General features: G+C 70.2%; 58 protein-coding genes (2 of these 58 only partly in view). 34 read left to right on the top strand and 24 right to left on the bottom strand.

The window, feature by feature from the left end:
• A protein-coding gene (locus AC5JOC_RS04275) for an alpha/beta hydrolase (protein ID WP_494245504.1) crosses the window boundary here: on the bottom strand, window positions 1–306 show its beginning. It extends 579 nt beyond the left edge of the window; 306 of the gene's 885 nt are visible here — the first part of the coding sequence; it begins with the start codon at window positions 304–306; its stop codon lies off the left edge, out of view.
• A gap of 309 nt (window positions 307–615) precedes the next feature.
• On the opposite strand from AC5JOC_RS04275, the gene AC5JOC_RS04280 reads away from it, so the two are divergent.
• The 3 genes from AC5JOC_RS04280 (at window position 616) to AC5JOC_RS04290 (ending at window position 3,662) form a co-directional block, all read left to right on the top strand.
• On the top strand, window positions 616–1,674 hold the full coding sequence (locus tag AC5JOC_RS04280; protein ID WP_064295772.1) for a magnesium and cobalt transport protein CorA: 1,059 nt from the start codon (window positions 616–618) through the stop codon (window positions 1,672–1,674).
• 114 nt (window positions 1,675–1,788) lie between these two features.
• On the top strand, window positions 1,789–2,241 hold the full coding sequence (locus tag AC5JOC_RS04285) for a MarR family winged helix-turn-helix transcriptional regulator (protein ID WP_229939713.1): 453 nt from the start codon (window positions 1,789–1,791) through the stop codon (window positions 2,239–2,241).
• A gap of 5 nt (window positions 2,242–2,246) precedes the next feature.
• Window positions 2,247–3,662 carry an MFS transporter gene (locus tag AC5JOC_RS04290; RefSeq protein WP_274500179.1) on the top strand — a complete coding sequence of 472 codons (1,416 nt, stop codon included), beginning with the start codon at window positions 2,247–2,249 and terminating at the stop codon, window positions 3,660–3,662.
• A gap of 115 nt (window positions 3,663–3,777) precedes the next feature.
• Here the strand turns inward: AC5JOC_RS04290 and AC5JOC_RS04295 are convergent, their stop codons facing one another.
• A complete protein-coding gene (locus AC5JOC_RS04295) occupies window positions 3,778–4,707 on the bottom strand; it encodes a methyltransferase family protein (RefSeq protein ID WP_494245507.1) in 930 nt (309 codons plus the stop codon).
• A 28-nt stretch (window positions 4,708–4,735) separates the two neighbouring features.
• Window positions 4,736–5,116: a DUF3054 domain-containing protein gene (locus AC5JOC_RS04300; RefSeq protein ID WP_064295756.1), complete on the bottom strand. Its 381-nt coding sequence runs from the start codon at window positions 5,114–5,116 to the stop codon at window positions 4,736–4,738.
• 127 nt (window positions 5,117–5,243) lie between these two features.
• Here AC5JOC_RS04300 and AC5JOC_RS04305 point away from each other — a divergent pair, with 127 nt between their 5' ends.
• Entirely contained in the window at window positions 5,244–5,537 is a 294-nt protein-coding gene (locus AC5JOC_RS04305) for a DUF4287 domain-containing protein (RefSeq protein ID WP_192019139.1), read from the top strand.
• Between the two features lie 199 nt (window positions 5,538–5,736).
• Here AC5JOC_RS04305 and AC5JOC_RS04310 read toward each other — a convergent pair whose 3' ends face one another.
• The 5 genes from AC5JOC_RS04310 to AC5JOC_RS04330 form a co-directional block, all read right to left on the bottom strand.
• Window positions 5,737–6,345, bottom strand: a complete 609-nt coding sequence (locus tag AC5JOC_RS04310; RefSeq protein ID WP_494245509.1) for a CPBP family intramembrane glutamic endopeptidase — start codon at window positions 6,343–6,345, stop codon at window positions 5,737–5,739.
• Window positions 6,346–6,776: 431 nt separating this feature from the next.
• The gene (locus AC5JOC_RS04315) at window positions 6,777–7,622 is read right to left on the bottom strand and encodes a transglutaminase family protein (protein WP_079706431.1); all 846 of its coding nucleotides are present in this window, start codon (window positions 7,620–7,622) and stop codon (window positions 6,777–6,779) included.
• Window positions 7,619–8,548, bottom strand: a complete 930-nt coding sequence (locus tag AC5JOC_RS04320; protein ID WP_064295753.1) for an alpha-E domain-containing protein — start codon at window positions 8,546–8,548, stop codon at window positions 7,619–7,621. The genes AC5JOC_RS04315 and AC5JOC_RS04320 overlap by 4 nt, the downstream gene beginning before the upstream one ends.
• Window positions 8,542–10,251, bottom strand: a complete 1,710-nt coding sequence (locus tag AC5JOC_RS04325; RefSeq protein WP_192006286.1) for a circularly permuted type 2 ATP-grasp protein — start codon at window positions 10,249–10,251, stop codon at window positions 8,542–8,544. The genes AC5JOC_RS04320 and AC5JOC_RS04325 overlap by 7 nt, the downstream gene beginning before the upstream one ends.
• Window positions 10,252–10,463: 212 nt before the next feature.
• A complete protein-coding gene (locus AC5JOC_RS04330) occupies window positions 10,464–11,405 on the bottom strand; it encodes an aldo/keto reductase (protein ID WP_494245511.1) in 942 nt (313 codons plus the stop codon).
• 158 nt (window positions 11,406–11,563) lie between these two features.
• Here AC5JOC_RS04330 and AC5JOC_RS04335 point away from each other — a divergent pair, with 158 nt between their 5' ends.
• From AC5JOC_RS04335 to AC5JOC_RS04345, 3 genes are all read left to right on the top strand, one after another.
• A complete protein-coding gene (locus tag AC5JOC_RS04335) occupies window positions 11,564–12,004 on the top strand; it encodes a GNAT family N-acetyltransferase (protein ID WP_192019136.1) in 441 nt (146 codons plus the stop codon).
• Between the two features lie 94 nt (window positions 12,005–12,098).
• Entirely contained in the window at window positions 12,099–12,530 is a 432-nt protein-coding gene (locus AC5JOC_RS04340; RefSeq protein ID WP_494245513.1) for a hypothetical protein, read from the top strand.
• A gap of 29 nt (window positions 12,531–12,559) precedes the next feature.
• Window positions 12,560–13,483 carry an SMP-30/gluconolactonase/LRE family protein gene (locus AC5JOC_RS04345; RefSeq protein WP_494245515.1) on the top strand — a complete coding sequence of 308 codons (924 nt, stop codon included), beginning with the start codon at window positions 12,560–12,562 and terminating at the stop codon, window positions 13,481–13,483.
• A gap of 44 nt (window positions 13,484–13,527) precedes the next feature.
• Here the strand turns inward: AC5JOC_RS04345 and AC5JOC_RS04350 are convergent, their stop codons facing one another.
• Both AC5JOC_RS04350 and AC5JOC_RS04355 read right to left on the bottom strand, forming a co-directional pair.
• A complete protein-coding gene (locus AC5JOC_RS04350; protein ID WP_494245517.1) occupies window positions 13,528–14,784 on the bottom strand; it encodes an NAD(P)/FAD-dependent oxidoreductase in 1,257 nt (418 codons plus the stop codon).
• 14 nt (window positions 14,785–14,798) lie between these two features.
• Window positions 14,799–15,104, bottom strand: a complete 306-nt coding sequence (locus tag AC5JOC_RS04355) for a DUF3072 domain-containing protein (RefSeq protein ID WP_079706423.1) — start codon at window positions 15,102–15,104, stop codon at window positions 14,799–14,801.
• A 136-nt stretch (window positions 15,105–15,240) separates the two neighbouring features.
• Between AC5JOC_RS04355 and AC5JOC_RS04360 the strand changes: the two genes are divergently transcribed.
• On the top strand, window positions 15,241–15,957 hold the full coding sequence (locus AC5JOC_RS04360; RefSeq protein WP_194602867.1) for an NADPH-dependent F420 reductase: 717 nt from the start codon (window positions 15,241–15,243) through the stop codon (window positions 15,955–15,957).
• Here the strand turns inward: AC5JOC_RS04360 and AC5JOC_RS04365 are convergent.
• Window positions 15,954–16,739 carry an alpha/beta fold hydrolase gene (locus tag AC5JOC_RS04365; RefSeq protein ID WP_494245519.1) on the bottom strand — a complete coding sequence of 262 codons (786 nt, stop codon included), beginning with the start codon at window positions 16,737–16,739 and terminating at the stop codon, window positions 15,954–15,956. The genes AC5JOC_RS04360 and AC5JOC_RS04365 overlap by 4 nt on opposite strands.
• A gap of 75 nt (window positions 16,740–16,814) precedes the next feature.
• Here AC5JOC_RS04365 and AC5JOC_RS04370 point away from each other — a divergent pair, with 75 nt between their 5' ends.
• Both AC5JOC_RS04370 and AC5JOC_RS04375 read left to right on the top strand, forming a co-directional pair.
• Complete coding sequence (locus AC5JOC_RS04370; protein ID WP_494245520.1) at window positions 16,815–17,513, top strand: helix-turn-helix transcriptional regulator; 699 nt, start codon at window positions 16,815–16,817, stop codon at window positions 17,511–17,513.
• Window positions 17,514–17,565: 52 nt separating this feature from the next.
• On the top strand, window positions 17,566–18,579 hold the full coding sequence (locus AC5JOC_RS04375) for an LLM class flavin-dependent oxidoreductase (RefSeq protein WP_274500168.1): 1,014 nt from the start codon (window positions 17,566–17,568) through the stop codon (window positions 18,577–18,579).
• A 110-nt stretch (window positions 18,580–18,689) separates the two neighbouring features.
• Here the strand turns inward: AC5JOC_RS04375 and AC5JOC_RS04380 are convergent, their stop codons facing one another.
• Complete coding sequence (locus AC5JOC_RS04380) at window positions 18,690–19,055, bottom strand: DUF952 domain-containing protein (protein ID WP_411557091.1); 366 nt, start codon at window positions 19,053–19,055, stop codon at window positions 18,690–18,692.
• Window positions 19,056–19,099: 44 nt separating this feature from the next.
• Here AC5JOC_RS04380 and AC5JOC_RS04385 point away from each other — a divergent pair, with 44 nt between their 5' ends.
• Together AC5JOC_RS04385 and AC5JOC_RS04390 are read left to right on the top strand one after the other, a co-directional pair.
• A complete protein-coding gene (locus AC5JOC_RS04385) occupies window positions 19,100–19,660 on the top strand; it encodes a TetR/AcrR family transcriptional regulator (protein WP_494245522.1) in 561 nt (186 codons plus the stop codon).
• Between the two features lie 75 nt (window positions 19,661–19,735).
• Window positions 19,736–19,879 carry a hypothetical protein gene (locus AC5JOC_RS04390; protein ID WP_494245524.1) on the top strand — a complete coding sequence of 48 codons (144 nt, stop codon included), beginning with the start codon at window positions 19,736–19,738 and terminating at the stop codon, window positions 19,877–19,879.
• 416 nt (window positions 19,880–20,295) lie between these two features.
• Here the strand turns inward: AC5JOC_RS04390 and AC5JOC_RS04395 are convergent, their stop codons facing one another.
• Together AC5JOC_RS04395 and AC5JOC_RS04400 are read right to left on the bottom strand one after the other, a co-directional pair.
• Window positions 20,296–21,708 carry a carboxylesterase family protein gene (locus AC5JOC_RS04395; RefSeq protein ID WP_494245525.1) on the bottom strand — a complete coding sequence of 471 codons (1,413 nt, stop codon included), beginning with the start codon at window positions 21,706–21,708 and terminating at the stop codon, window positions 20,296–20,298.
• Between the two features lie 134 nt (window positions 21,709–21,842).
• Window positions 21,843–22,772 (bottom strand): C40 family peptidase, encoded by a 930-nt coding sequence (locus AC5JOC_RS04400; protein ID WP_192019117.1) that lies wholly within the window; start codon window positions 22,770–22,772, stop codon window positions 21,843–21,845.
• Window positions 22,773–23,034: 262 nt separating this feature from the next.
• Here AC5JOC_RS04400 and AC5JOC_RS04405 point away from each other — a divergent pair, with 262 nt between their 5' ends.
• Together AC5JOC_RS04405 and AC5JOC_RS04410 are read left to right on the top strand one after the other, a co-directional pair.
• The gene (locus AC5JOC_RS04405; protein WP_426738810.1) at window positions 23,035–23,361 is read left to right on the top strand and encodes a FitA-like ribbon-helix-helix domain-containing protein; all 327 of its coding nucleotides are present in this window, start codon (window positions 23,035–23,037) and stop codon (window positions 23,359–23,361) included.
• Window positions 23,358–23,789, top strand: coding sequence for a type II toxin-antitoxin system VapC family toxin (locus AC5JOC_RS04410; protein WP_494245527.1), 432 nt, complete (start codon window positions 23,358–23,360; stop codon window positions 23,787–23,789). The genes AC5JOC_RS04405 and AC5JOC_RS04410 overlap by 4 nt, the downstream gene beginning before the upstream one ends.
• An 18-nt stretch (window positions 23,790–23,807) precedes the next feature.
• Here the strand turns inward: AC5JOC_RS04410 and AC5JOC_RS04415 are convergent, their stop codons facing one another.
• From AC5JOC_RS04415 to AC5JOC_RS04425, 3 genes are all read right to left on the bottom strand, one after another.
• Window positions 23,808–24,839 carry a LacI family DNA-binding transcriptional regulator gene (locus tag AC5JOC_RS04415; RefSeq protein ID WP_494245529.1) on the bottom strand — a complete coding sequence of 344 codons (1,032 nt, stop codon included), beginning with the start codon at window positions 24,837–24,839 and terminating at the stop codon, window positions 23,808–23,810.
• 281 nt (window positions 24,840–25,120) lie between these two features.
• Window positions 25,121–25,990, bottom strand: a complete 870-nt coding sequence (locus tag AC5JOC_RS04420; protein ID WP_494245531.1) for a sensor histidine kinase — start codon at window positions 25,988–25,990, stop codon at window positions 25,121–25,123.
• Between the two features lie 569 nt (window positions 25,991–26,559).
• Window positions 26,560–27,264 (bottom strand): response regulator transcription factor, encoded by a 705-nt coding sequence (locus AC5JOC_RS04425; protein WP_079706411.1) that lies wholly within the window; start codon window positions 27,262–27,264, stop codon window positions 26,560–26,562.
• Window positions 27,265–27,461: 197 nt separating this feature from the next.
• Between AC5JOC_RS04425 and AC5JOC_RS04430 the strand changes: the two genes are divergently transcribed.
• The 4 genes from AC5JOC_RS04430 to rhaS all read left to right on the top strand — a co-directional run bounded on the left by AC5JOC_RS04430 (window position 27,462) and on the right by rhaS (window position 32,289).
• Entirely contained in the window at window positions 27,462–29,015 is a 1,554-nt protein-coding gene (locus AC5JOC_RS04430) for a sugar ABC transporter ATP-binding protein (RefSeq protein ID WP_079706410.1), read from the top strand.
• Window positions 29,012–30,064: an ABC transporter permease gene (locus AC5JOC_RS04435; protein ID WP_079706409.1), complete on the top strand. Its 1,053-nt coding sequence runs from the start codon at window positions 29,012–29,014 to the stop codon at window positions 30,062–30,064. The genes AC5JOC_RS04430 and AC5JOC_RS04435 overlap by 4 nt, the downstream gene beginning before the upstream one ends.
• On the top strand, window positions 30,057–31,157 hold the full coding sequence (locus AC5JOC_RS04440; RefSeq protein ID WP_079706408.1) for an ABC transporter permease: 1,101 nt from the start codon (window positions 30,057–30,059) through the stop codon (window positions 31,155–31,157). Before AC5JOC_RS04435 ends, AC5JOC_RS04440 begins: the two co-directional genes overlap by 8 nt.
• A 70-nt stretch (window positions 31,158–31,227) precedes the next feature.
• On the top strand, window positions 31,228–32,289 hold the full coding sequence (gene rhaS, locus AC5JOC_RS04445) for a rhamnose ABC transporter substrate-binding protein (RefSeq protein WP_085514253.1): 1,062 nt from the start codon (window positions 31,228–31,230) through the stop codon (window positions 32,287–32,289).
• Between the two features lie 90 nt (window positions 32,290–32,379).
• Here rhaS and AC5JOC_RS04450 read toward each other — a convergent pair whose 3' ends face one another.
• Window positions 32,380–32,808 carry a PLD nuclease N-terminal domain-containing protein gene (locus AC5JOC_RS04450; protein WP_124767614.1) on the bottom strand — a complete coding sequence of 143 codons (429 nt, stop codon included), beginning with the start codon at window positions 32,806–32,808 and terminating at the stop codon, window positions 32,380–32,382.
• Between the two features lie 48 nt (window positions 32,809–32,856).
• Between AC5JOC_RS04450 and AC5JOC_RS04455 the strand changes: the two genes are divergently transcribed.
• The 3 genes from AC5JOC_RS04455 to AC5JOC_RS04465 all read left to right on the top strand — a co-directional run bounded on the left by AC5JOC_RS04455 (window position 32,857) and on the right by AC5JOC_RS04465 (window position 36,494).
• Entirely contained in the window at window positions 32,857–33,786 is a 930-nt protein-coding gene (locus AC5JOC_RS04455) for an aldo/keto reductase (protein WP_079706405.1), read from the top strand.
• 130 nt (window positions 33,787–33,916) lie between these two features.
• Window positions 33,917–34,951, top strand: a complete 1,035-nt coding sequence (locus AC5JOC_RS04460) for a LacI family DNA-binding transcriptional regulator (protein WP_494245535.1) — start codon at window positions 33,917–33,919, stop codon at window positions 34,949–34,951.
• A gap of 100 nt (window positions 34,952–35,051) precedes the next feature.
• Window positions 35,052–36,494 (top strand): L-fucose/L-arabinose isomerase family protein, encoded by a 1,443-nt coding sequence (locus AC5JOC_RS04465; protein ID WP_192019108.1) that lies wholly within the window; start codon window positions 35,052–35,054, stop codon window positions 36,492–36,494.
• 100 nt (window positions 36,495–36,594) lie between these two features.
• Here AC5JOC_RS04465 and AC5JOC_RS04470 read toward each other — a convergent pair whose 3' ends face one another.
• Window positions 36,595–37,203 carry a DNA alkylation repair protein gene (locus tag AC5JOC_RS04470; protein ID WP_411557103.1) on the bottom strand — a complete coding sequence of 203 codons (609 nt, stop codon included), beginning with the start codon at window positions 37,201–37,203 and terminating at the stop codon, window positions 36,595–36,597.
• A 39-nt stretch (window positions 37,204–37,242) separates the two neighbouring features.
• On the opposite strand from AC5JOC_RS04470, the gene AC5JOC_RS04475 reads away from it, so the two are divergent.
• Window positions 37,243–38,112: an NAD-dependent epimerase/dehydratase family protein gene (locus AC5JOC_RS04475; RefSeq protein ID WP_494245537.1), complete on the top strand. Its 870-nt coding sequence runs from the start codon at window positions 37,243–37,245 to the stop codon at window positions 38,110–38,112.
• 18 nt (window positions 38,113–38,130) lie between these two features.
• On the opposite strand, the gene AC5JOC_RS04480 is transcribed toward AC5JOC_RS04475, so the two are convergent.
• Window positions 38,131–39,423 carry an MFS transporter gene (locus AC5JOC_RS04480; protein WP_138945521.1) on the bottom strand — a complete coding sequence of 431 codons (1,293 nt, stop codon included), beginning with the start codon at window positions 39,421–39,423 and terminating at the stop codon, window positions 38,131–38,133.
• 217 nt (window positions 39,424–39,640) lie between these two features.
• On the opposite strand from AC5JOC_RS04480, the gene AC5JOC_RS04485 reads away from it, so the two are divergent.
• Together AC5JOC_RS04485 and rhaI are read left to right on the top strand one after the other, a co-directional pair.
• Window positions 39,641–40,000, top strand: a complete 360-nt coding sequence (locus AC5JOC_RS04485; RefSeq protein WP_194644903.1) for an L-rhamnose mutarotase — start codon at window positions 39,641–39,643, stop codon at window positions 39,998–40,000.
• 82 nt (window positions 40,001–40,082) lie between these two features.
• Window positions 40,083–41,249 (top strand): L-rhamnose isomerase, encoded by a 1,167-nt coding sequence (rhaI, locus tag AC5JOC_RS04490; RefSeq protein WP_202938747.1) that lies wholly within the window; start codon window positions 40,083–40,085, stop codon window positions 41,247–41,249.
• 163 nt (window positions 41,250–41,412) lie between these two features.
• On the opposite strand, the gene AC5JOC_RS04495 is transcribed toward rhaI, so the two are convergent.
• Window positions 41,413–42,246 (bottom strand): alpha/beta fold hydrolase, encoded by an 834-nt coding sequence (locus AC5JOC_RS04495; protein ID WP_086475226.1) that lies wholly within the window; start codon window positions 42,244–42,246, stop codon window positions 41,413–41,415.
• A gap of 148 nt (window positions 42,247–42,394) precedes the next feature.
• Here AC5JOC_RS04495 and AC5JOC_RS04500 point away from each other — a divergent pair, with 148 nt between their 5' ends.
• From AC5JOC_RS04500 to AC5JOC_RS04535, 8 genes are all read left to right on the top strand, one after another.
• Window positions 42,395–42,985: a TetR/AcrR family transcriptional regulator gene (locus AC5JOC_RS04500; RefSeq protein ID WP_494245631.1), complete on the top strand. Its 591-nt coding sequence runs from the start codon at window positions 42,395–42,397 to the stop codon at window positions 42,983–42,985.
• A 199-nt stretch (window positions 42,986–43,184) separates the two neighbouring features.
• Window positions 43,185–43,943, top strand: coding sequence for a DeoR/GlpR family DNA-binding transcription regulator (locus AC5JOC_RS04505; protein WP_494245540.1), 759 nt, complete (start codon window positions 43,185–43,187; stop codon window positions 43,941–43,943).
• 178 nt (window positions 43,944–44,121) lie between these two features.
• Window positions 44,122–46,161: a bifunctional aldolase/short-chain dehydrogenase gene (locus AC5JOC_RS04510; RefSeq protein WP_494245542.1), complete on the top strand. Its 2,040-nt coding sequence runs from the start codon at window positions 44,122–44,124 to the stop codon at window positions 46,159–46,161.
• Complete coding sequence (locus AC5JOC_RS04515; protein ID WP_192006347.1) at window positions 46,158–47,621, top strand: rhamnulokinase; 1,464 nt, start codon at window positions 46,158–46,160, stop codon at window positions 47,619–47,621. Before AC5JOC_RS04510 ends, AC5JOC_RS04515 begins: the two co-directional genes overlap by 4 nt.
• Before the next feature lie 9 nt (window positions 47,622–47,630).
• Window positions 47,631–48,563: a 2-hydroxyacid dehydrogenase gene (locus tag AC5JOC_RS04520; RefSeq protein WP_124767626.1), complete on the top strand. Its 933-nt coding sequence runs from the start codon at window positions 47,631–47,633 to the stop codon at window positions 48,561–48,563.
• Between the two features lie 121 nt (window positions 48,564–48,684).
• Window positions 48,685–49,521 carry a FadR/GntR family transcriptional regulator gene (locus tag AC5JOC_RS04525; protein ID WP_192006351.1) on the top strand — a complete coding sequence of 279 codons (837 nt, stop codon included), beginning with the start codon at window positions 48,685–48,687 and terminating at the stop codon, window positions 49,519–49,521.
• Window positions 49,514–50,854: an alpha-hydroxy acid oxidase gene (locus tag AC5JOC_RS04530; RefSeq protein ID WP_192006353.1), complete on the top strand. Its 1,341-nt coding sequence runs from the start codon at window positions 49,514–49,516 to the stop codon at window positions 50,852–50,854. Before AC5JOC_RS04525 ends, AC5JOC_RS04530 begins: the two co-directional genes overlap by 8 nt.
• A 141-nt stretch (window positions 50,855–50,995) precedes the next feature.
• Window positions 50,996–51,664, top strand: coding sequence for an NAD(P)-dependent oxidoreductase (locus AC5JOC_RS04535; RefSeq protein WP_494245545.1), 669 nt, complete (start codon window positions 50,996–50,998; stop codon window positions 51,662–51,664).
• 31 nt (window positions 51,665–51,695) lie between these two features.
• Here AC5JOC_RS04535 and AC5JOC_RS04540 read toward each other — a convergent pair whose 3' ends face one another.
• From AC5JOC_RS04540 to ddaH, 3 genes are all read right to left on the bottom strand, one after another.
• A complete protein-coding gene (locus AC5JOC_RS04540; RefSeq protein ID WP_138945531.1) occupies window positions 51,696–52,454 on the bottom strand; it encodes a polyprenol monophosphomannose synthase in 759 nt (252 codons plus the stop codon).
• A 114-nt stretch (window positions 52,455–52,568) separates the two neighbouring features.
• Window positions 52,569–52,802 carry a hypothetical protein gene (locus AC5JOC_RS04545; RefSeq protein ID WP_079706387.1) on the bottom strand — a complete coding sequence of 78 codons (234 nt, stop codon included), beginning with the start codon at window positions 52,800–52,802 and terminating at the stop codon, window positions 52,569–52,571.
• A gap of 127 nt (window positions 52,803–52,929) precedes the next feature.
• Entirely contained in the window at window positions 52,930–53,811 is an 882-nt protein-coding gene (ddaH, locus tag AC5JOC_RS04550; protein WP_494245547.1) for a dimethylargininase, read from the bottom strand.
• Window positions 53,812–53,973: 162 nt separating this feature from the next.
• Between ddaH and AC5JOC_RS04555 the strand changes: the two genes are divergently transcribed.
• Window positions 53,974–54,411, top strand: a complete 438-nt coding sequence (locus AC5JOC_RS04555; protein WP_079706386.1) for an Lrp/AsnC family transcriptional regulator — start codon at window positions 53,974–53,976, stop codon at window positions 54,409–54,411.
• An 89-nt stretch (window positions 54,412–54,500) separates the two neighbouring features.
• Window positions 54,501–54,742, top strand: partial view of a GntR family transcriptional regulator gene (locus AC5JOC_RS04560; protein ID WP_079003587.1) — the 5' portion only. Its footprint extends 109 nt past the window's final position; only the first 242 of its 351 coding nucleotides appear in the window; its start codon is at window positions 54,501–54,503; its stop codon lies beyond the right edge, outside the window.

Genomic DNA, 54,742 nt, shown 5'->3' on the forward strand with positions numbered 1-54,742 from the left:
CCGGGTCGTCCGCGGGCCGAGCTTGCCGAGGCCGAGGTGCTCGAGCCCCGTGCGACCATGGCCGCGGTGGTCGTCGGCCGCGACCGTGTACCCCGCGTCGTTGAGCCGTGCGGCGAGGCGCCCGTAGCGGAGGGCGTGCTCCCCCGCTCCATGGGCGATGTGCACGACGGCCCGAGGGTTCGGCACCTCCCACAGGTAGACGTAGACCGTGACGCCGTCGTCGTCGACGATCGTCTCGGTCGCATACGGTCGCGGCTCGACGGGGCGGTTCGCGTCGTCGACGGGTGGCGGGGTCTGCTCGCTCATCCCGCCAGCGTAGGCCCTCGGCCCGGCGGCGTGGCGAGTCCGTTTGCAGTTCCCGGAGGGCAGGCGTACGGTGAACGAGGCCCGAACGGCGGGCCGGCAGGTTTCGACGGAAGCGAGGTGAGCGGCCATGGCTGGTGACAGTATCCGCGCCATCGCATCGACGAACCGCCTCGCCTCCCTCACCCGGTAGGCGCTGCCACCGCCGGTGCCGAGGCGCCCTCACTCACACCTCCCCGGGTGCGATCCACCGCGATCGCCTGCACCCGCGCGGCCGCCGCACGTTCCCGTCGATCGATGGACGGAGACCTCATGGCACTCATCGACAACGGCATCTACGTGACCGGACGGCGCTCGGCGAGCCCGCGATCGCTCGACGCGACGTACGAGCTCCTCAACGAACAGCGCGGCATGGCCTGGATCGGCCTGTACCGCCCGGAACCGTCGGAGATCCGCTCCGTCGCTCAGGAGTTCGACCTGCATCCGCTCGCCGTCGAGGACGCCCTGAAGGGCCATCAGCGGGCGAAGCTCGAACGTTACGGCGACACGCTGTTCGTCGTCCTGCGTCCCGCCCGCTACCTGGACGAGGAGGAGCGGGTCGAGTTCGGCGAGGTGCACCTGTTCGTCGGACCCGGGTTCGTCGTCACGGTCCGCCACGCGGAGAAGCCCGACCTCGGCCAGGTCCGGCGGCGACTCGAAGCCCGGCCCGACATCCTCGCGCTCGGCCCCGACGCCGTCCTGCACGCCGTGCTCGACCAGGTCGTCGACGGCTACGGTCCCGTCGTCGCGGGGCTCGAGAACGACATCGACGAGATCGAGGACGAGCTCTTCGGCGACGCTGCGGACGTCTCGCGTCGCATCTACGAGCTGCTGCGCCAGGTCATCGCGTTCCAGCGCGCGACCACGCCCCTGCGGGCCATGCTCCACGGCCTGCTGCAGGGCGCCGACAAGTACGGTCTCGACGAGGAGCTGCGCAACGGCTTCCGCGACGTGCTCGACCACACCCTCCGGATCGCGGAGCGCGTCGACTCCTTCCGTCACCTGCTCCGGAACGCGCTGACGGTGCACGCGACGCTCATGACGCAACAGCAGAACGAGGAGATGCGACGCCTCTCGGAGGCGAGCCTCGCGCAGAACGAGGAGTCGCGTCGGATGAGCGAGACGGCGCTGGCGCAGAACGAGGAGATCAAGCGGATCTCCTCCTGGGCGGCGATCCTCTTCGCCCCGACACTCATCGGCACCGTCTACGGCATGAACTTCGACGACATGCCGGAGCTCCACTGGCAGTTCGGCTACCCGGTCGCGATCGGAGCGATGCTCGTCCTCTCCGGCACTCTCTACGCCATCTTCCGAGCGCGCCGCTGGCTCTGACCGCACCCCAGCCCGCGAACTGTCACCAACGGTCAGTCCTGCACCCCGTGCACTGTCGGTTGGTGACAGTTCGCGGGTTTACTTAGGGTGGCTAATTTGCTAGGCTAATGAATCGTGGCAAGCGGAGCAGCGACGAAGACCAGGGCACTGACGATCGCCGAGCAGGCGTCCGAACTCCGGATGGGCACCTTCCGGCTCGCGAGACGACTGCGCGGGGAGAAGTCGGTCGACGACCTCAGCGATCCGCAGTTCTCCGTCCTCGGAGGGCTCTACAAAGAGGGCTCCGCAACCCTGCGGGCACTGGCCGAACGCGACCGCGTGTCCGCGCCATCCATGAATCGCACCGTCAACTGCCTCGAAGAGGCCGGGTACGTCACCCGAGAAACCGACGCGGCCGACCGCCGGAAGGTCACCATCGCCCTCACCGAAGCGGGCCACACCACCGTCACCGAGACCGTCCGGAAACGCGACGCGTGGATCACCCAGCAGCTGCGCGCGCTCACCCCGGACGAACGCGACACCCTCGCCCGCGCAGCCGAGATCATGAGGAGACTCGCCACCCAGTGAGTGCAATGTTCCGTTCCCTGTCCAGCGTCAACTACCGCATCTGGTTCATCGGCGCCCTCGTGTCGAACGTCGGCGCCTGGATGCAGGCCACCACCCAGAACTGGGTCGTGCTGACCGACCTCACCGACAACGACGCCGTGGCCGTCGGCGCCACCATGGCCCTGCAGTTCGGGCCGCAGCTCGTCCTCGTGCCGATCACCGGTCTCATCGCCGACCGCTTCGACAAGCGGAAGATCCTCATCCTCACCCAGTCGAGCCTCATGCTCCTGGCCGCAGCGCTCGGCGCCCTGCTCATCTTCGGTCACGCCGAGCTGTGGCACATGTACCTCTTCGCGCTGGCCCTCGGCATCATCAACGCCGTCGACGGCCCGGCCCGCCAGACCTTCGTCTCCGAGCTCGTCGACGAGCACAACATGTCGAACGCCGTCGCGCTCAACTCGGCGTCCTTCAACGCGGCGCGCATGGTCGGCCCCGCCATCGCCGGTCTCCTCATCGTCGCGATCGGCTCCGGGTGGGTGTTCGTCGTGAACGCCTTCACCTTCCTCGGCGTCATCGGCGCCCTGTTGGCCCTGCGCACCGGCAAGCTCCGTCGCGCGCCGCGCCCACCGCGGGCTCGAGGACAGTTCGTCGAGGGCTTCCGCTACGTCCGCGGGCGGCCGGACCTCATGGTCGTCTTCGTGATCGTGTTCATCATGGGCGCGTTCGGCATGAACTTCCCGATCTTCGCCTCGACCATGGCCGTCGAGTTCGGCAAGGGCGCGGGCGAGTACGGCATCCTCTCGTCGGTGCTCGCGATCGGTTCCCTGACCGGGGCACTCCTCGCGGCGCGGCGGGCGCAGGCCCAGATGCGGATGATCGTCGGCGCGGCCGGGCTCTTCGGGGTCGCTGCGCTCACGGCCGCGTTCATGCCGAGCTACTGGTCGTTCGCCGCCGTGCTGATCCTCGTCGGCTTCTCGACGGTGACGCTCCTGACCACCGCGAACGGACTCGTGCAGACGAGCACCGAGGCCGCCGTCCGTGGCCGGGTGATGGCGCTGTACATGGCGATCCTCATGGGTGGCACCCCGATCGGCGCGCCCATCGTCGGGTGGGTGGCGAACACCTTCGGGCCGCGCTGGGCGCTCGGCCTGGGCGCACTCGCCGGGTTCGCCGCCTGCGCCACCGGCCTCGCCTACGGGGTGTTCCGTCATCACCTCCGCCTGCGCGTGGCGCCCGACTCCCGCTGGCGCCTGCAGTTCACCCACGACGGCGTCGTCTCACCGGTCACGCCGGAGGACTTCTCGGAGCAGATCGCGCTCACCTCGCCGATCCCGCTGCCGAAGCCGAAGTCGCGCGCGAAGGCGCCCGAGCCGCGTTCGGAGTCGCGTCCCGAATCGTCGCCGGTCGACGAGTCGACGACCCTCACCGGCTCCCGCCGCTAGACGGTCCTCCGCTCCGACCCGCTCGGCGTTCACAACTCCTGCATCCTGCGACCGCCGGGGCTCCCGGGCGGGCGGGGCGGCGGGCGACGCGGCCGGTCGTCACCGGCAGCAGGAGTTACGAACGAGCCGCCACCGGACGGAGGCTCGGGACCCAGCACCGCAGGTCCTCGCGGTAGCGGCGGTACGGCTCGCCGAAGCGCGCCTCGAGGTCGGCCTCTTCGACCGGCCGGACCAGGACGTTCCAGACGACGGCACCGAAGACCGCGTAGACGACCACGATCCAGGACGACAGCAGGAGTCCGACGCCGACGCCTTGGACGATGCTGCCGACGGCCATCGGATTGCGGACGAAGCGATACGGCCCGGCGATGACGAGTCGGTTCGGCATCGCGGCGGGCAGCGGCGTCCCACCCCCGGTCGTCGCCATCGCGGCTGCGGACCAGAGCCCGACGACGCTCCCGAGCACCACGACGACGATGCCGGCGATGACGGCGAACTGCTCCGCACCCGGCGGCAGGGCGATCGCGACCCGCCATCGCAGCTCGAAGAACCGCAGGACGGCGGGGATCACCGCGAGGAAGACGCCCCAGAACGCGACGATCTCGACGGCGGTCCTCACGAGTTGCGAACCGGTCGACGCCGACGCATCGGCTGGGCGGAACGCGAACGGCCCGATGGCGATCCATGCTCTCGGGATCCCGCCGGTGAGGACGAGCGCGAGTGCCGTGACCGAGCCGACCGCGGCGCCGACCATCAGCAGGGCGCCGATCCCCGCCTCCTGGGTCACGGCCGCGAAGATCCCCAGTGACACGGTGACCAGCAGCGTCCATCCGGTCGCGAGGATCGCCGCCCATCGGATGGCGCATGCGGCGAGCGCCGAGGCGACGACGAAGAGTGGGACGTCGAGCACGGCCATGACGACGGGGTCGAGGCTGCCGAGCGTCGCCGCACGGACGGGCGGGACGAGGAACACCGACACCCACCATGCTGCACCGGCGAGGGCCTGCACGGCGAAGTACCAGCGCCCCCAGCGCTCGGCGCTCATGTGATCGTCGGTGTCGGTGTCGGCGGCGTCATCGGCGTCGGCGGGCGATGAGCCACGCGACGAAACGCCACCCCAGGAGGAGAGCGGCGAGGACGAGGACGGTCACGATGACGAAGCTGAGTTGGACGCCCTGGCCGGAGACCGCGCGCAGCACCATCCCGACGACGACGGTCGACACCCAGACGACGACGCCGGCCCAGCGGACGGAGCGGGTCTCGCGCTGACCGAGGACGAGCGCGAGGACGTGTCCGACGAGGAGCCCGACGGCGAACGGCCACAGCGTCACGAGGAGTCCGAGGATGCCTTCGCCGTGGCTGGCGCGGCCGATGAGGACGAACACGATGACGGCGAGGAGGTCGATGCCGACGGTCGCGGCGAATCCGGCGGGGGTCCTGCTGGGGCGGTCCATCCCCTCACCCTATTGGCGTCGCCGCCGCCCACCCTGGAGGGAGGCCGCATGGCGCGCTGCGGGGCCTGTCGCTCGGTGCCGTCGCTGGCTACGATGGCGCTGACACCCGATCGACGAAGGAGCCGTCATGTCGTTCCAGGCCTATCTCGATGCCGCCGAGGCGAAGACCGGTAAGACCCCGCGCGAGCTCGTCGACGAGGCGCACGCCCGCGGCTTCGACGCGTCGACCAAGGCCGGCGAGATCCTCGAGTGGCTGAAGACGGACTACGAGCTCGGCCGGGGTCATGGGATGGCGCTCGTCCACGTCATCAAGAACGGTCCGACGATCAGCGAGAAGCACGTCGGCACCGACGGGGTGCACCGCGACGAGTCGACCGAACTCTGGCTCGACGGAGCGGCGACGAAGCCCGCCGCCCCCTGACTCCCGTCCGGGTTGCTGCCAGCGCGGTGCGCTCGCGTGAGCGCGGGTCTGTGGCGTGAGCGCGCCCCTCTGGAGACCCGCGGTCACCCGCCAGACCCGCGCTGAAGCCTGAACACCGCCGCTCGCGTCAGCGCACCGCGCTGGGCCCGGGACACCGACATTCGCGTCAGCGCACCGCGCTGGCGGGCGGACACATCGCTCAGTACCAGAAGATCGGGATCCAGTCGCGATGGTGCGCGTGCACGATCGCGAGGAAGACGATCGCGTCGAACAGCAGGTGCACCGCGAGGATGTAGCCGAGCGACCGCGTCTTCGAGAACAGGTAGCCCTGCAGCAGCGCGAACGGGAACGTCAGGAGCGGACCCCACGAGCGGTAACCGAGTTCCCAGAGGAACGAGACGAAGATGACGGCCTGCAGCAGGTTCGCCTGCCAGACCGGGAAGTGCCGTCGCAGCAGGGCGAAGCAGGTGCAGATGAAGAACAGTTCATCCCACGTGCCGACCGCGTTGACGCCGACGAAGAACCGGCCGAGTTCCCCGGCGTCGCTGATCACCGGCCAGTTCTCGTAGGCGCCGGATCGGATGAAGTAGAACGGCAGGATCGCCCAACCGAGGAGCGGGACGGCGAAGAGGTAGGCGATCTCGCCCTTCGTCTTCTTCTCGCGACTCCGCCAGGGGAACGTGATCGCCTTCCGCCGGTACACGAAGCGGTCGATGAGGAACGGGACACCGACCGCCAGCAGCAGCACGGTGCCGATCCGGAAGAAGCTCGGCCAGGAGACGTCGGCCTCCACCGACGTGGTCGACACGATGCCGATCCCGATGGCGATGAGGAACAGGTCCTTCGCGAGGTCGCGGTCGATGAGGATCGCGGTCGACGAGCGCGGCGACGAGGAGCGGGTAGCCGGCGAGCGGCTGCATCAGGCCGAACAGACAGAACGCCGACGCCGCCAGCAACACCGCGGGGATCAGCTTCATCGGGCGGCGGGCCGGGACGATCATCTCGGTCTGCATGCCGATGATCCTACGGGTGTCGCCTCTACGGACTCGTGCCAACGCGGTGCGCTGACGTGAACCGCGCTCGAATCGGCCCCAGCGCGGTGCGCTGACGTGAGAACGCCTGATCGGGCGTGACCGCGGGCCGCACGCGCGGGCGCGACCCTCCGGAGACCCGCGCTCACGCGCATGACCCGCGCTCGCGTCAGCGCACCGCGCTGGCAGCACGCAGCCCCACGTCGGGTCAGGCCTCTCGGGTGATCTCGACCTTCACGAAGAGCTTCGAGCGGTAGGGGCCCGCGTACACACCACGGAGTGGGGAGACGTCACCGTAGTCACGACCCCGCCCGATGAGGACGTGACGCTCGCCCACGTCGACCATGTTGGTCGGGTCGAATCCACGCCAGTCACCGCAGAACCACTCGACCCACGCGTGCGACTCCCCCGTCACCGTCTCGCCGATCGCCGCATGCGGCTTCGGGTGCAGGTACCCCGACACGTAGCGGGCCGGGATCCCCACCGAGCGCAGCGCTCCGAGGACGATGTGCGTGATGTCCTGACAGACGCCCTTGCGGTTCGCCCACGCCTCGGCAGCGGTCGAGTACACACTCGTGACGCCCTGCACGTAGTCCATCTGCTCGCCGATCTCCCGGCTGATGGCCATCGCGGCCTCGCACGGGCTCTCGTAGCGGTCGGCGATGGTCCGGGCGAGCTCGACGAGATCGTCCGGCGGGGTCGTGCGGCGGGTCTGTTCCAGGTGCTCCACCCGCGTCACAGCGGCCTGGGTCGCGATGTCGAGCTGCTCCCAGCCGGTCGGGTGCGGCTCGTGCTTACGCGGCCGGACCTCGACGAGGCTCGTCGCCGTGAGCGAGAGCTCCTCGTGCGGCGTCAGCACCTCGAACGCCGAGACCTTCATGCCCCAGTAGTCGGTGTACGTCGACTGCGACGCCCCCGGCTGGATGTCGATGTGCGAGTACAGGACGTACTGGTCCTCGGTCGTCACCGGCAGCATGCGCGCCTCGTTGTACGAGGCGTTGACCTTGCCGCCGTAGGAGAAGCCCGTGCTGTGCTTGATGTGGAGCCGGGTCATGAGTTCTCTCCGATCCACGCGGGCACCGCATGAGTGGGGAAGTAGCGTTCGCGGATCGCCTCCGACACCTGGCTGGTGACGTTCTGCACGGCGTCCATCCGACCGGGGAGGTCGACGAGCGTGTCCTGGATGGGCCGGTACTCGAGGTCGCTGCGGATCTGACCGAGCAGGCGCTGGGCGGAATCAACCGTCCCGACGCGGCCTCGGCGCGGTTCGAGGTCGCGCATGCACTCCTCGGCCCGACTGATGGAGAACATGACCGACCGGGGGAAGAGCTGGTCGAGCAGGAGGAACTCGGCCGCGTTCTTCGCGCTCGGCATGCCGCGGTACGTGCGCAGGTAGGCCTCGTAGGCGCCGCAGGAGCGGAGGATCGTCGTCCAGGACGGACCGCTCGCCTCGGTGAGCGACCGCGTCGCCAGGAGTCGGGCCGTCATGTCGGCGCGTTCGAGGCTGCGACCGAGGGTGAAGAAGCGCCAGGCGTCGTCACGACTCGTGGCGGAGTCGACGATGCCGACGGCGAGGGCCGAACGCTCGCGCACCCACCCGAAGAACTCGTGCACCTTGTCGCTCGCGACGCGACGCGGCATCCGGGCACGGGTCGTGTTGAGGCACTCCCAGAGCTCGGTCGACACGATCTCGCGGGCGCGCCGGGCGTTCTCGCGGGCGGCGCCGAGCGAGTAGGCGATCGACGCCGGGTGCGTGCGGTCGACGGCGAGCTGCGCGAGGACGTCCTGGCGGGTGAGCTCCTGGTCGGCAGGCGCGTCGCTGCCCATGACGGACAGCAGCGACCGGCAGGCGGTGTCCTCGTCGATCCACGGATCCTCGAGCAGCAGCTGCAGGTGGACGTCGAGGATGCGCGCGGTACCGTCACTGCGTTCGATGTAGCGGCCGATCCAGAAGAGGCTCTCGGCGATGCGGCTCAGCATGATGCGTCCTCCTGCGTCGACCCGTCGGCAGCGGGCTCGGCGAGCGTCTGCTGCTGTTGCTCCTGCTGGTCCTGGTTGCCGGCCGGACGGTCCTGGGGCGAGTGCTCGGGGGTCGTGCCGTGGTCGTAGATGATCGGGATCGACGTCGTCTCGGTCGTGGCCTGCTCGGCGACGAGACCCTGGATGTCGTGCGAGGACGCCTCGGGCGCCGCGTTGGGATCGAACGGACGTCCGACGACCCAGGTGTCCTTCGAGCCGCCGCCCTGGCTGGAGTTCACGACCAGCTGCCCCTCCGGCAGGGCGACGCGCGTCAGGCCGCCGGGCAGCACCCAGACGTCGTTGCCGTCGTTCACCGCGAACGGTCGCAGGTCGGCGTGGCGGGGACGCATGCCGTCCTCGACGAGCGTCGGGATGGTGGAGAGCATGACGACCGGCTGCGCGATCCAGCCGCGCGGGTCCTCCTGCAGCTTCGTCTTGAGGGTCGCGAGCTCCTCCTTCGACGCGTCCGGACCCACGACGAGGCCCTTGCCGCCGGAGCCGTCGACGGGCTTGATGACGAGCTCGTCCAGGCGGTCGAGCACTTCCTCGAGGGCGAGCGGGTCCTCGAGACGCCAGGTGTCGACGTTCGGGAGGATCGCGTCCTCGGCGAGGTAGTACTTGATGAGGTCGGGCAGGTACGTGTAGACGAGCTTGTCGTCGGCGACACCGTTCCCGACCGCGTTCGCGATGGTCACGTTGCCGAGGCGCGCGGCGAGCATGAGCCCGGGCGAACCGAGCATGGAGTCGGCGCGGAACGACAGCGGGTCGAGGAACTCGTCGTCGACACGGCGGTAGATGACGTCGACGCGCGTGGGCCCGGCGGTCGTGCGCATGAAGACCTTGCCGCCGGAGCAGAAGAGGTCGCGGCCCTCGACGAGCTCGACGCCCATGAGCCGCGCGAGCAGCGTGTGCTCGAAGTACGCGGAGTTGTACACGCCGGGGGTGAGGACGACGACGTTCGGGTCCTCGACGCCGGGCGGGGCCGACGCACGCAGCGCCTGCAGGAGCTTGTTGGGGTAGTCGCCGACCGGACGGACGCGCATCGACACGAACAGCTCGGGGAGCGTCTGCGCCATCACACGACGGTTGGAGATGACGTAGCTGACGCCGGACGGGACCCGGACGTTGTCCTCGAGGACACGCATCTGACCGTGCTCGTCGCGGATGAGGTCGATACCGGAGACCTGGATGCGGACGCCGTTCGCCGCCTGGATCCCGTAGGCCTGCCGGTGGAAGTGCGACGACGAGGAGATGAGCTTCGCGGGGATGACGCCGTCGCGTACGGCGAGCTGCGGGCCGTAGACGTCGGCGAGGAAGGCCTCGAGCGCCTTGACACGCTGCTTGATGCCGGCCTCGACCTGCGTCCACTCCTGCTGCTCGATCACCCGCGGGACCGCGTCGAGCGGGAACGGACGCTCCTCGCCGGCGAAGTCGAAGGTCACGCCCTGCGCGAGGTAGGAGCTGGCGAGGGCGTCGGTGCGGCCTCGGAGCTCCTCCTGGGTCATCCGTGCGAGGGAGCTGTAGATCTCCTGATACGCCCGCCTGGCGGTCGCACCACCCGCGTGTTCCGCCGCCTCGCCGAACATCTCGTCGAAGGCGGGAACGCCGCCCGGAGTCTTGCGCGGGGCGAGCGTGCCGCCATAGCCGTTGAACAGGTCACCCATGGGCCGACTCTACCGGGACACATGTTGCCGGGGTGTTTCGGAGCGCGGAGAGGACGCCCCACCGGCCACCGAGCCACCCCACCGGCCACCGGCAGCTTGTCGAGGTGCGCCCTTCGACAAGCTCAGGGACCGAAGGAGGTCGCTCAGGGACCGAAGGAGGTCACTCAGGGACCGAAGGAGGTCGCTCAGGGACCGGCGGGGTGAAGCGAGCCCTACGCGACCGAGGCGGCGGTGAGGGCGGCCAGCTCGTCGGCGGAGAGCTCGAGCGTCGCGGAGGCGAGGAGGTCGGGCAGCTGCTCGACCGTGCGGGCACTCGCGATGGGAGCGGCGACGGTCGGCTGCGAGCGGAGCCACGCGAGCGAGACCGTCGCGACCGAGACGCCGTGGGCGGCGGCGACCTCGTCGAGGACCGGCAGGAGCGCGGCGTGGTCGGCCAGGTAGGCCTGGGCTCCCTCGGCGCGGACGCTGTCGACGCTCGACCCCTCGCGGTACTTGCCCGTCAGGAAGCCCTTGGCGAGCGAGAAGTACGGCAGCACCGCGAGCTGCTCGCGCTCGGCGATCGTGCGCAGCTCACCCTCGAAGTCGCGCTCGACGAGGTTGTAGTGCGGCTGGAGGGCGATCGGGCGGTGGAGCCCCTTGGCCTCGACGATCTCGAACCACTCGGCGATGCGCGCTGCGGAGTAGTTGGAGATGCCGAGGTGGCGGACCTTGCCGGCGTCGACGAGCGACGACAGCGCGGTCACCGTCTCCTCCAACGGCACGGACTCGTCGTCGAAGTGCGCGTAGTAGAGGTCGATGTGGTCGGTGCGGAGGCGCTCGAGTGAGGCGTCGGCGGCCTTCAGGATGTTGTCGGCCGCGAGCCCCTGGAAGTCGGGGTGCTGGCTGACCTTCGTCGCGATGACGAGCTCGTCGCGGTTGCCGCGGAGTTCCTGCCACTCGCCGATGAGTCGCTCGGAGTCACCGCCGGTGTTGCCGGGTACCCACGCGGAGTAACCGTCGGCGGTGTCGATGAAGTTACCGCCACCCGCGACGTAGGCGTCGAGGATGTCGAACGAGGTCTGCCGGTCGGCGGTCCAACCGAACACGTTGCCGCCGAGGTTCAGCGGGAAGACGGACAGGTCGGACGTTCCGAGGGTGGTGCGGGCGTGAGTCATCTGATGATCCTCCAGAGGTTCGGTGCATCGCTGGTACTTCTCCTCACGCTAAGCCCGCAGACGGCTCGACTATTCCGTCGTGTCGCCCGATGACGAGCGGGCCGCCGAGGCCGGACTGGCTCTCCACGGCCCGGCACCGACCGTCCTACAGTGGGCCGATGGGCTACCGCATCGACGACTCGAAGGACCGCATCGACCGCGACATGGTCTGGGGCGCGTTGCGAGCCGTCTACTGGGCCAAGTGGCGCAGCCGAACCGACGTCGAGGCGCAGATCGACGACGCCTGGCGGGTTGTCGGCGCCTATGACGACGAGACCGGTGAGCAGGTCGGCTTCGCACGAGCGGTGTCCGACGGCGTCGGCTTCGCCTACCTCGCCGACGTGGTGGTCCTCGAGGCCCACCGCGGCCACGGACTGGGCAAGCGGATCGTGCAGGCGATGATCGACGACGGTCCCGGCGCGCACTTCCGGTGGACACTCTTCACGAGCGACGCGCACGGCCTCTACGAGCAGTTCGGGTTCACCGATCCCGGCCCGACGGCGCTCGTCCGGCCGGCCGCGCAGCTGCCCGTCCACCCGAGCCAGGTGCCGACCGCCTGAGATGCGGCGAATCGTCGTCGCGCGACGGCGACTCGAACGACGAATCGATGCACCTCACCGCAGGCCTCCAGCCGCGACGGGCTAGCGTTGACGTATGTGGATCTCCGACGACGGCCGGTACAACATCGTCGACGTGCCCGCGGAGGCGTATCCGGGGCGCGCCTATCTGCTCGAACTCGTCGCCGGTCTCGAACCCGACGAACTCCAGACGCTCGTGACCCGCATGCAGGCGTTCGACGACGCGATGATCGACCGGCTCGAGGTCCTCGTCGACGACGAGGCACCGGAGGTCGCGCCGGACCCGGAGCGCGAGGCACCGTACGTCGACGAGATGATCCCGCGACGCGTCCTCGACTCGATCGACTGGGACGCGATCCTCACGCCACCGTTCCGGATCGAGGCGATCGACGTCGCCGGTGACCGCTGGCGCATGGACGCGTGGGCCTTCCTGGAGTCGATCGTCGAGCCGCCCGTCACCCGACCGAGCGCCCGCAACCTCGGCTCCTCCCCCATCGACCCGGCGTAGACCGGCACCTGCCGAATAGGCTGGGCGTCATGACCGACGACGACGTCACCATGACCGATCCTTCACCGCTGCTCGCCGAAGGAGCCGTACTCGAGCACCTGTACACGGGCGCGATCTGGAGCGAGGGGCCCGCGTGGATCGCGGAGACCGGCCGCGTGCGCTGGAGCGACATCCCGAACGACCGCATCCTCGAGTTCGACACCGCGACCGGTGAGACGGCCGTGTTCCGCGACGGCGCCGAGTACACGAACGGCCGCACGATCGACCGCGAGGGCCGGGTCGTGCAGTGCAGTCACGGGCGCCGCGCGGTCGAGATCGAGGGGCCGGACGGCCCGGTCACGCTCGTCGACCGCTGGGCCGGCGGCCGTTTCAACTCCCCGAACGACGTCGTCGTGCACTCCGACGGCTCGATCTGGTTCACCGACCCGCCCTACGGCATCGACGCCAGCGGAGAGGAGGGCCACCCCGGCGAGCAGGAGTACGGCGGGTGCTACGTCTTCCGCTTCGAGCCGGACACCGGAGCGATCGAGCCGGTGATCACGGCGATGGTGCACCCGAACGGGCTCGCGTTCTCACCCGACGAGTCGATCCTGTACGTGTCCGACACCGCCACCGCCGCCCGCCGGATCGCGGCCTACGACGTCGCAGCAGACGGCGTCTCGGTCGTCGCCGGCGACACCCCCGGTCGCACCTTCGCGAGCACCGCGGTACCCGCGTCCGACGGCTTCCGGATCGACGTCGACGGCAACGTCTGGTCGTCGGCGGGCGACGGCGTCGAGGTGTTCGACCCGTCCGGCGCGACCATCCTGCGCATCCCGGTCCCGGAGCGCACCGCGAACGTCTGCTTCGGCGACCCCGACGGCCGCACCCTCTACATCACGGCCAGCACGTCCCTCTACCGGATCCGAACCGCCACCCGCCAAAGCCCGCGAACTGTCACTCCAGCACAGTGACGGGGCGCTGGACTAGCGGTTGGTGACAGTTCGCGAGCTGGAGCTCACGCCCGACCCTGCAGAATGAGGTTCCAGTACACCCAGGGCAGGACGTAGCGGTCGGCGATGAACGTGAATCGACGCTCCTTCGCGAGTCCGTTCCAGAACGGGATCGAGGGCTTCGGGCGGTAGCGGTCGTCGAACTCGGCGAACACCACCGTCCCGCGGGAGACCGTGAACGGGCACACCGAGTAGCCGTTGTAGACCGTGCTCGGCTCCTGACCGGACCGCACGGCGACGAGGTTCTTCGCGAGGGTCTTCGTCTGTTGCCGGAGAGCTCCGCCGGACTTCGAACTCATCACCGCGGCGGCGTCTCCGAGCGCCCAGACGTCGGGGAACCGCGGATGCCGCAGGGTCAGTGAGTCGACCTCGACGAACCCACCCGGGTTGCCGGGGTCGGCGAGCGCCGTGGCCGCGAGCCAGTCCGGTGCGGACTGCGGCGGCACGGCGTGGAGGACGTCGTAGGGGATCTCCTCCCGGAGTCCGCCCGTCACGCCGTCCTGCCCGCGATCCGGGCCGTCCTGCGGGTCGGTCTGCGCGATGGTCACCACGCTCCGCTCCGGATCCACCGCGACGAGCTCGCGCGAGAACCGCACGTCGATGCCGTACTCGGCGACCTTGCGGTCGAGTTCGGCGTCGATCATCGGCATGCCGAACATCGTGGGTGTGGGCACGACCAGCACCACACGGATGTCGTCGAGGACGCCCGTCTGCCGCCAGTAGTCGCACGCGAGGTACATCGGCTTCTGCGCGGCACCCGAGCAGCTCGCGGGGCCGGCGGGCTGCGTGAACACGACGGTGCCGGAGCGGACCGACCGGAGCACGCGCGAGGCCTTCTGCGCGTACTCGAAGGTGTAGTTGGAGATCCCGACCGGCGACGCCATCGCCTCCGTCAGACCGGGCACGGCGTCCCAGTCCTGTTGGATGCCCGGAGCGACGATGAGCTGGTCGTACTCGACGGCGGTGCCGGATTCCAGCGTCACCGTCTTCGCGACCGGGTCGATGGACCGGACCCGGTCCTGGATCCAGGTCACGCCCTTCGGCGTCACGGCGTGCTGTGGCCTCGTGGCGACCGACGCGGACGCGGTCCCGCCAGCGACGTGCGAGAACATCGGCTGGTACCGGTGGTGCTCCCGCGGTTCGATGACCGCGACGTCGTCGACGCCGTATCGCCGGAGCCTCCCGGCGACGGAGAGACCGGCGTTGCCGCCACCGATGACGACCACCTCGTGATGGAGCGGTGCCGTCCTGGGATCGGTCACGGTGGCGGCGGCGCTCAGGATCCGGACTGACCGCGACCGGTGGCGTTCTGCAGCCGGTCGATGTGTTCGGAGGCCTGCGCCTTCGTCAGGTCGGCGGGAAGCTCTTCGCCGGCCTCGCGCGCCAGGGTGTCGAGGTAGCTGCGCTGCGGGCCGGTCATCGGCTCGTCGCCGGTGACCCAGTCCTCGGGGTCCTTGCTCGCGCTCGTCGAGCTGTCGTCGCCTCGTGCTCCGAGGGTCTCCTCGGTGGCGCCGATCGTCTCGGGTGCACCGGAGGTCGTGGCGTCAGGGGTCGTTGCATCGGTCTGTTCTGCGTCAGTCATGCGGCAACGGTACGTCGAGCGGGCGATCGGGCAGGAGGGGTTGCGCGGCCCGCGCGATCGGTGTCGGAATAGCGACGGACGACCCCCGGTTGACCCAGGCGACCACGTGCGGCCGCACCGTCCACGAAGGAGACCCATGTCCGACACCGCTTCCGGAACCGACCGATCCGCCGACGAGCCGACTCCGTCGCAGGGCATCACCATCGGCATCCTCGGCGCCGGCAAGGTCGGCACGGTCCTGGCACGACTCGCGGTCGCCGCCGGATACCGGGTGCTCATCAGCGGATCGCGCGACGCCGCCCGGATCGCCCTGACGATCGACGTCCTCGCGCCGGGTGCCGTCGCCACGACCGCCGCCGAGGCGGCGGCCCAGGCCGACCTCGTCATCCTCGCGCTGCCCCTCGGCAAGCACCGGTCGGTGCCCGTCGACGAGCTGCGCGGCAAGCTCGTCATCGACGCCATGAACTACTGGTGGGAGGTCGACGGACATCGCGACGACCTCAGCGCGCCGGAGACCTCGACGAGCGAGCTGGTCGCCGCCTTCCTGCCGGAGTCACGGGTCGTGAAGGCGTTCAACCACATGGGGTACCACGACCTCGACGGGGAACCGCGTCCGGCCGGCACGCCGGGCCGCAAGGGCATCGCGATCGCCGGCGACGCCCCCGCGGACCGGGCAGCCGTCTCGGCCGTGGTGGACGCCCTCGGGTTCGACCCCGTCGAGATCGGACCGCTGCGCGCGGGCGTCGTCCTCGAACCCGGACACGAGCTCTTCGGGGCGAACATCGGTGCCGACGAGATCCGCGAGGTCGCCGAGGTGCGGGCGTTGGCCGAAGCCGAGGCGGGCGTCCGCTAGGCGACGCGGCGGGTTCCAGCGTCGGATCGGTCTCGACCGTTCGGTCGCGGGGTGAGCGCCGCTGAGCGGATCACCTCCGCGAGCTCGCCGGCACGGCTCCACATCGGCCAGTGACCTGTCGGGAGGTCGACGACCTCGACGGTCGCGAGCCCCGCGACCTCGGCGAACATGGGGTGTCCGCCTCGGGCCAGGTCCAGCACCTGCGCGCTGGGGATCGAGCAGCACACCAGGGTGGTCGGGACGGCGGCGCGGGCGTCGTTGGTCAGCTCGACAGCCTGTCGGAGGACGGGCGCCGGCTCGGGGACCGCCCGGGCGCGGAACCGGTCGAGGACCTCGGCGCTCAAGCCGTCGAGGCTCGCCTGCTGCGCGAGGACGTCGAACGCCGGGAGCGGAAGCTCGTCGACGTCGTCCGGCAGGTCCGGCGCGAAGACGGTTCCTGGCGCCACCGGACCTGAGTCGACCCACACCACCCGGCGGACGAGCTCCGGATGCCGGTCGAGGAGCAGGGTGACGGGAGCGTTGGCGCCGCTGTGCGCGACGATGACGGCCGGGTGGTCCGCGGAGACGTCCCGCCGGGCGAGGACCTCCGTGATCGCGGCCACTTGGTCGTCGAGGGTCCTGCTGGACCGGTCGGGATCGGCGCCGTCGAGGCCGGGCAGGGTGATCGCGACGGTGCGCGAGCGGTCGGGGTCGAGATGGTCGATGACGTCGTCCCAGGCCCAGGCGCCCAGCCAGTGGCCGGCGATGAGGATGATGGTCGGGGTGTCGTTCTGTGTGTTCATGACTCCAGCCTGAAGCGCGCTCCAGGCAGGTGTGTGTCACTATTTCTGTCATGAATCTCGAAACTCGTCGAGCCGATGAAGCGGGCCGAGCGACTCCACGCCCTGTCCGAGACGCTGCGTCGGGGTGGATCGCGAGGGATCTCGGCGGAGCGGCTGGCGAGGGACTTCGGCGTCTCCGTGCGCACCGTGAAGCGGGATCTCCAGGCACTCGAGCGCAGCGGCGCGCCCATCTGGTCACGCCCGGGACCAGGCGGCGGATACGGGTTGGCCGTCGGGGCGACACTGCCACCGGTCAGCCTGTCCCCGGTGCAGGCGGTGGCGCTCATGTCGGCGGTGTCCGCGGCACCCGACGCCCCGTACGCGGATCTGGCAGCCGCCGGAGTGCAGAAGATCCTGGACGTCCTCGACCCCAGGACCCGCGCACGAGCCGACGCACTGGCCGGTCGCATCTGGGTCGATGTACCCCCGACCGCTTCGCGCGTCGTCCGATCGGCACTCGAGGAGGCGATGGCCGAGCAGCGGGTCGTCCGCATCCGGTACACCTCGCGGGCCGGGAGCACGACCACGCGCGACGTCGAGCCCGTGCTGTTCGCCTCGACGAACGGTCAGTGGTACCTCGTCGGATGGTGTCGGATGCGCGACGCGATGCGGTGGTTCACCGTGGCGCGCATCGAGCGGGCCAGCGTGACGAAGACGGCGTGCAGTGGCCACACGGTCGCCGAGGTCGGCGAGCCGCCGGTGACTGCGACGCCGGTCCACGGCCGGGGACGGTGACCTGCGATCCATTCAGAGGAATAGAACCACCTCGCGCGACGCTGTAGTCAGCGTGAAGAAGATCGGGTTCCTGTCCTTCGGACACTGGCAAGACGTTCCGGGCTCGAGCGTGCGCACCGGGCGTGACGCACTGCTGCAGAGCATCGACCTCGCGGTCGCGGCGGAGGAGGTCGGTGTCGACGGCGCGTACGTGCGCGTGCACCACTTCGCCCGACAGCTCGCGTCGCCGTTCCCGCTCCTGGCGGCGATGGCGGCGAAGACCTCGACGATCGAACTCGGCACCGGTGTCATCGACATGCGCTACGAGAACCCGCTCTACATGGCCGAGGAGGCGGCGGCCACCGACCTCATCAGCGACGGCCGACTGCAGCTCGGCGTGAGCCGGGGATCACCCGAGACGGCGCTCCGCGGGTCGGAGTCGTTCGGCTACGTGCCGGGCGACGATGAGACCGACGCGGACATCGCCCGCTCGCACACCGAGGTGTTCCGTGCGGCCATCGCCGGCGCGGGTGTGGCTCGCGCCAACCCGCAGATGACGGGGACCAACGGACTGCTCGCGATCCAGCCGCAGTCGCCGGAGCTCGGCGAGCGCATCTGGTGGGGCGCCGGCTCGCGGTCCACCGCGGTGTGGACGGCGGAGCAGGGCATGAACCTCATGTCGTCGACGCTCCTCACCGAGGACACCGGGGTGCCGTTCGACGAACTGCAGGCGGAGCAGATCCAGATGTTCCGTGACGCCTGGTCCGAAGCCGGTCACGAGTGGCAGCCGCGGGTCTCCGTGAGCCGCAGCATCCTGCCGCTCATCGACGACGAGACGCGCCGCTACTTCGGGCTGCGCGCCCAGGCCGACTCGAAGGACCAGGTCGGACACCTCGACGGCGGACTCGCGCGCTTCGGCCGCAGCTTCATCGGCGAGCCCGACGTCATCGCCGCAGAGCTCGCGAAGGACGCAGCCGTGCAGGCCGCCGACACCGTCCTCGTCACCGTCCCGAACCAACTCGGCGTCGAGTTCAACGCGCGCGTCCTGGAGTCGATCGTCAAGGACATCAAGCCCTCCCTCGGGTAGCCCAAGGGATCACAACTCCTGCCGACCGCCTGTCCGCAGTTCGACATGCGCACCAGGCGCCGCCACCACGGTCGACGGCGAACCGTCTGCAGGAGTTGTGGTCGCCGGACTCAGCCCAACAGCTCGGCGAGCGCCGCGGGCACCTGCCACGCGCCGGCCGCGTCGCGCTCAAGCGGGAGCTCGGCGGTGATCGCCGGGCCGGCGGTCGGGAGCGGGGCGATGACGCGCGGCGTCGGAGCCCAGGTGACCTGGAGGCCCGCCGCCTGCAGCTCCTCCACGTCGAGCACGATGAGCACGAGCGGCAGCTGGAGCGACCCGTACACCCGCTCGAGCACCTCGGGCAGTCGGTCAGCGGTCGTCGCATGGACGAAGCCGGCGTCGACGAACGGCACGGCTCGAGTCGACACCTCGTACTCGCCGAACGGCCGACTGGCCTCCCAATCGTCGACGATCGCGACATGCAGGATCTTCGTCATCTCCACCCTCTCCCTTTAATGAGACGTTACCGTATCATTAGAGCATGGAATCGAGACGTGGTCGCCCGACGGCAGCCGAACGTGACCGACGGCGCGACGCGATCCTCGACGCCGCCATCCGCCGGTTCACCGAGCACGGGTACGGCGGGACGACGATCGAGGCGATCGCCGCCGACGCGGGCGTGACGAAGCGGACGATCTACACCTGGTTCGGCGATCTCGCCGGCATGCTGACGGCGGCGGTCGAACGGCAGCACGGGTATCTCCTCGCGGCCGACGAGCCAGGCTCCGAAGCCGAACCCCTCGAGGACGCGGCGACACGACTCGTCATCGCGCTGCACTCGGACGTCTCGATCGCGCTGCACCGGCTCGTGATCGCGGAGTCTCCGCGCTTCCCCGAGGTCGCCGCCGGCTTCTACGCCGCCGGCCCGGCCCGCTCGATCGCGTTCCTCGCCGACCACGTCGGCGAGCGGGCGGAACAGCTCTACACCCTGCTCCTCGGCGAACCGCATCGACGCAGGCTGCTCGGCTTGTCCGCTGCGCCGACGCCGGCCGAAGCACGAGCGCACGCCCGCGCGTGCCTGACACTGGTCGTCGACGAGTAGCCCACGACCCGTCGGCCACGCAACCCGGGCCGGCCCCGATTCCGACCGTGTAAGTCGTCTGACACACTGACGATCATGAAGCGCTCCACCATCCCCGCCCTCGCCGTCATCCTCCTCACCCTCGCCGGCTGTTCGGCGGGCACCCCGGCGGCAGACGTCGTCGCCCTCCGCGACCACCGCGGCGCCGACGCCGACGGCCACACCCTCGGCGACCTCTGAGCCCATGAGCGACGCGACCTGCGAAACCGTCCTGACGGACGAGGAGTACGCGAGCCTCGCGGAGGACGGGCTGGTCCTGAACCCCGACATCTTCGTCCTCGACGACACGATGCAGTCGATCATCGACGCCGGCGGCCTCGGTTGCTACTGGACCCGCTCCGGCGGCGACATCCGCGTCTGGTACGCGCAGGGAGCCACGACCAGCGCCGAGTGGGACGCGCAGCAGCAGTCGCTCATCAGTGCCGGGTGGACCGAGATCGACACGCCGCGTCGCCGACACACTCCAGGCTCCCGACGTGAACGACCCCGACTACCTGCCCGTCGTGACCTACCGGGACGGCGTCATCTACTACGCCAGCTACGTGGAGCTGCTCCCCTCGGTGAAGGCCCTCCAGGAGTAGGCACCCGCCGCACGCTCAGCGGTCGAGCGTGACCACGTCGCTCAGGCCCGCGGTCGCGTCTGCGGCCAGAACCCCGTCACGCGCGAAATCGGCCCACATCTGACGCAGGAAGCGGCCACGACGGTCGACCTCGGCCCACGTCGCCGAGCCGATGAGCGCCGTCCGGCTCCACGACCGTTCGGTGCCGAGGAGCAGAGGCAGGTCCGTCACGTGCGACGCCCCGTAGGGACTGCCGGGCGGCGCCCAGCTGAGCTCGTACCGCGTGGCCCGACCGCCGGACGCCCGATGGCGTTCGACGAACTTCCGGGCGTCGCGCGTGTAGGTCACGTGCGTCGTCGCGCCGACGAGCGCCCGCCGGATCGGATCACCGACGAGCGGCATCGAGGTCATGCGGGCGAAGGCCGGGATGAGCGGCACGTACAGCCGAGTCTCCTCCGTCGTCGAGCCGATGAGCACGTCGATGCGCGACGCCGCCTCACGCCAGGCGGCGTCGCGGTCGGCCTCCGCCGGGAGCGGCGCGTGACCGTACTGGGTGCCGAACGCCATGCCGCCACGCAGTCCGAACCGTCGCGCCGCCCGCTCCACCTGCTCTTCGAGCGCGAGCAACTCGACCACCGGGGTGTCCCGCGTCGGGCTGCCGGCCGCCCGCATCATCGCGCTCGCCATCTTCGCCCGACCACTGCTGATGCCGAGCGGCGCGCTCTGGACGATGGCGCGCTGGAAGAGCCCCGCGGTGCCGTCGCTGATCATGAGGTGCGCGATCGCATCGCCGCCCGCCGACTGCCCGAAGAGCGTGACCGACCCCGGGTCGCCGCCGAACGCAGCGATGTGCTCGTGGACCCACCGGAGCGCGAGGACGAGGTCCAGCAGGCCGAGGTTCGCCGGCAGCGTCTCGCCGTCACCGAGGAAGCCGAGGATCCCGAGCCGGTACGTGACCGACACCACGATGACCCGCTGCTCGACGACCAGGCTGATCGGATCGTAGACGTCGAGGTCGCCGGCACCCGTGACGTAGGCCCCGCCGTGGATCCACACCATCACCGGCAGCGACTCGTCCGGGCGCATGTCGGCAGGGACCGTGATCGAGAGCGCCTGACAGTCCTCCGAGTCGACCATCCCCTCACCGGCACCCTCGAGGACGGCCTCGAGCACCCGGGAGGAACGCTGCGGTGAGGCCGGCGCCCGCTCGAAGGCCCGGAACGGCACCGGATCGCCGTCGGCGCCGACGGGAAGACCGGTCGGCACCGGCACCTCGAAGCGTCCCGCGCGGGCGTACGGGATGCCGCGAGCCCGAACCACCGCGCCGTCGACCCGACCGAGGATCGTGCCGAGGGAGGTCTCGAAGGCACGTGCGTCCGCCGGCGGTGGGGTCGCAGAGGACTCCGCACCTGGCGCGTCGGAGGTCGGGCTCGCGTGCAACTCGGTCATCTGTCCACGCTATCCCCGAGCGGCCTGCGCACAACTCCTGCCCGACGGGCTCACACCGAAGACACGGCAGCCCGAACCGGGCCGAGCTGCCGACCGAGGGCCGGTCGAGCAGGAGTTGTGGACGGGGAAACCGTCTACGGGATGCGGATGTAGACCGGGTCGCCCCAGATCGACAGACGGTGCTGGACGTAGCGACCCCAGTCGGGAGAGTCGTACATGCCGCCCGCGCCGTCGTAGATCGCGATGTGACCTTCCGGCCAGTAGAGCAGGTCACCGGCGACGGCCTCCGACGCCGAGATCTGCACGCCCGACGCGGCCTGCGCACCGGCGCCGCGAGGCAGGGACACACCGAACGCCGCGAAGACGTACTGCACGTAGCCGTCGCAGGCGAAGCTGTCGGACGGGTCGTTGCCGTTGCCGTAGGGGACGACGCCGACGAACTGCGCCGCGTAGGCGAGGATCGCCTCGCCGGATCGGGCGACGGCTGGAGCCGCGTAGGTGCGTCCCGCCGAAGCCGACGCGGACGACGAGGAGGCGGCGGATGCACTCGCGGCCGCCTCGGCTGCGGCAGCTGCAGCGGCGGCCGAGGCGGCGTCGACCTCCTCCTGGCTGGTTGCGCCGTAGCCGTCGCGCACGAAGGGCACATCGGCTGCGGTCGACGGCACGGAGTACGACACCGACTGCATCGTCGCTGCAGACGGGATCGCGCCACCGGTCGCCGCATCGACGTCGACGCCCGCAGCGGCCGCCGGCAGCGACACCGACACGAAGAGCCCGGTGGCGAGCGTCATCACGCCGAACGTGGCGAACGGCTTGGCGCGCTTCGCGAACGAGCTCTTGGCGCGTGGGGCCGAGGGCCGCTTGGTGGGCACGAGGTCGACGTGACGTCGCTCCTCCTCGGCGGAGGCGGTCCAGCTGGCGTCCTCGAGTCGAGCCGCGCGACGGGCGGCTCGTGGGCTGAGGGCCACGTGGCGGCCGCCGGTCCGGGTGGGTGTCGAGGGGGTCACGGCCGGAGTGTTCGGGTCGCGGCGCTCGAGGGCGCGCGCAGGGGTGGTGCTGGTCATGTACGGGGTACCGTCCTGGGTCTCGGTCGCGTCGGGGGCGCGCTCGGTTCATGCTCGGTGGGTGCAGCATCGCCTCGGCAGAGCCGCCCCTCGATGACCGCGGTCGACCGGTTGCCCGATCCGAGGGAGGCGAAACGGCCACCCTACGTGGACGTCCCTGAGAGGATCCTCCGCTTGGCGCGGCCTGTGGAGGACCGATGAAGCACGAATCACCGATTTGCTAGCATCGTGCTAGCACTCCATTCCCACGAGAGGTGACGACATGCCCACGGTGACCGTCCGGAATCTCGACGAGGACACGAAACGCGGTCTGCAACAGCTCGGCGCCTTGCACGGACGATCGATGGAGGCGGAGATCCGGGCGATCCTCGCTGCGGCCGTCAGGACGACGACGGCTGAGGATCTCCGCGCCGCCTCGGCCGCCGACAGCGACCGACCGGGGCTGGCGGAGCGTATCCATCAGCGCTTCGTCGACCTCCACCTCGACGGTGAACTCGTCATCGAACTGCCCGACCGCACCACGACCACCCGACCGAATCCGTTCGACGATGCCGCGAGCGCCGACGCGGACGACCCGGCCCCGAGGTGATCATCCTCGACACGAACGTCGTCTCCGAACTGTTCAGGCCACGGCCCGACCCCACGGTTGCCCGGTGGCTCGACCGGCAGGACGAGGCCGACCTCCACCTCACCGCGATGACCGCTGCCGAGCTCCTCGAAGGAGCCCTGCGCCTCCCTGCAGGCGCTCGCCGATCGGCGCTCGTCGGGGCCGTGGCGACCGTGCTCGACGCCGACTTCGCAGGACGCGTCCTCCCCTTCTCTGCGGAAGCCGCGCTCGACTACGCGGAGCTCATGACGACGCGACGCCGCTCCGGCAACCCCATCGGACCTCAGGATGCGATCATCGCGGCCATCGCGAGATCCTCCGACGCCGCTCTCGCGACGCGGAACACGCGCGACTTCGCCGGTGTCGGCCTCCACCTCATCGACCCGTGGGTCCCCGACCACCTGGCATGACGCAGGACGGCACCAGACTCAGGCCGGGTCGACGCCGACCGTCGACTGCCGGACGACGAGTTCCGGCTGGAAGACGATCTGCTCGGGCACGCGTCGAGCGCCCGCGTCCGCCTCACGGAGCAGGAGCTCGACGGCGGTGTGGCCGATGAGTGCGCTCGGCTGACGGATCGACGACAGCGGGACGACCGCCGCCGACGCGAAGTCGATGTCGTCGTACCCGATCAGGGCGATGTCGTCCGGCACGCGCACCGAACCGAGCATGCTGAACGCCTGCAGGACCCCCATCGCGAGGAGGTCGTTGGCCGCGAACACCGCGTCGGGCCACTCGTCACGAGGACGGTTCCGGATGGTCTCGCCCGCGGAACGGCCCTGCAGCACCGTCAACGCGGTGGTCTCCACGACCTCGAGGGTGACCTCGGCACCACCGGCCGCGGCTGCATCGACCGCCTGACGCGCACCGGCGAGCCGGTCGACGACCTGCCGGAGCGAGGACGGACCACCCACGACCGCGATACGACGCCGACCGAGTCCGATGAGGTGCTCGACCGCGAGCCGCCCGCCCGCGACGTCGTCGACGGCGACCGATGAGAAGCTCGTGTCATCGGTCTGCCGATCGACGAGGACCGTCGGCGTCCCGCGGTCGCGCAGCCGGCTGAGCCGGGTGAGGTCGTCGCCGAGCGGAGTGATGAGGACGCCGGCGACCCGCTGCTCCTCGAAGAGGTCGAGGTAGGCGCGCTCGCGGTCGATGCTCTCGTCGCTGTTTCCGAGCAGGACCGACCACCCCTCCGCATCGGCCCGGTCCTCGGCACCGCGGGCGACGTCGGTGAAGAACGGGTTGCCGACGTCGAGCACGACGAGGCCGACACTGCGGCTGCGGCCGGCCCGGAGCTGACGGGCCGCGTCGTTCCGCACGAAGCCGAGCTCGTCGATCGCCGCGTGGACGCGGTCGACGGTGACGGGCGAGACCTTCTCGGGGCGGTTCAGCACGTTGGAGACGGTCCCGACCGAGACGCCGGCTCTCGCCGCGACGTCCTTCACGCTCGCGCTCACGGCTCCCCTTCGCCTGTCGGACCCGCCAGGCGACGCCGGACGGGCTGGCTCATTGTTGCACGCAGCGCCTTCGCGCGCCCGCGCAGCCCGCTGTCACCCGCCCGCCGCCGTCCCCAACTCAGGACTCCCCCGGCGCGCCGCACCCACCCCACCCCGACACACCGGGCGAGTCCTGAGAACGGGTCACCCGCCCGCCGCCGTCCCCAACTCAGGAGTTCCCCGGCGCGGCGCCCCCGCCCGCACCCCGACACACCGGGCGACTCCTGAGAACGGGGCGACGATCAGGCGGGATCGACCGGCAGGGCCGACGCGGCGGGCAGGGTGACGACGACCTCGAGACCGTGGCCGGGTCGGTTGTGCAGCACGATCGCCCCACCCGCGTTGCGCGCGATGGCGGCGACGATCGCGAGCCCGAGCCCGGAACCGTGCCCGGAGGACCGCGTCGCGTCCGACCGGCTGAACCGCTCGAGCGCCCGCGGTTCGAAGGCCGGGTCGAGTCCTCCGGCGTTGTCCGACACCCGGAGCGTGAGCTGACCGCCGTCGTCGTCGAGCATGACCGACACCCGGCGCGGAGCGCCCCCGCGCTCGGTGAAGGCCTGCAGCGCGTTCCCCGCGAGGTTGTCGACGACCCGACCGACATCGTCGGCGCGCACGGCGTACACCGCCGCACCCTCCCCCGGCCCGCTCTCAGCGATCGCGCTCACGTATTCGACCTCGATCCCGGCCAGCGCGTCGTCCGAGGCGACCCGGAACCGCGCGCGCTCGACCGCCTCGAGCACGTCGGCCTCCAACCTGGCCGCGCTCGTCCGCTCCTCCGGCGTCGCCGCCTCGATGCGGGACAGCTCGAGCAGCGAGGTGACGAGCGCCGACAGCCGCGTCGCACTGCGCTCCGCCCCCTCGATGTCGGCGAGCAGTTGCTCACGCGACGAGTCCTCGAGGCGCGCGAGTTCGAGCTGGGTGCGGAGGATCGCGAGCGGCGTGCGGAGCTCGTGACTCGCGTCGGACACGAGTTGCCGTTCGCGGTCCGCCGAGGCCCGCAGCCGCTCGATCAGGTCGTTGAGGGTGATCGCGAGCTGCGCGATCTCGTCGTCCGCGCGGCCGACCGGCAGCACCTCGTCCGTCGACCGTTCGCTGAGGCTCTGCGCGCTCACCCGGAGCCTGCGTGACGGGCCGGAGCGACACCGTCGTCAGGATCCACCCGCCGGCCGCGACACCGAGGACGAGGAGCGCGAAGGACCCGACGAGGAGGAGGCGCATCTGGACGAGGACGGTCGTCTCCTCGGCCTCGTCGCGTCCGGCGATGACGTACCAGGTGTCGCCACCGACGGTCACGGGCTGTGACAACAGGATGTAGGTGGCTGAACCGGCGTCGACGGTGGTGACCTCCCGCGTCGCGGCGAGCGCCGGGAGTTGCGCGGCGAGCGTCGTCGGCAGGCTGAAGACCGGGATGGAGCCGTCGGGGGCGATGACCGCGATGCGGGTGCCGAGGCCGGGCCCCTGGAGCGGGTCGTCGGGTCTCGCCTGCAGCGCGAACACGTATTGTGCGCCGTCACTGCGGAGCGCCTGGACGGTGCCGTCGCGGACGATGCGCTCCAGCTGGGCGTTGATCGCGAGCCCGGCGAAGAGCGACACGACGACGGCGATGAGCAGACTGCCCCCGGCGATCCGCGTGCGGATGCCGTGGTGCCGCGTCGACCGGCGACGGTCCGACGACACGCCCTCAGCTCCCTGCGGCGACGAGCGAGAACCCCACGCCGCGGCTCGTCACGATGCGGACGCCCGCCTCCGCCAGGTCGAGTTTGCGACGGAGGCGGCTGATGTACTGGTCGACGACGTTCGGGTCGATGTTGTCGAAGGTCTCCCAGACCTCCCGCAGCATGGCCGCCCGGGAGACGACGACGCCCGGATCGGTCGCGAGCACCCGGAGGACGTCGAACTCGGTCCCGCTCAGCGGCACGTCGTGGTCGCCGACGCGCGCCCGGTGCCGGTGCAGGTCGAGCGTCAGCCCACCGACGTCCAAGCGGGGCTGCACGGTGAGCGCGTCCCGACGCCGGACCGCGCGGATCCGGGCGGCGAGCTCGGCGAAGGCGAACGGCTTGATCATGTAGTCGTCGGCTCCGGCGTCGAGCCCACGGACCCGGTCGTCCACGGCGTCGCGCGCCGTGAGCAGGATCACCGCGAGCGTCGGGTCGAGGCCTTTGAGCTCGCGGCAGACGGCGAATCCGGAGAGCCCGGGGAGCATGACGTCGACCACCGCGACCTGGAAGCCCGCGTCGCCACCGGACACCGGCGCGATCGCCTGCCGCGCGAGGTCCAGCGCGGTCGGGCCGTCGAACGCCGTCGTCACGTCGTGGCCGTCCGACCCGAGACCGCGGGACAGGAGGCCAGCCATCTCGCGTTCGTCATCGACGACGAGGATCCGCACGGTCGTCCTCCTTCGCCATCGAGCATCCACAGCCTAGGCGAGCCGACCGGGGCGCCGTTTCTGAAGGTCCTGTCAGGAACGACCGCTTCGCCTTGCCGCCCGCGATCCGACGGCCATACAGTGCAGGTGCTCCCGACCCTGAATCGATTCACATCCCGCCGGGAGCGAGCCCCTCACCGTGGAGGAACGGACCCTCAATGACGATCGACCATCCAGCGCAACCGGCGCGCACCGAACCTGCCGGGCGCAGCGCCCAGCCGGCGCTCTCCCTCATCGGAGCCGCCAAGACCTTCGGCCCCGTCGTCGCCCTGGCCGACGGCACCATCCAGATCGAGGCCGGCGAGATCCACGCGCTCGTCGGCGAGAACGGCGCCGGGAAGTCCACGCTCGTGAAGATCCTCGCCGGGCTCTACACCCCAGATGCCGGCGACTTCACCCTCGCCGGGAAGCCCGTCGCCTTCCGCGGGGTCGCCGACAGCAAGGCCGCGGGCATCTCCGTGATCTACCAGGAGCCGACCCTGTTCCCCGACCTCACCGTCGCCGAGAACATCTTCATCGGCCGCCAGCCGAAGAACGGCCTCGGACTCATCAGCACTGGCGCCATGCGGAAGGCCGCCCGCGCCCTGTTCGACCGCCTCGGCGTCCAGATCGACCCCGACCGCGTCGCCGAGGGCCTGTCGATCGCCGACCAGCAGATCATCGAGATCGCGAAGGCCATCTCGCTCGACGCCAAGGTCCTCATCATGGACGAACCGACCGCCGCGCTCTCCGGCGTCGAGGTCGACCGCCTCTTCCAGGTCGCCCGCTCCCTGCGCGACGCGGGCGCCGGCATCATGTTCATCTCCCACCGCTTCGAGGAGGTCTTCGCGCTGTGCGACCGCATCACGGTCATGCGCGACGGCCGCTACATCGCCACGCACGTCACGAACGAGACCTCCGTCGACGCGATCGTCCGGCAGATGGTCGGTCGCGACATCGCCGCCCTCTTCCCCAAGCAGGACGCGGAGATCGGCGACGCGGTCCTCACCGTCGACGGGCTGTCGCGCGCCGGCGTCTTCTCCGACATCTCGTTCACGGTGCGCTCGGGTGAGATCGTCGCCCTCGCGGGACTCGTCGGCGCCGGGCGCACCGAGGTCGCCCGCGCCGTCTTCGGCATCGACCCCTACGACACCGGACGCGTCACGCTCGACGGCAAGCCGGTGAAGGCCGGCGACCCGCAGGCCGCGATCGACGCCGGCATGGGCTTCGTCCCGGAGGACCGTCGCAAGCAGGGGCTCGTGATGGACCTGTCGGTCGCCCGCAACGCGACCCTCACCCTCCGCCACCGGCTCGCGCGGTTCGGGATCATCTCCGGCCGCCGCGAACGCGAGGCGGCCGAGGAGTGGTCGGCCCGCCTCCAGGTGAAGACCGGCTCGCAGGAGTACGCGGTCTCCACCCTCTCCGGCGGCAACCAGCAGAAGGTCGTCCTCGCGAAGTGGCTCGCCACCGAGCCGACCTTCCTCATCGTCGACGAGCCCACCCGCGGCATCGACGTCGGCACGAAGAGCGAGGTGCACCGCCTCATCTCCGAACTCGCCGGCCGCGGCATCGCGATCCTCATGATCTCCTCCGAACTGCCCGAGGTCCTCGGCATGGCCGACCGCGTCCTCGTCATGCACGAGGGCCGGATCACCGCCGAGCTCACCCGCGAAGAAGCGACCCCGGAGACCGTGATGCACGCGGCCACCGGTTCCCTGGAAGGCGCACGATGACCGACACCACCACCAAGCCGGGAGGCGGCGGCCCCGTCACCGTCGCGACCGAGCGCACGACGAACCCGATCGCGTCGATCGTGCGACTCCGGGAGCTCCCGGTCACCGTCGCCCTCGTCGTGCTCGTGCTCGTGACCTACCTCGCGAACCCGCTGTTCCTGTCGGCACAGGGGGTGAAGGACCTCCTCCTCAACGCGACGATCATGATCATCCTCGCCGTCGGTCAGGCGCTCGTCATCATCACCCGCAACGTCGACCTGTCCGTCGGCTCGATCCTGGGGCTCGTGGCCTTCGCGACCGGCACGATGTTCGCGACGATGCCCCAACTGCCGATCATCGCGGTGTTCGCCATCGCCATGCTGCTCGGTGCGGTGCTCGGCGCGATCAACGGTGCGCTCGTCACGATCGCGAAGGTCCCCGCCCTCGTCATCACCCTGGGCACGCTCTACATCTACCGAGGCCTGAACAACGCGTGGGCCGGTGGCACGCAGTACTTCGCGGACGACCGACCCGACGCGTTCGGGAACCTGTCCGTCGACACCGTCCTCGGCTTCCCGGTCATCACCCTCATCGCGATCCTCGTCGTGGTCGTCGTCGCCGTCTACATGGCCGGCGCCCGATCCGGCCGCGACCTCTACGCGATCGGGTCGGACCCCGACGCCGCGAAGCTGTTCGGCATCCCGGTCGGCCGCCGCGTCTTCCTCGCCTTCCTGGCGAACGGCCTGCTCGCCGGACTCGCCGGCGTGCTCTACGCCTCGCGCTTCAACTCGGTCGGCGCGACCACCGGGTCCGGTATGGAGCTCGACGTCGTCGCGGCGGCCGTGGTCGGTGGTGTCGCGATCTTCGGCGGCAGCGGCTCGGTCGCCGGGGCCGCGATCGGCGCGATCCTCCTCACCACCATCACGAGCGCCCTCACCGCCCTGCGCGTCGACAAGTTCTGGCAACAGGCGATCGTGGGCATCCTCATCCTGGCCGCGATCATCATCGACCGCGTCGCCAGCCTCCGTACGGCCAAGAAACTGCGAATGAGCGAGGCACGCGATGTCTGATCTGAAGACCCCGGCAGCCCCGAAGGCTCCGTTCACCAAGGGCTCCGGCCCGCTCGGCACCGACACCACCGGCGTGCTCGTGGCCGAACCGAAGGGCCGCACCGGTGCCTCGCGCATCCTCCTCGGTCGCGACGCGATCATGATCTACGCGCTGCTCGTCGTCGTCATCGGCGCCTGCCTGCTCATCCCGCGGTTCGCCTCCCCCGTCACCGTGGGCTTCCTCCTCCTCGACGTCATCCCGATCCTCCTCATCGCGATGCCGATGACGCTCGTCATCATCACGGGCGAGATCGACCTGTCCGTCGCAAGCACCGCGGGCCTCACGAGCGCCGTCATCGGTGTGCTGTGGGCCGGCGGCGGGATGGACATCGGGGTCGTCCTCCTCATCGGGCTGCTCGTCGGAGTCGTCGCCGGCGCGTTCAACGGCTTCCTCATCGCGGTGGTCGGACTCCCGTCGCTCGCGGTGACGATCGGCACGCTCGCGCTGTTCCGCGGCCTCGCGCTCGTCGTCATCGGCGACAACGCGGTCGCCAACTTCCCGCCCGAGCTCACCGCGTTCTTCACGTCGAAGATCGGCTCGACCGGCATCCCCGTGGTCATGGTCGGGGTCCTCGTCGTCGTGCTCGCCTTCGGGGTCGTCCTGCACCTGACCCCCTTCGGCCGCGGGCTGTACGCGCTCGGGTACAGCACGGAGGCCGCGAGCTTCGTCGGCATCAAGGTCGCCCGCTCGAAGTTCTGGCTCTACGTCGCGACCGGCGGTGTCTCCGCCCTCGCGGGGGTGTTCTGGACGCTCCGCTACTCGAGCGCCCGCAGCGACAACGCCTCCGGGCTCGAACTCGCCGTCATCGCGGCCGTGCTCCTCGGCGGCGTCTCGATCTTCGGCGGCAAGGGGTCCATCCCGGGTGTCGTCGCGGGTGTGCTGCTCATCGGCACCATCAACTACGCGCTCCGACTCGGCCGCGTCTCCGACGTCGTCCTCATCATCGTGACCGGGACCCTGCTGATCGCCTCGGTGGTCGGCCCCAGTATCTTCGAATCCGTCAAGCAGTGGAACCACCACCGACGGATCCGACGCAGCCTGCCCCAGCACTGATCTCCCGATCGGCGCAGCCCTCGGGGCACCCCACGCCACAGCACCAGGCGTATCCAGAAAGGAACAGACAATGCAGTCGATTCGAAACCGCGCAGCAGGCCGTTCGGCCCGTCGCGCAGCGGCCCTCATCGCCGCAGCAGCCTCCCTCGCCCTCATCGCGACGGGGTGCGCCACCGGCGACTCCGCGGGATCAGGTGGTGGCGGCGGTGCCGCGGAGAGCATCACCTTCATCCCCAAGCAGCTCAACAACCCGTACACGGACGTCGTGCTCGGCGGCGGCAAGGACGGCGCGAAGGCGGCCGGCTTCAGCGCCACCGAGGTCGTCGGCCCGCTCGAGGCGAGCGCGTCCAGCCAGGTGTCGTTCATCAACGCCGAGACCCAGGCCGGCACGAACGTCATCGTCATCGCGGCGAACGACCCCGACGCCGTCTGCCCCGCCCTCAAGGAGGCCCGTGACGGCGGCGCGAAGATCGTCGCGTTCGACTCCGACACCAGCAAGGACTGCCGCGACGTCTTCATCTCCCAGGTCGTCGCCAAGGACGTCGCCCTGATCCAGACGAAGCTCATCTCGGAGCAGATCGGCGGCTCGGGCGAGATCGCGATCCTCTCGGCCACGGCCAACGCGACGAACCAGAACGAGTGGATCAAGTACATGGAGGAGGAGCTCGCCTCCAACCCGGACTACAAGGACATCAAGCTCGTCGCCAAGGTCTACGGTGACGACGACGACACGAAGTCGTTCCAGGAGGCCCAGGGTCTGCTCCAGGCGCACCCGAACCTCAAGGGCATCATCTCGCCCACGACGGTCGGCATCGCCGCGACCGCCCGCTACCTCTCCACCTCGGAGTACAAGGGCAAGGTCGCACTGACCGGCCTCGGCCTCCCGAACGAGATGCGTCCGTTCGTGAAGGACGGCACCGTCACCGCGTTCGCGCTGTGGGACCCGGCTCAGCTCGGCTACGTCGCAGCGTTCGCCGGCAAGGCACTGGCGGAGGGCACGATCACCGGCAAGGAGGGCGACACCTTCGAGGCCGGCGACCTCGGTGAGCGCGAGGTCGGCGCCGACGGCACCGTCATCGTCGGCCCGCCGACCACCTTCGACGCGTCGAACATCGACAAGTACGACTTCTAGGAGTCACCCAGTCACACCCGACTGCCCTGTCTCAGGAACTCCTCGGCGTGCCGCGACCATACCCGGTCGACGCGCCGACGGACTCCTGAGTCAGGGCAGTTTGTCGTCGGCGTCGGGATCGGCGCGCTTCATCTCCAGCTCGAGCTTGCGGATACGCTCGGCGTCCTCGGCGGCCTGGATCTCGCGCTCGAGGGCGGCGAGCTGCTCCTCCGTGCTGCTGACGGCGCGGTCGGGCTGCGACGGCGAGGGCGTCGCGGTCGACGAGGACCCTCGACCCGAACCCCACGAGCCGGACGTCCGCGACTGCTTCCGGCCCCGGCGTTCGGGGAGCTTGATCCGGCTCGTCGACCAGTCCTTGCCGAGCAGGAACCACAGGGCGACGCCGATGAGCGGGATGAAGACGATGAGCAGCACCCACACGATCTTGGGCAGGTTGCGCACGACGGGCTCGGGCTGCCCCACCACGTCGATGAGCGCGATGATCGTGAGGACGATGAGCAGCAACGACAACACGAACATGTCGTCAATCCTAGGCAGACCACCGGCGGGTTCGGCCAGGATGGTCGGATGAAGACCATCCCCCTGCCCCAGACCGACCTGACCGCGTCCAGCATCGTCCTCGGCCTCATGCGGATCGAGGCCCTCGACGACGAGGCCATCCGCACCCTGTTCCACACCGCACGAGACGCCGGCGTCACCGTGTTCGACCACGCCGACATCTACGGCTCGGAGCGTCACGGGTGCGAGCGTCGCTTCGGCGACGCCGTCACCCTCACCGCCGCCGAGCGCGAGCAGGTGCTCATCCAGTCGAAGGTCGGCATCCGCAAGGGCTTCTTCGACTTCTCGGAGGAGCACATCCTCCGCACCGTCGACGAGTCCCTCGCCGCCCTGAAGACGGACTACCTCGACCTCCTGCTCCTGCACCGCCCCGACAGCCTCGTCGAGCCGGAGGAGGTCGCGTCGGCGTTCGACACCCTGCAGGCCGCAGGCAAGGTCCGGAACTTCGGCGTCTCGAACCACACGCCGGCGCAGGTCGAGCTGCTGAAGGGCTCCGTCGAGCAGCCGCTCATCGTCAACCAGGTGCAGCTGAGCATCACCCACGCCCCGATCATCGCGTCGGGCGTCGCCGCGAACATGGCCGGCCTCGACCAGTCGATCGACCGCGACAACGGGATGCTCGACTACAGCCGCCTGACCGGCATGACCCTGCAGGCGTGGTCGCCGTTCCAGGCCGGCTTCTTCACGGGCGTCTTCATCGGCGACCGCGAGCACTACGCGGAGCTGAACGACGTGCTCGACGAGCTCGCAGCCGCACACGGCGTGACGCCGTCCGGCATCGCGACCGCGTGGATCACCCGGCACCCCGCGAACATCCAGGTCGTGCTCGGCACCACCAAGCCGTCGCGCGTCCAGGAAGCGGCCGCAGGTTCCGACGTGACGCTGTCGCGCGAGGAGTGGTACCGCCTCTTCACCGCCGCGGGCCACACCCTCCCGTAGCGGTCGCCTCCGTCCCGTTCTCAGGACTTCCGCGGCGTGTCGGGTGGAGATCGCCCCACCACACCGAAGGAGTCCTGAGAACGGGACGAGGGTCGCGCCGGGTACGCTCGGAGTGGAATCGGAGGGCAGCATGGCGAAGCACGACATCGGGTTCGCCGCCGTCGCCAGACTCGCCGGCGTCTCGAACGCGACCGTCTCCAACACGCTCAACCGCCCCGAGATCGTCGCCCCCGCCACCCGCGAGCGCGTCCTCGCCGCGATCGAGGAACTCGACTTCGTCCCCAACCGTGCCGCCGCCACCCTGCGGCAGGGCACCAACCGCCTCATCGGTCTCGTCATCCCCGACATCGCGAACCCGTTCTACTCGGCGATCGCCCGCGGGGTCACCGAGGCCGCAGCCGAGCACGGCTACACGGTCGCGCTCTGCGTGAGCCATGACGATCCGGACCTCGAACTCCGGCACTTCGAGATGCTCGCCGAGCACCGGGCGGCCGGTGCGCTCGTCGCTCCGCTGACGGCCGACGCCTCCCGACTGGCCCAGCTGCGACGGGTCGGCAGCCGCCTCGTGCTCATGGACCGCACCGCCCCCGAGGGCACCGGCTGCTCCGTCGCGATCGACGACGTGCACGGCGGGGAGCTGGCGGTCGCCCACCTGCTCGCCAGTCCCGCCCCGGCGTCCGACGGGTCGATCGTGCTCGTGAACGGCGACCTGGCGATCCCGCAGTGCGCCGACCGACGCGAGGGTGCCCGGAACGCGTTCATCGCGGCCGGTCTCGACCCCGACGACCTCCGCGAGGTCACCGTGGACGAGATGACCGTCGACTCGGGGCGCATCGCGGGCCGTCGGATCGCGGCAGAGACACCGCGTCCGACCGGCGTGTTCTGCACGAACGACCAGCTCGCGCTCGGCGTCATCAGGGGGCTGAACGACGGTGGTCTGGCGGTGCCCGACGAGGTGTCCGTGGTCGGTTACGGCGATCTCGCGCTCGCGGCCGACGGGCGGGTGCCGCTCACCACGGTCGAGCAGCCGAAGGACGAACTCGGGCGCGTGGCCGTCGAGATCCTCCTGGCCGAGCTGGGCGCCGACCGCGCTGCGCACGAGCACGTCACCCGGACGCTCGAGCCGCATCTCGTCGTCCGCGAGTCCGCTCCCCTGCCGGCCTGAGCAGCGGCGAGGCTGGACGCGGCGGTGACGCCCGGGTACAGTCGTCACCAGTATTTAATCGATTAAATACCCCCGTACCCGCACCCACCAAGGATCGACGATGACCCACACTGCAGCAGCCGTCCACCCGCTCCTCACCCCGAAGGCACGGCGGAAGCCCCGCATCGGCCTCGTCGCCGGCGGCCTCGGCACCTACTGGCCGCAGTTCCCGGAGTTGCTCCCCCAGCTCCAGGCGTCGGCCCGGTACGTCTCGGAACGCTTCCAGCAGATGGACGCCGAGGTCGTCGACGTCGGCTTCATCTCGGACGCGCAGGAGGGCGACGCCGCGGCGGAACAGCTCCGACAGGGCGACTGCGACCTCATCGTCCTGTTCCTCACCACCTACCTCACCTCCTCGATGGTCCTGCCGATCGCCCAGCGCGCGAACACCCCGGTCCTCGTCATCGACCTGCAGCCGACCGAGCGGATGGACCACGCGAGCTTCGACACCGGTGCCTGGCTCGCCTACTGCGGGCAGTGCCCGGTACCCGAGGTCGGCAACGTCTTCCGTCGGGCGGGCATCCCGTTCCGCTCGGTGTCGGGCTGGCTGCGTCAGGAGTCGGCGTGGGACCGGATCTCGCAGTGGATCCGGGCGGCGCACGTCCGCGCAGCCCTCCGTCACGCCCGCCACGGCCTCATGGGCCACGTCTACCCCGGCATGCTCGACGTCTCCACCGACCTCACCCTGCTGCCGACCACCTTCGGCTCGCACGTCGAGGTCCTGGAGTTCGACGACCTCCGCGTCCTCGTCGACGAGGTGACCGACGCCGAGGTCGCCGACCGCATGGCCCTCGCCAGGGAGATCTTCACCCTCGACGACACGGTGGTCGAGGACGACTTCGCGTGGGGAGCGAAGGTGTCGGTCGGGCTCGACCGGCTCGTCGACGAGTTCGCGCTCGACAGCCTCGCCTACTACCACCGCGGTCGCGACGGCGAACAGCACGAGCGACTCGGCGCCGGCATGATCCTCGGCGCGTCCCTCCTCACCGCTCGCGGCATCCCCACGACCGGCGAGTACGAGCTGCGGACCACGGTCGCACAGCTCGCGACCCAGGTCGTCGGCGCCGGTGGGTCGTTCTGCGAGATCCAGGCGCTGGACTTCGAGGACGAGGTCGTCGAGATGGGGCACGACGGTCCGGCGCACCTCGCCGTCAGCTCCCGCGACCCGCTGCTGCGCGGGCTCGGGGTCTATCACGGCAAGCGCGGCTGGGGTGTGAGCGTCGAGTTCGACGTGCGGCACGGGCCGGTCACGCTGCTCGGGTTGGGGCAGGACCGCGACGGCTCGCTCGCCTTCGTCGCGTCGGAGGGCGAGGTCGTCCCCGGCCCGCTGCTCGCGATCGGCAACACGACGAGCCGTGTCGACTTCGGGCGTGACCCGGGTGTCTGGGTGGACGAGTGGAGCGCGACCGGTATCGGTCACCACTGGTCGCTGTCGCTCGGACACCGGGCGGCGGACTACCGGGCTGCGGCGAGCCTGCTGGGGATCGACTTCCGCCAGGTGTGAGGCGCCGTCGGTCCCTGAGCCGACCGGCCCCTGAGCCGACCCGGTCCCTGAGCCGAACCCGGTCCCTGAGCCTGTCGACGGGCAGTCGCGACCGGACGGATCAGAGCACGGCGCGAAGACGCTCCACAGCGGGCTCGACCACGGCGATCGGCGCCGGCCGCTGCAACCCGTCCAGGGCGACGGCCAGCCGACGGGTGGCGCGATCGACATCGCCACCACCCGCACCGAGCTCGCGGATCGGGGCGAGCAGTGCCGCCCGTCGCAACCAGGGCTCGTCCTGCATCCACCGGTCGAGGACGGTCTCGGCCTTGGCTCGGGCCGTCCCGTCGAGGCGTTCCAGGAGCGGTCCGATGACGTCGGTGGCCAGCGGGTCGGCGAGCTCGGGCACCCGACCGGCGCGGACGAAGCCTTCGATCCTCGTCAGGTCGGTGTGCCTGAGCACCGGGACGCTCGACTGCAGGAGGACGATCGCGGCGAGCCGACGCTCGAAGACCGGCACGGCCCACAGCTCCGAGGCGAGGGCTGCCAGCTCGTCGTGCTCCAGTCCGCGGAACTTCCGGAGGGCGTCGCGCACCGTGCCGCGCACGGCCCCGACGGAGGAACCGTAGGACCGGAGCCCGTCGCCGAGCCGCTCGGCGACGTCCGCTGCGCGGTAGCCGTCGCCCTCGTATTGGAGCGCCGCGTCGATGAACTCCCCCGCAGCACTCATCCCACCATTCTCACCCCTGGCGCCGGGTACGGTGGAGCGATGACCGTCGTGATCGTGGGACTCGGACAGCTCGGCTCGGACGTCGCCGGGAGGCTCCTGGCCCGAGGCGAGGACGTCGTCGGCGTGAAGCGCACGGCGCCCGAGTCGAACCCGATCCCTGAGCCGAACCCGGCGCGCGAGTCGGTCGAGGGGCGCTTCACCCTCCAGCTCCGCGACCTCACGACCTCCGCCCCCGACCTTCCTGCGGACACGACGGCGATCGTGGTGGCCCTTGCGCCGCGGGCACGCTCGGTCGAGGCCTATGACGCCCTCTACCGCGACGGTGTCGGGCATCTCGTGAGCGCGGTCGCCGCACTCCCCGGCACCCCGCCTCGCATCCTGTTCGTGTCGTCGACCGCGGTGTGGGGCGAGGACGGCGGGGAGACGATCGACGACACCACGCCGGCCGTCCCGACCACCGGCACCGCACGCGCCCTGCTCGCCGCGGAGGAGGCCGTCCTCGCCGCCGTGCCCGAGGCGAGCGCCATCCGCTTCGGCGGCCTCTACGGTCCGACGTCCACGATGTTCGTCGACCAGGTCCGCGACGGCCGTGTCACCCGGCCCTCCGGCTGGACCAATCGCATCCACCGCGACGACGCCGCGGGCGTGATCGTGCACCTGCTCGACCTGTCGGCGGCATCACTCCCGCCGGTCGTGGCGGGCATCGACGAGGAGCCGGTCCTGCTGTCGACGGTGGCCGACTTCCTCGCCGATCGACTCGGCGTCGCTCCCCCGGCGCTCGACGACGCCGGTCGCACGCCGGAAGAGCCGCACCGCGGCAAGCGCATCATGGCAGCCGCCCTCCGCGACACCGGATTCACCTACCGTTACCCCACCTACCGCGAGGGCTACTCGGCGCAGCTCCCCTGATCGGACGACCGGAGCGGATCACGGCTGCTTCGTCACCTCGGCCATCGCCCGTCGCCCGGACGGTACGAGCACGGCGACGGCGAGCACCACGAAGGTGAGCACGCCGGCGACGACGAGGAGCAGTTCGACGGACACGACGTCGGCGAGCGGTCCGAACACGATCATCCCGAGCGGCATCGACACCGCCATGACGATGCCGACGAACCCGAACACGCGACCCTGCCGCTCCGGTTGGACGCGCTCCTGCAGCAGCGTCATCGACGTCGTCGAGAAGAACGGCACCGCGATCCCGAGCAGGAACATGAAGCCGAAGAAGACCCAGAGGTTGGTCGAGAGTCCGAGCCCGATGGACAGCGCCCCGAACACCACCGAGGACCCGACGATGAGGAGCACGCGGTTCTTGGTGCCGCCCCAGATCGCGATGATCGCTCCGCCGCCGACCATGCCGACGCTGAAGGCGAGTTCGTTCACGGTGAGCATCCAGACCTCGTCGCCGAAGGAGCGGGCGATCATGAGCGGCGTGAGGTAGGACGGCGCGACGATCAGCAGGAACACGATCGCGAAGAGGATGAGCAGCCAGCGCACGAAGCCGTGGTGCCAGACGTAGCGCACGCCCTCGGTGAGGTCGGCGAAGTAGCCGGGGCGCTCGCCCGACCGCACGAGCGTCCGCACCGGTACGAGCAGCAGCAGCCCGATCCCGATCGCGGCCGTGACGACGTCGACGAAGAAGATCGCGACGAGCGACGCACTCGCGTACAGCGCGCCGGCCGCAGCCGGGGCGACGAGCATCATGGCCGACTGGATGGATCCGTTGATGCCGTTGACCCGCATGAGCTTGTCGGTCGGCGTGATCTGCGGGATGAGCGCGGAGACCGCCGGCATCTGGATGCCCGCGCCGACCGAGCGGATCGCGAGCGTGAGGAAGATGAGCCAGAGGTCGGCGGCGCCGTTGATGAGGAAGATCGCGAGCGCGAGGGTCGTGATGGCGATCGAGCCGTCGGCCGCGATGATGAGCAGTTTGCGGTTCATGCGGTCGGCCCACACCCCGCCGAAGATCGACACGATCGCCTGCGGCAGGAACCCCGCGACGGCGGCGAACGCGAGCACGACACCGGACTTCGTCTCGAGCGTGAGGTGCCACATGATCGCGTACTGCACGAGCATCGAGCCGAACAGCGAGACCGTCTGGCCGGACAGGAACACCGCGACGTCGCGACGCCAGCGCGGGCTCTCCGATGCGACGGTCGTCTCCTCCGAACCGTCGGAACCGTCGATCGTGGGTGCATCGGGTGGCGCGTCATCGGCAGCCATGCGATCCACGCTAGGGACTTCGCTCCGAGGTGTCCAGGGGTGATCGGCGCGAACGACGGGCGCGCCCTGACCGTCGAACGGTCGATGCACCCTGTCCAGACGTTCAGACATCCGGGCAGTCGGTCCGTTGACCCGCGGCCGATCGCCCGGATACGCTGCTTGCGATCCTCTGAATCGATTCAGAGTATCCGTGAACCGAACCGAAAGGTACGCCTCGATGACGAGTGCCCGACCCCTGCACCGCGTGTGCTTCCAGCTCCAGGTCAAACCCGAACGCCTCGCGGAGTACCGCGACCGACATGCCGCCGTCTGGCCGGACATGCTGCAGGCCCTCGCCGACACCGGCTGGCACAACTACTCCCTCTTCGTCCGCGACGACGGCCTCCTCATCGGGTACTTCGAGACGGAATCGCTCGAGGCGGCCCAGGCCGGCATGGCCGAGACCGAGGTCAACGCGCGCTGGCAGGCGGAGATGGGTGAGTTCTTCGTCGACCTCGACCTCCCGCCGGACCAGGGCTTCCTCCAGCTCGCCGAGGTGTTCCACCTCGAAGATCAGCTCGCCGCCCTCCACGAGTAGCGACGTTGAAACGATTCACGTATGCTGCAACCAGCGCCGTGAGCGCGCCCCAGACCACCGGAACACGCACAGAGAAGTGACCATGACCAGTTTCGACACCATCACCCCGCTGCTCGAGAAGCAGGCCATCGAACTCCCCTCCTGGGCGTTCGGCAACTCCGGCACCCGCTTCAAGGTGTTCACGACGCCCGGCACCCCGCGGACGCCGGAGGAGAAGATCGCCGACGCCGCCAAGGTGCACGAGTTCACGGCCCTCGCGCCGAAGGTCGCACTCCACATCCCGTGGGACCTCGTGGACGACTTCAGCGCACTCCGTCGCTACGCCGAGGACCACGGCGTCGCGCTCGGCACGATCAACTCGAACACCTTCCAGGATGAGGACTACAAGTTCGGCAGCCTGACCCACAGCAACCCGGCGATCCGTCAGAAGGCGATCGACCACCACTTCGCCTGCATCGACGTCATGCACGCGACCGGCTCGCAGGACCTCAAGATCTGGCTCGCCGACGGCAGTAACTACCCGGGCCAGCAGGACATCCGCGGCCGGCAGGACCGCCTGGCCGACTCGCTCCAGCAGATCTACGCCCGCCTCGGCGAGGAGCAGCGACTCGTGCTCGAGTACAAGTTCTTCGAGCCGGCGTTCTATCACACCGATGTCCCCGACTGGGGAACGTCCTACGCCCAGGTGGCCCAGCTCGGCGACCAGGCCCTCGTCTGCCTCGACACCGGCCACCACGCGCCTGGCACGAACATCGAGTTCATCGTCGCCCAGCTCCTGCGCCTCGGGAAACTCGGCTCGTTCGACTTCAACTCGCGCTTCTACGCCGACGACGACCTCATCGTCGGTGCAGCCGACCCGTTCCAGCTGTTCCGGATCCTCTACGAGGTCGTCCGCGGCGGCGGCCTCGACGACGACTCGCCGGTCGCGTTCATGCTCGACCAGTGCCACAACGTGGAGGACAAGATCCCCGGTCAGATCCGCTCGGTGCTGAACGTGCAGGAGATGACCGCGCGCGCACTGCTCGTCGACCGCGACGCACTGACCGCGGCGCAGGAGGCCGGTGACGTCCTCGGCGCGAACGGCATCCTCATGGACGCGTTCTACACCGACGTCCGCGGACCGCTCGCCGCCTGGCGCGAGAGCCGCGGTCTGCCGGCCGACCCGTTCGGCGCCTACCTGGCCTCGGGCTACCAGCAGCAGATCGCCGAGGAGCGCGTCGGCGGGACCCAGGCGAGCTGGGGCGCGTAGGCACACCCGAGCACGAGGAAGCCCCGCGACCATCCCGGTCGCGGGGCTTCATCCACATCCGGACGTTCACAACTCAGGACGCGCGCGGCGTGTCACCCCGGGCGCGCCGGCCGAGTTCGCCGACGCGCCGGAACGGACCTGAATTGCGAGCCGACCGAGCCGACTACTTCGCGAGGAAGGCGAGCAGCTGCTCGTTGACCTCCCGGTAGTGGGTCCAGAGCATGCCGTGCGGCGCGCCCTCGATCTCGACGTACTCGGCGGAGGGCAGCGCCTTGGCGAACACGCGACCGGTGGAGTCGATCGGCAGGACGCGGTCGCCGGTGCCGTGCACGATGAGCGACGGGACGTCGATCTTCGCGACGTCGGCCCGGAAGTCGGTCAGCCAGGTCGGCTGCGCAGCGACCGAGGCGTACGGCGACGCGTTGTAGGCGAGCTGCGTGTTGGCCCGCAGCGCCTCCTCGCTCAGGCGCGAGCCGAGGTTCTCGTCCGTGTTGAAGAAGTTCTCGAAGAAGCTGGTGAAGAACGCGTAGCGGTCGTCGGTGACGGCGGCGAGGAGCCCGTCGAACACGTCCTGCGGGACACCCGTCGGGTTGTCGTCGGTCTGGAGCAGGTAGGGCTCGAGCGATCCGAGGAAGACGGCCTTCGCGATGCGCTCCGAGCCGTAGGTGCCGAGGTAGCGGCCGACCTCGCCGGTGCCCATCGAGAAGCCGACGAGGACCGCGTCGTTGAGGTCGAGCCCGTCGACGACGGCCTTGAGGTCGGCGGCGAAGGTGTCGTAGTCGTAGCCCTCGGTGGGCTTGGAGGACTTGCCGAAGCCGCGGCGGTCGTAGGTGATGACGCGGTAGCCGGCGTCGAGGAGCGCCGCGGTCTGCTTCTCCCACGAGGAGCCGTCGAGGGGGTAGCCGTGGATGAGGACGACGGGCTGGCCGCTGCCGTGATCCTCGACGTAGAGCTCCACGGAGGTGCTGTTCTCGGTTCCGACGGTGATGAACGACATGGTTCGATTCCTTTCGTCTTCGGCGTCCGGACTCGTCGCCCGGTTCCACGCCCCGATTTGAGAACGATCGTTCTCTTCGGTGTCCATCAGCATAGGGAACGATCGTTCTCAATGCAAGTACACTGATGGAATGACCAGCGAACAGACGATGACGATCGCGTCGCCGAGCCCGGCGGCCGCACCCGCGACACCGGCCTCCGTGCGCGACATCATCGTCGACGCCGCCGACCGCCTGTACTACGCGAAGGGCATCCAGTCCGTCGGCATGGACGAACTGCGTTCGGCGGCCGGCGTGTCGTTGAAGCGCCTGTACTCGGCGTTCCCGAGCAAGGAGGACATCGTCCTCGCGGTCATGGAGCGCCGGCACGAGCTCTGGACCACCGGCGTCAGCGCGCTCGTGGACGACGCCGAGACGCCCCGCGACCGACTCCTCGCGATCTACGACTACCTGGCCGGCTGGTTCAGTGACGACTCGTTCCGCGGCTGCGGGTTCATCAACGCCTTCGGGGAGCTCGGGGGCGTCTCGCCGGCGGTCGCCACCATCACCCGCGAACACAAGGCGTCCTTCCAGGACTACGTCGCCGGCCTCGTCGCCGACGCCGGCGCTCCGGCATCGCTCGCCCCCCAGCTCGCGATCCTCGCCGAGGGCGCCCAGACCACCGCCGCCATCACGGGCTCCCCCGAGGCCGCGTTGCACGCTCGTCGCGCCGCCGAGACGCTCATCGACGCCGCCTCCTGAATCACCCGTGCGCTCGTGATGCACGGCGGTCCGTAACTCAGGACGCTCGCGGCGCGCCGCGCACGCCACGCCGCGTCGCTCGACCGACGCGCCGGACGCCTCCTGAATTGTGAACCAGACCGGTGTCCTCCCCTCGCTGTGACATCCTGTTGAGAGGGACACGAACGGACACGTCCGACACCGATGGACAGGGGGCGACATGGCCACGACCGGCACGCTCGGCGCCGAGGAACGACGGACCCGACTGACGGCGATCCTCGAACGTGACGGCAGCATCCGCCTCGACGACGCGGCTGCGGAGCTCGACGTGTCCTCGATGACCGTGCGACGCGACCTCGCCGACCTCGAGCAGCTCGGCCTGGTGCGGCGCGTCCGGGGTGGCGCCATCCCGACCCTGCGACCGAGGACCTTCACCGAACGGTCCGCGACGGGTGTCCGCGAGAAGGGCGCCATCGTCGAGAAGCTCCGGTCGCTCATCCCGACGGACGGCGCGATCGCGATCGACGCCTCCAGCACGGCCGGCGGCATCAGTCGACTGCTCGGCGAGTCGACCCTCACGGTGGCGACCAACTCCTACCCGAACTTCATCCTCGCCGGCGCGAACCGCGAGGTCACCGCGATCCTCGTCGGCGGCCAAGCCGAGTCGCGGACCGACAGCTTCATCGGCCCCATCGCCTGCCAAGCGGCGTCGTCGGTGCTCTACCGGCGCTTCTTCCTGTCGGCCGCCGCCATCGACCCGACCGTCGGCAGCTCGGAGGTCACCCTCGAAGAAGCGCAGGTCAAGCAGGCGTTCGCCCGCGCCTCCGACGAGACGATCCTCGTCGCCGCGTCCTCGAAGCTGGGACAGCGCGCGATGGCAGTCGGCTTCGCCCTGGCGGACGTCGACCTCCTCGTCACGGAACTCGACCCCGCCGACCCCGCGCTCGACGCCTACCGCGACGCCGTCGAACTCCTCTGAGCACCCGGCCCCGCACGTCCCGTTCTCAGGAGTCACCGCGCGCGTCGCTCCGCGCCGACCGCAACGCGCCGAGGTTCTCCTGAGATCGGGACATCCGCCATTGCGACATCTGTGACTTCTTGTCATACTTAACACGATTGAACACCGGGCACGGACGTGCCCCGACGAAGGAGTGCGAATGTCCGTGAACCCAACCGCTGCCGAGCTCATCGCCCGCAGCAACCGCCTCGGGAGCGACCCGAAGAACACCAACTACGCCGGCGGCAACACCTCGGCCAAGGGCACCGAGATCGACCCCGTCACGGGCGAGCCGGTCGAGCTCCTCTGGGTCAAGGGCTCCGGCGGCGACCTCGGCACGCTGAAGCCCGAGGGTCTCGCGGTCCTCCGCCTCGACCGCATGCGCGCCCTGCAGGACGTCTACCCCGGCCTCGACCGCGAGGACGAGATGGTCGCCGCCTTCGACTACACCCTGCACGGCAAGGGTGGCGCGGCCCCGTCGATCGACACCGCCATGCACGGCCTCGTCGACGCGGCCCACGTCGACCACCTGCACCCCGACTCCGGCATCGCCATCGCGACCGCCGCCGACGGCCCCGAACTCACCGCGAAGATCTTCGGCGACAAGGTCGTGTGGGTCCCGTGGCGTCGCCCCGGCTTCCAGCTCGGCCTCGACATCGCTGCCATCAAGGCCGACAACCCGCAGGCCATCGGCACCATCCTCGGCGGGCACGGCATCACCGCCTGGGGCGACACCTCCGACGAGGCCGAGGCGAACTCGCTGTGGATCATCGACACCGCGGCCGCCTACATCGAGACGAACTCCCGCCCCGAGCCCTTCGGTCCGCCGCTCGACGGCTACGCAGCCCTGCCCGAGGCCGAGCGTCGTGCGAAGGCGGCGGCCCTCGCGCCCACCATCCGCGGGCTCGCCTCCGCCGACCGCCCCGTCGTCGGCCACTTCACCGACAGCCCCGAGGTCCTCGACTTCCTGGCCTCGGCGGAGCACCCGCGTCTCACCGCACTGGGCACGAGCTGCCCCGACCACTTCCTCCGCACCAAGGTGAAGCCACTCACGGTCGACCTGCCCGCCACGGCGAGCGTCGAGGAGGTCATCGAGCGCCTCGGCACCCTGCACGAGGCCTACCGCGAGGACTACCAGGCCTACTACGACCGCCACGCCACGGCCGACAGCCCGGCGATCCGCGGCGCCGACCCCCTCATCGTCCTCGTCCCCGGCGTCGGCATGTTCAGCTTCGGCAAGGACAAGCAGACCGCCCGCGTCGCCGGCGAGTTCTACGTCAACGCCATCAACGTCATGCGCGGGGCCGAGGGACTCTCCACGTACGCGCCGATCGACGAGGCCGAGAAGTTCGCGATCGAGTACTGGGCACTCGAGGAGGCGAAGCTGCAACGGATGCCGAAGCCGAAGCCGCTCGCGACCCGGATCGCGCTCGTCACCGGTGCCGCATCCGGCATCGGCAAGGCCATCGCCACGCGTCTCGTCGCGGAGGGCGCGGTCGTCGCGATCGCCGACCTCTCGCTGGAGAAGGCGCAGGCGGCGGCGGCCGAGCTCGGCAACACGGACGTCGCCATCGGGATCGCCGCCGACGTCTCGAACGAAGCCGCCGTCCAAGCCGCGATCGACGAGACCGTCCTCGCCTTCGGTGGGCTCGACCTCGTCGTCAACAACGCGGGCCTCTCGCTGTCGAAGTCGCTCCTCGAGACCACCGAGGCCGATTGGGACCTCCAGCACAACGTCATGGCGAAGGGCTCGTTCCTCGTCTCGAAGGCCGCCGCACGCGTGCTCATCGACCAGAAGCTGGGCGGCGACATCGTCTACATCTCGTCGAAGAACTCCGTGTTCGCGGGCCCGAACAACATCGCCTACTCCGCGACGAAGGCCGACCAGGCCCACCAGGTCCGCCTGCTCGCGGCAGAGCTCGGCGAGTACGGTGTGAAGGTGAACGGCATCAACCCCGACGGCGTCGTCCGCGGCTCCGGCATCTTCGCCTCGGGCTGGGGCGCGAACCGCGCGAAGACGTACGGCATCGACGAGCAGGACCTCGGCAAGTTCTACGCGCAGCGCACCATCCTCAAGCGCGAGGTCGTCCCCGAGAACGTCGCGAACGCGGTCTTCGCGATCTGCACGAGCGACTTCAGCCACACGACCGGACTGCACATCCCCGTCGACGCGGGCGTGGCCGCAGCCTTCCTGCGATGAGTGCGGCAGGCCGGAGCGGCACCGTCGCGGCGGTCGACCTCGGGGCCACGAGCGGGCGGGTCATGCTCGGCCACGTCGGCCCCGGCGAGCTGCGCCTCGTGCCGGTCGCCCGGTTCCCGAACACGCCCGTCCGCACGCCGGACGGCCTGCACTGGAACATCCTCGAGCTGTACCGCTCGATCATCGCGGGGCTGTCGGGCGCAGCGAAGCAGGAGCCACACCTCGCGAGCATCGGCATCGACTCGTGGGCGGTCGACTACGGCCTCCTCCGGCAGGGGCGCCTCCTCGGCGCACCGTTCCACTACCGCGACGAACGGACGGCGGCAGGTGTCGAGGCGGTCCACGGAACGGTCCCCTTCGCCGACCTCTACCGCGTGAACGGCCTGCAGTTCCTGCCGTTCAACACCGTCTACCAGCTCGCGACCGAGCGCGACGCCGGCATGCTCGACGTCGCCGACACCGCGCTCCTGGTGCCCGACCTCATCGCGCACTGGCTGACCGGTGCCCGCGTCGCCGAGGCCACCAACGCGTCGACCACCGGCCTCGTCCGCGCCGGCGAACCGACCAGGTGGGACGCCGGACTCCTCACCCGACTCGGCATCCCGGCGGCCGTCCTCCCGCCCATCGTCCAGCCGGGCGATCGCATCGGGACGCTCCTCGAAGCGGTCGCCGCCGAGGTCGGCCTGCCCTCGTCCACACCCGTCACCGCCATCGGTTCACACGACACGGCCTCGGCGGTCGTCGCCGTCCCGATGACGACCCCGGACGCCGCCTACATCTCGTGCGGCACCTGGGGACTCGTCGGGGTCGAGCTCGAACGCCCGGTCCTCACCGAGGCGAGTCGAGCGGCGAACTTCACGAACGAGGGCGGCGTCGACGGACGCACCCGCTTCCTGCACAACGTGATGGGACTCTGGCTCCTGAGCGAATCGGTGCGCACCTGGGAGCGCGGTGGCGAGACGATCGACCTGCCCGGGCTCATCGCCCAGGCCGCCGCGGTCGACGCACCCGTCTCGGTGTTCGATGCGAACGACCCCCGGTTCCTCGCCCCCGGCGACCTGCCGGCGCGCATCGCCGAGTTCCTCATCGAGCACGGGCGGGCGGTCCCGCAGTCCCGTGCCGAGTTCGTCCGGTGCATCATCGAGAGCCTGGCGCAGGCGTTCGCGGATGCGGTCCACACGGCCTCCGAGCTGTCCGGGGTCCAGGTGCGCGCGATCCACGTCGTCGGCGGCGGATCGCAGAACACGCTCCTGTGCCAGCTGACGGCCGACCGAGCGGGGATCCCCGTCATCGCCGGCCCGGTCGAAGCGACGGCGTTGGGGAACGTCCTCGTCCAGGCCAGGGCGGTGGGGATCATCGACGGCGACCTCGAGACCCTGCGCGCCCTCGTCGCCCGTTCCTTCGAGCCGACCCACTACGAGCCGCGCAAGCCTGCCGGCTCCACGTCCGTCAGCCGGTAGCGTCGCAGCATGACCGCTTCTCCACTCATCGTCAGCCTGCCCGCCGACCTGCGCGAGGAGGTGCTGTCGCAAGGCCCCCTCCCCGAGGGCGTCGAGTTCGTCGAATGGGATCTGCGCACCGAACCGCCGGTCGAGCACATCGACCTCGTCGTGCCCGTCTACCTCGGCTCGAACAAGCCGCTCGCGAACGTCGCCGCGGTGACGCCGAAGCTCGTCCAGGTGCAGTCGATCGGCTACGACGGCCTCGCGGACCTCCTCCCGGCCGGCATCACCCTCGCCAACGCGGCGACCGTGCACGAGGCCTCGACCGCGGAGCTCACGGTGGGACTCATCCTCGCCTCGCAGCGGGGCATCCCGGACTTCGTGCGCGCCGAGCGGACGGGCGAGTGGCTGCAGAGCCAGCGCCCGAGCCTCGCCGACCGCCGCGTGCTCCTCATCGGGTACGGCGGGGTCGGTGCGGCCATCGAGGAGCGGCTGCTCCCGTTCGAGGTCGAGGTCACCCGGGTCGCGTCGAGCGCGCGGGAGGACGAGCGGGGGCCGATCCACGGCATCGACGAACTGCCCGGACTCCTGCCGCACGCTGAGATCGTCATCGTCGTCGTCCCGCTCACCGACGGCACCCGCGGCTTGATCGGAGACGACTTCCTGGCGGCTCTGCCCGACGACGCCCTCGTCGTGAACGTCGCCCGCGGCCCGGTCGCCGACACCGACGCACTCGTGGAGCACGCGACGAGCGGTCGCATCCGACTCGCGCTCGACGTGACCGACCCTGAACCGCTGCCCGCCGACCACCCGCTCTGGTCTCTGCCGAACGTGCTCGTCTCCCCGCACATCGGGGGCGCGACGAGCGCCATGCTGCCGCGGATGGCGCGTCTCCTGCGTCGACAGATCGAACACCTGTTGGCCGACGAGGAGCCGGAGAACATCGTCCTCCGCACCTGAGACGGGCGTCGACGTCCGTCGATGTCCCAGCGCAGAAAAATCTGTGGTTGGGGCTCGCGTTGAATCGGTTCAAGAGGTAGGGTTTGTGGTCTGACCACACCGCAGTGTCGAAGGAGGATCGATGAACGCACCAGCGACGGCCGCGCCGGCAGCGGCCACGGCGACGCAGCCCGCCACCGCAGCGGCGGAGCCCAGGGCCTGGGAGGTCGTGCTCGCCCGCATCGAGTCGGACCTCCTCAGCGGTGTCCTCACCCCCGGCGACCGCCTGCCCGGCGAACGTCAGCTCGCGATCGACCTCGGCGTCGGTCGGTCCAGTGTCCGCGAGGCGATCCGCGTCCTCGAGGTCCTGGGGCTCATCCGCACCCACACGGGATCCGGCCCCACCGCCGGCGCGATCATCGTCGCCACGCCGTCCGGTGGCATGGCCACCCTCATGCGGCTCCAGGTCGCCGCGCAGGGCTTCGCCGTCCAGGACGTGGTCGACACCAGGCTCGTGATCGAGACCGCGGTCGTCCACAGTCTGGCGTCGCGTGCCGAAGCGGCCGTCCCCGATCTCACGCACCCCGAGTCCCTGCTCGACGCGATGGACCAGCCCACCCTCACGGAGGCCGAGTTCCTCGCCCTCGACGCGCAGTTCCACCTGTCGCTCGCCGAGGCGGAGGGCAACCAGGTCCTCGTCGCCACGATGTCGGGCCTCCGCGACTCCATCGAGCGCTACGTCCTGGCCGGTGTCCCACAACTGGCGTCGTGGTCAGCCACCGCCGACCGCCTGCGCGCCGAGCACCGGGGCATCGTGGAGGCGATCCGCCACGCCGACGCCGAGCTGGCCCGCCAGTCCGTCCGCTCCCACATCACCAACTACTACCAGGCTCGCGAACTGTCAGAAGACGACAGTCCGCACCCCTCGACACCCACCTCAAGCGACAGTTCGCGGAAAGAAGAGACAGACCATGGTTGAACGCCGCATCCCCAAGCCCCACGACCTCCTGCCGCTCATGCAGTTCAAGAAGCCGGAGTTCAACGCCCGTCGGCGACGCCTGGCGGCCGCCACCACCATCAGCGACCTGCGCACGATCGCGAAGAAGGTCACGCCGACGGCGCCCTTCGACTACACCGACGGCGCCGCCGAGGGCGAGATCTCGCTGGCCCGGGCACGGCAGGCGTTCCAGGACATCGAGTTCCACCCGGCCGTCCTGAAGAACGTCGCGAACGTCGACACCGGCTGGGACGTCCTCGGCGAGCGCGTCGCGTTCCCCTTCGGCATCGCTCCCACCGGCTTCACCCGCATGATGCAGACCGAGGGCGAGCGCGCGGGAGCCTCCGCCGCAGCGGCCGCGGGCATCCCCTTCACCCTGTCGACCATGGGCACGACCTCGATCGAGGACGTCAAGGCGGCGGCACCCGGTGGCCGCAACTGGTTCCAGCTCTACATGTGGAGCGAGCGCGAGCGGTCGATGGCGCTCGTCGACCGCGCGGCAGCAGCCGGCTACGACACCCTCGTCGTGACGGTCGACACCCCCGTCGGCGGCGCCCGCCTGCGCGACGTCCGCAACGGCATGACGATCCCGCCGTCGCTCACCCCGAAGACCATCGTGGACGCGCTCCCCCGCCCGGCATGGTGGATCAACTTCCTCACCACGGAGCCGTTGGCCTTCGCGAGCCTCGACCGCTGGTCGGGAACCGTCGCGGCGCTCATCGACACGATGTTCGACCCGACCGTCGGTCCTGACGAGGTCAAGTACATCCGCGAGCAGTGGAAGGGCAAGCTCATCGTCAAGGGCGTCCAGTCGGTCGCCGATGCGAAGCTCGCCGTCGACCTCGGTGCGGACGCCGTCCAGCTCTCCAACCACGGCGGCCGCCAGCTCGACCGCGCGCCGATCCCGTTCCACCTCCTGCCGAGCGTCGTGCGCGAGGTGGGCAAGGACGCCGAGGTGCACCTCGACACCGGCATCATGAACGGCGCCGACATCGTGGCGTCCGTCGCGCTCGGTGCGCGCTTCACCTTCATCGGCCGCGCGTACCTCTACGGGCTCATGGCCGGCGGGCGCGAGGGCGTCGACCGCGCGATCCAGATCCTCTCGGGCGAGATCGTGCGCACGATGAAGCTGCTGGGTGTCGCGTCGCTCGAGGAGCTGCAGCCGCACCACGTGACCCAGCTGTCGCGGTTCACGACGCTGCAGCCGATGCCGGAGCAGTCGTCGCTGAGCGCCGGCCGGCCGGCCACCGCGAAGCCCGCGGCACCGACCGCTCGGAAGGCTCCGGCCCGGAAGCCGGCGGCCGCGAAGGCCTGACCTCCCGACCGAACGCGGTCACCGCCGCACTCCACGGGTTGTCCCCGATGTCCTCCGTCGCTCCTTCGGGAACGATGGAACCGTCCCGACGGTCGCAGCACTTGCGCCGTCGGGCCGGTGTTCGACGATCTGGAGGCGACGGTGGCACAGCTCCTCGTGATCGGTGGGAGCGGCCGCACCGGGCGACTCATCATCAGCGAGGCTCTCCGCCGCGGCCACTCGGTCACCGCGCTCGTCCGAGACCCCGCCGCCGTCGTCCCCGGCGACCGCCTGACGGTCGTCCAGGGGTCTCCCCTGCGGAGCGAGGACGTCGAAGAGGCCATGCGTGGCGCGCAGGCCGTGATCATCGCCCTCAGCAACATCGGTTCGTCCGACTGGCCGTGGGCGCGCCAGGTCAGCCCTCCCGACCTCATCTCGAACGCCGTCCGGGTCGTGACGGATGCGATGCGCTCGCGTGGCCTCCGTCGAATCGTCCTCCTCTCCGCGCTCGGTGCCGGCGAGTCGGTCCGGAGCGTCCCCGCCGGCCTGCGGTGGGCGACGCACTTCCTCCGACTCGGCACCGTCTACGCCGATCACGAGCAGGCGGACGCGTTCCTCCGCCGCTCGGAGCTCGACTGGACCATCGTGCACCCGACCGTGCTCTCGGCCAGCGACGCCCGACGCCCGGTCGTGTCGTCACCGCCGGGAAGCTGGCCGAGCTCGCTCCGGATCCCTCGCTGCGACGTCGCCGCGTTCCTCGTCGACGCGGTCGACGACGAGGACCTCATCGGCTCGGCTCCGGTCATCTCCTCGGGGCCGCGCCGCAGCTGACGGGGCGCCCGCCGACGGGCGCCGCCGCGAATCAGGAGCCGGCGGCCGCCCGTGACGCTGCCGGACGACGCCCGATGATGCGGTCCGTCAGTTCGCAGACGCCCCACCAGGTGACGCGGAGCATGGCTTCGACGACGATGCCGCTCGTCATCTTGGAGGCCCCGAGCGTCCGCTCGGTGAAGGTGATCGGCACTTCGACGATCCGCAGACCGGCGCGGTTCGCGTGCCAGAGCATGTCGACCTGGAAGCCGTAGCCGTGGCTGTGGACCTCGTCGAGCTGCAGCCGCCGCAGTGCGTCAGCGCTGAACACGCGGTAGCCGCCGGTCACGTCGCGGGCGGGGAGCCGGAGCGCGAACCGGGCGTAGGCACTGCCGACCCGCGAGATGGCCTCGCGATGCTTGGGCCAGTTGACGACGGTGCCGCCCGGGACCCAGCGCGACCCGAGGACGACGTCCGCCTCCGCGGTGGCCGCGAGGAGCGCCGGCAACTGCTCGGGGGCATGGGATCCGTCGGCGTCCATCTCGACCACGTTGCCGAATCCGCGCCCGAGCGCCCAGGCGAAGCCGGCCTTGTAGGCGGCGCCGAGCCCTTCCTTGCCGGTGCGATGCAGCACGTGCACCGCGTCGTCCTCGGCGGCGAGCCGGTCGGCGATCGCTCCGGTGCCGTCGGGTGAGTTGTCGTCGACCACGAGCACCTCGACGGATGGTGCGGCGACACGGACGCGCGCGACGATCCTCTCCAGGTTCTCGCGTTCGTTGTAGGTGGGAATGATGACCACCGTGGAATCCATGTGCCGTCCTCGTGTCTGCTCAGCCAGCGTAGCGCGCTGAACAGGACCGTATCGGCGGCCTCCGACCGGACGGCCGGACGCTCAGGAAACGGTCGGCGAACGTCCGGCTGGGGGTCAGTTGTTGCTGGCGAAGTGCGCCGGGATGAAGATGGCGAGCGCGATCATGAGGATGCCACCCATGAACCAGACGGCCTGCAGGACGTCCGTGCGGAACGCCTCGCCGAACGCCCACATGCCGCCGGCGAACAGGGCGAAGGCGATCACGACCCAGAACCCCGTCGCATCGCTCAGGGTGCCGGAGCGCCCTGCGTTGGCGCGTTCGTGGTCACGTCGTTCTCCGGCGTCCATGGGTGCCCTTCCTCAGGTTCAAGCGGTCAGTGCAGGTATACGCCGCCCCACTGGCACCCGCAACCCCTCGACACCGACCTCGGTCCCTGAGCCGCACGCCCCGACCGGCCCTGAGCTCGTCGAAGGGCTACCCGCGCAGCTCCAGCGTGCAGCACTTCACGCCGCCACCGCCGAGGAGCAGCTCGGACAGGTCGACGCCGATCGGCGTGTAGCCGCGCTCGCGCAGTTGACGCTCGAACCCGACGGCGCGGGCGGCGATGACGACCTCGCGACCGTTCGAGATCGAGTTGAGGCCCAGGACGGCTGCGTCCTCGGTGCTCACGTGGATCGCGTCGGGGTAGCGCTGCTCGAGGATGCGGTTGCTCGCCTCGTCGAACGCGGTCGGCAGGTAGGCGATGTTCGCGGGTGAGCCGTCGGCGGGAGCCACCGGGTCGAGCACGGCGATCGCGGTGTCGAGGTGGTAGAAACTCGGGTTCACGAGGTTGAGGGTCACGACCTCGCGGTCGAAGATCCGACGCACCTCGTCGTGGCTGCGGGGATCGGTGCGGAAGCCGGTCCCGGCGAGGATGGTGTCGCCGACGAGCATGATGTCTCCCTCGCCCTCGTTCACGAACTCGGGGCGCTCGACGCGGAAGCCGTTCGCCTCGAACCAGTCCATGTAGGCCGGCCCCTCGGGGATGCGCTCCTCGTAGGTGAACTTCGCCCCGTAGGCGATACCGTCGAGCGTGAAGCCGCCGTTCGCCGCGAACACCATGTCCGGCAGGCCGTCGAGCGGGTCGATGAGGTCGATCCGGTGGCCGAGATCGAGGTAGGCCTGGTGCAGCTGATCCCACTGCGACACCGCGAGCGAGGTGTCGGTCGGGTCGTCCGGGTTCATCCAGGGGTTGATCCGGTAGCTGACGGTGAAGCGGTCCGGCCGGCACATGAGGTACCGGCGCCGGTTCGCGACGCGGGTGCCGGTCGTGGCGTCCTGCGGGGTGGGGGTGGGGTGGTTGAGCGTCGACGACACGTCGGCCTCCAAACGAGCGAGGGTCGGCGGACGAGGTCCAGGGGCCCGGGGGCACGCCACGTTCATCATCGCATGCGATTCGCAGCGTTTTCACGGAGTTTGGCGCAGGAATGCTGCGAAGTGGCAGCTTTTCGCGCAATGATTGCGCTTACACTGAGTCTCATGGACAACCTCGACCGCGGCATCATCGACCTGCTCCGACAGAACTCACGCGCCGGCTACGGCGACATCGGCACGGTCGTGGGCTTGTCGGCCTCAGCGGTGAAGCGACGCGTCGACCGCCTCGTCGCCGACGGGGTCATCCAGTCGTTCACGATCCAGGTCGACCCCACGGTCGACGGCATGCAGACAGAAGCCTACGTCGAACTCTTCTGCCGCGGCACCGTGTCCCCCAACGAGCTGCTGCGGATCCTGTCGGGCGTCCCGGAGGTCGTCGACGCCGGCACCGTCACCGGGAGCGCCGACGCCATCGTGCACATGCGGGCCAGGAACATCCCAGCCCTCGAGGACGCCCTGGAGAAGGTGCGGATCGCCCCCAACGTCGACCACACCCGCAGTGCGATCGTCCTCACCCGCCTCATCCACCGCCACATCGACTGACCCCTCCCCCGGCCCGCGAACTGTCACCAACGCACAGTGCGGCTCGTTTGAAGTCGCCATTCGTGACCGTTCGCGGGCAGGATGGGCGGATGGAGTGGACGATTCAGGCGGGGACCAGTGTGTTCGAGCAGCTGCGGACGCAGGTGATCGAGGCCGTCCGCGACGGACGACTGGCGACCGGGGCGAAGCTCCCGACGGTGCGCGGGCTGGCCGACGAGCTGGGGATCGCACCGAACACCGTCGCCAAGGCGTACCGGCTGCTCGAGACCGACGGGGTCATCGAGACCCGGGGGCGCGCGGGGACGTTCGTGTCAGCGCACGGCGACGCGAT

This window comes from Plantibacter sp., assembly GCF_059073635.1.

Bases quoted from the DNA above. Each gene is read 5' to 3' on its own strand.
- AC5JOC_RS04280 (WP_064295772.1), top strand. From the start codon at position 616: ATGGCACTCATCGACAACGGCATCTACGTGACCGGACGGCGCTCGGCG.
- AC5JOC_RS04290 (WP_274500179.1), top strand. From the start codon at position 2,247: ATGTTCCGTTCCCTGTCCAGCGTCAACTACCGCATCTGGTTCATCGGC.
- AC5JOC_RS04295 (WP_494245507.1), bottom strand. From the start codon at position 4,707: ATGAGCGCCGAGCGCTGGGGGCGCTGGTACTTCGCCGTGCAGGCCCTC.
- AC5JOC_RS04300 (WP_064295756.1), bottom strand. From the start codon at position 5,116: ATGGACCGCCCCAGCAGGACCCCCGCCGGATTCGCCGCGACCGTCGGC.
- AC5JOC_RS04305 (WP_192019139.1), top strand. From the start codon at position 5,244: ATGTCGTTCCAGGCCTATCTCGATGCCGCCGAGGCGAAGACCGGTAAG.
- AC5JOC_RS04315 (WP_079706431.1), bottom strand. From the start codon at position 7,622: ATGACCCGGCTCCACATCAAGCACAGCACGGGCTTCTCCTACGGCGGC.
- AC5JOC_RS04320 (WP_064295753.1), bottom strand. From the start codon at position 8,548: ATGCTGAGCCGCATCGCCGAGAGCCTCTTCTGGATCGGCCGCTACATC.
- AC5JOC_RS04325 (WP_192006286.1), bottom strand. From the start codon at position 10,251: ATGGGTGACCTGTTCAACGGCTATGGCGGCACGCTCGCCCCGCGCAAG.
- AC5JOC_RS04330 (WP_494245511.1), bottom strand. From the start codon at position 11,405: ATGACTCACGCCCGCACCACCCTCGGAACGTCCGACCTGTCCGTCTTC.
- AC5JOC_RS04335 (WP_192019136.1), top strand. From the start codon at position 11,564: ATGGGCTACCGCATCGACGACTCGAAGGACCGCATCGACCGCGACATG.
- AC5JOC_RS04340 (WP_494245513.1), top strand. From the start codon at position 12,099: ATGTGGATCTCCGACGACGGCCGGTACAACATCGTCGACGTGCCCGCG.
- AC5JOC_RS04345 (WP_494245515.1), top strand. From the start codon at position 12,560: ATGACCGACGACGACGTCACCATGACCGATCCTTCACCGCTGCTCGCC.
- AC5JOC_RS04355 (WP_079706423.1), bottom strand. From the start codon at position 15,104: ATGACTGACGCAGAACAGACCGATGCAACGACCCCTGACGCCACGACC.
- AC5JOC_RS04360 (WP_194602867.1), top strand. From the start codon at position 15,241: ATGTCCGACACCGCTTCCGGAACCGACCGATCCGCCGACGAGCCGACT.
- AC5JOC_RS04365 (WP_494245519.1), bottom strand. From the start codon at position 16,739: ATGAACACACAGAACGACACCCCGACCATCATCCTCATCGCCGGCCAC.
- AC5JOC_RS04370 (WP_494245520.1), top strand. From the start codon at position 16,815: ATGAAGCGGGCCGAGCGACTCCACGCCCTGTCCGAGACGCTGCGTCGG.
- AC5JOC_RS04380 (WP_411557091.1), bottom strand. From the start codon at position 19,055: ATGACGAAGATCCTGCATGTCGCGATCGTCGACGATTGGGAGGCCAGT.
- AC5JOC_RS04385 (WP_494245522.1), top strand. From the start codon at position 19,100: ATGGAATCGAGACGTGGTCGCCCGACGGCAGCCGAACGTGACCGACGG.
- AC5JOC_RS04390 (WP_494245524.1), top strand. From the start codon at position 19,736: ATGAAGCGCTCCACCATCCCCGCCCTCGCCGTCATCCTCCTCACCCTC.
- AC5JOC_RS04395 (WP_494245525.1), bottom strand. From the start codon at position 21,708: ATGACCGAGTTGCACGCGAGCCCGACCTCCGACGCGCCAGGTGCGGAG.
- AC5JOC_RS04400 (WP_192019117.1), bottom strand. From the start codon at position 22,772: ATGACCAGCACCACCCCTGCGCGCGCCCTCGAGCGCCGCGACCCGAAC.
- AC5JOC_RS04405 (WP_426738810.1), top strand. From the start codon at position 23,035: ATGCCCACGGTGACCGTCCGGAATCTCGACGAGGACACGAAACGCGGT.
- AC5JOC_RS04430 (WP_079706410.1), top strand. From the start codon at position 27,462: ATGACGATCGACCATCCAGCGCAACCGGCGCGCACCGAACCTGCCGGG.
- AC5JOC_RS04435 (WP_079706409.1), top strand. From the start codon at position 29,012: ATGACCGACACCACCACCAAGCCGGGAGGCGGCGGCCCCGTCACCGTC.
- AC5JOC_RS04440 (WP_079706408.1), top strand. From the start codon at position 30,057: ATGTCTGATCTGAAGACCCCGGCAGCCCCGAAGGCTCCGTTCACCAAG.
- rhaS (WP_085514253.1), top strand. From the start codon at position 31,228: ATGCAGTCGATTCGAAACCGCGCAGCAGGCCGTTCGGCCCGTCGCGCA.
- AC5JOC_RS04450 (WP_124767614.1), bottom strand. From the start codon at position 32,808: ATGTTCGTGTTGTCGTTGCTGCTCATCGTCCTCACGATCATCGCGCTC.
- AC5JOC_RS04455 (WP_079706405.1), top strand. From the start codon at position 32,857: ATGAAGACCATCCCCCTGCCCCAGACCGACCTGACCGCGTCCAGCATC.
- AC5JOC_RS04460 (WP_494245535.1), top strand. From the start codon at position 33,917: ATGGCGAAGCACGACATCGGGTTCGCCGCCGTCGCCAGACTCGCCGGC.
- AC5JOC_RS04465 (WP_192019108.1), top strand. From the start codon at position 35,052: ATGACCCACACTGCAGCAGCCGTCCACCCGCTCCTCACCCCGAAGGCA.
- AC5JOC_RS04470 (WP_411557103.1), bottom strand. From the start codon at position 37,203: ATGAGTGCTGCGGGGGAGTTCATCGACGCGGCGCTCCAATACGAGGGC.
- AC5JOC_RS04475 (WP_494245537.1), top strand. From the start codon at position 37,243: ATGACCGTCGTGATCGTGGGACTCGGACAGCTCGGCTCGGACGTCGCC.
- AC5JOC_RS04480 (WP_138945521.1), bottom strand. From the start codon at position 39,423: ATGGCTGCCGATGACGCGCCACCCGATGCACCCACGATCGACGGTTCC.
- AC5JOC_RS04485 (WP_194644903.1), top strand. From the start codon at position 39,641: ATGACGAGTGCCCGACCCCTGCACCGCGTGTGCTTCCAGCTCCAGGTC.
- rhaI (WP_202938747.1), top strand. From the start codon at position 40,083: ATGACCAGTTTCGACACCATCACCCCGCTGCTCGAGAAGCAGGCCATC.
- AC5JOC_RS04495 (WP_086475226.1), bottom strand. From the start codon at position 42,246: ATGTCGTTCATCACCGTCGGAACCGAGAACAGCACCTCCGTGGAGCTC.
- AC5JOC_RS04500 (WP_494245631.1), top strand. From the start codon at position 42,395: ATGACGATCGCGTCGCCGAGCCCGGCGGCCGCACCCGCGACACCGGCC.
- AC5JOC_RS04505 (WP_494245540.1), top strand. From the start codon at position 43,185: ATGGCCACGACCGGCACGCTCGGCGCCGAGGAACGACGGACCCGACTG.
- AC5JOC_RS04510 (WP_494245542.1), top strand. From the start codon at position 44,122: ATGTCCGTGAACCCAACCGCTGCCGAGCTCATCGCCCGCAGCAACCGC.
- AC5JOC_RS04515 (WP_192006347.1), top strand. From the start codon at position 46,158: ATGAGTGCGGCAGGCCGGAGCGGCACCGTCGCGGCGGTCGACCTCGGG.
- AC5JOC_RS04520 (WP_124767626.1), top strand. From the start codon at position 47,631: ATGACCGCTTCTCCACTCATCGTCAGCCTGCCCGCCGACCTGCGCGAG.
- AC5JOC_RS04525 (WP_192006351.1), top strand. From the start codon at position 48,685: ATGAACGCACCAGCGACGGCCGCGCCGGCAGCGGCCACGGCGACGCAG.
- AC5JOC_RS04530 (WP_192006353.1), top strand. From the start codon at position 49,514: ATGGTTGAACGCCGCATCCCCAAGCCCCACGACCTCCTGCCGCTCATG.
- AC5JOC_RS04540 (WP_138945531.1), bottom strand. From the start codon at position 52,454: ATGGATTCCACGGTGGTCATCATTCCCACCTACAACGAACGCGAGAAC.
- AC5JOC_RS04545 (WP_079706387.1), bottom strand. From the start codon at position 52,802: ATGGACGCCGGAGAACGACGTGACCACGAACGCGCCAACGCAGGGCGC.
- AC5JOC_RS04555 (WP_079706386.1), top strand. From the start codon at position 53,974: ATGGACAACCTCGACCGCGGCATCATCGACCTGCTCCGACAGAACTCA.